This window comes from Candidatus Sodalis endolongispinus (assembly GCF_018777395.1).
Classification (GTDB): domain Bacteria; phylum Pseudomonadota; class Gammaproteobacteria; order Enterobacterales; family Enterobacteriaceae; genus Sodalis_B; species Sodalis_B endolongispinus.
This window is the reverse complement of record NZ_JAFJYC010000001.1, coordinates 1-57,671: the sequence shown is the minus strand read 5'-3', so window position 1 is coordinate 57,671 and position 57,671 is coordinate 1. Positions and strand designations below refer to the sequence as shown.

Sequence of the window (57,671 nt, the reverse complement as noted above, 5' to 3'; positions counted from 1 at the left end):
TTGCAAAACGCATTTATTTCCGGGGCGGCGAGGCGGGAGTATGACCCGGCGTCCTCCCGCCCCGTGCCGGGACTATTGCAGCCCTGCATCCCCCTGGCGCAGCATTTTCGGCGAATGGGAGAATTCACGTCGGAACTGCGTGGAAAAGTGATTACTGTCGCTAAACCCGCAGGCGTGCGCGATTTCCGTAATCGTTTTATCAGACTGTTTCAGCTGCTTACGCGCCTCCAACAGGCGTAGCCGGTTCAAATAGCGCTGGGGCGTCATTCCGGTTTGCTGTTTTAGCTGACTATGCAGGGTGCGCAGCGGTAACTGAAATTGATCGGCGAGCGTAAGCCAGTCGACATTGTCGCTGAAGTTGTGCTGTAGCCAGCGTAACAAGTCTTGCAGGCGCTGATCGCGGTTGCCGTCGCTGTGGGCCTGAAAACACCCCTGGCGCAGCACGATTAGCAACTGCAGAAATTGCCCTTCGCTGGCGGCGATATTCTCCGGCGACAGATCACCGCTCAGCGCGTCGAGACGGTGAATCAATTGCTTAGCCTGCTGGAGCGAGGCGTGATTGACCTGCCAGTGAACCTGTCGCTCCCCCGGCCCTTCGCCTGGCAGGAACGGCGCGATATCCTGCAAAAAACGAAACCCGTTGGGGGCGCGGTACAACACGTTAATCATGTTCAGTCGATCCACGCTTTCAAACAGGTGGTGGTCATCGGCGCGGACAAAACAGACGGTGCCGCTGCACAGCGTGTGGGGCTGATCGTTGAAGACATGAATGCCCGATCCGTTTTCCACCAGCACTATCTCCCAGAAATCGTGATAATGCTCGGGAAAATCCCATTGCGGCAGGCGGGGTTCGATGGCTACCGTAGCGTCTGGGGAAACAAAAAAATCATCACCATACAGTAACGTCATTTCAGGCACCTCAGCATGATACAGGGACCTTATCTTATGCCGCGATAACGCCGTCCGCCTTCAATTACTGACCGTCAAACGCTGCATTGCGGTTTTTTTTTCAAGGTTTTGCCACCTGTTACCAAATTTGCGGAGAAGATCACAAGGCGCAGCCCGGCGGCGGGTTGTTAAAGGTGAGCAATATTGCTTTTGTGATCGACTTCACATTCAACTTGACGATTTTGCCAGCCCGCGATAACCGGTGGCAGCCACCGGAAGGTGGCGCCTGCGGATCCTGCCTACACTGCCAGCCAGCGTAGTGACGAGGACAAGGACTATGGCGGTGCGAAATGTGATAGCGGTCGATCTGGGCGCCACCAGCGGCCGAGTCATGCAGGCGGTCTGGGATGACGTCGCGCAGCAAATAAGCCTGAAGGAAGTACACCGATTCGCTAACGGCTTTGTACAGCAGCAAGGGGCGGATTGTTGGGATCTGGATCGACTGGAGCAGTCGATCCTCGACGGTATCGGTCAGTTGGATCGCGCCGGCACGATCATCGACAGCATCGGCATCGATACCTGGGGAGTGGATTATGTCCTGCTCGACCAGGCGGGTGAGCGCGTGGAGCCGGCGGTCAGTTACCGCGATCATCGCACTGATGGCGTCATGGCGCAGGTAAGCGCCGATCTGGGCCGGGAAGAAATCTACCGACGCACCGGGATCCAATTTCTGCCGTTCAACACCCTCTATCAGTTGAAAGCCTGGCGGCAGCGGCAGCCGCAGGAGGCGGCGAAGGTCGCGCACCTGCTGCTGATCCCAGATTATTTTCATTACCTGCTAACCGGTGCGCTTAATTGGGAATATACCAACGCGAGCACCACGCAGTTGCTTAATGTGGCGACGGGCGACTGGGATCATACCTTGCTGGCGTATCTCGGGCTTCCCCGAAGCTGGTTCGGGACCCTACGCCAACCGGGTAATACGCCCGGTTATTGGTTCAGTCCCTCCGGGCAGCGAATACCGGTCATCGCCGTGGCGAACCACGATACTGCCAGCGCGGTGGTCGCCTCGCCGCTGCAAGACGAAAGCTGCGTCTACCTCAGTTCCGGCACCTGGTCGCTCATGGGCGTGGAGAGTCGCACCCCCATTAGCGATAGTCGCGCGCTGGCGTTGAATATCACTAATGAAGGCGGTGTGGACGGCCGCTACCGGGTGTTGAAAAACATTATGGTCCTGTGGCTGCTGAACCGCATTACGCAAGAGCTGGCGATAGCCGAACTGCCGGCGCTGCTGGAAGCGGCCGCCACCCCGCCGCCTTTTACCAGTCTGATAAATCCTAACGATGAACGCTTTATTAACCCTCCCTCAATGGTGGAGGCCATACGCCAGGCGTGCCGCGAGCGCCAGCAGCCGGTACCGCAAGAGGCCGCGGCGCTGGCGCGCTGCATTCTCGACAGCCTGGCGATGCTCTATCGCCAGGTGCTGCTCGAACTGGGCGCGCTGCGCGGCATTTCCCCGTCCCGGCTGCATATCGTCGGCGGCGGCAGCCAAAACCGCTGGCTCAACCAACTGACCGCCGATTGCTGCCAGTTGCCGGTGTCTGCTGGGCCAGTGGAGGCGTCGACGCTTGGCTATGTGGGATGTCAGCTCATGGCGCTAAACGAGGTGGCGGATGTCGCGGCCTGGCGCCGGATCTTAACGCGCAGTTTCCCGCTGGCGCACTACCAGCCCAGCCCGATACCTGATTTTGCCCATCATTGGCAGCGCTTCCAGGCGCTTTGCCATACGCAATAGGAAATCCTGTTATGAACTCATCCCTTGAACAAGCCTGGCAATTGGCCAGGCAGCGCTACGCCGACATCGATGTCAACGTGGAGCAGGCGCTGGCGCTGCTTGATACGCTGCCCGTTTCCATGCATTGCTGGCAGGGCGACGATGTCGCCGGCTTTGAGGATCCCTCCGTCGCCCTGACGGGGTGGATCCAGGCTACCGGCAATTATCCCGGCAAAGCGACCAACGCCCGGCAGTTGCGTGCCGATCTGGAGCAGGCGTTCAGCCTGATTCCGGGACCGAAGCGGCTCAATTTGCACGCAATCTACCTAGAGGCGGAGCAACCGGTGGCGCGTAACGCCATTGAGCCGGCGCATTTCGCCCGCTGGATCGCCTGGGCGCGGGAACACCAGTTGGGACTGGATTTTAATCCCACCTGCTTTTCCCATCCGTTAAGCGCCGATGGCTTTACCCTTTCCCATGCCGATGACAATATTCGCCAGTTTTAGATTGAGCATTGCCAGGCAAGTCGTCGCATTTCTGCCTATTTCGGCCGCGAACTGGGAACGGCATCGGTAATGAATATCTGGGTCCCGGACGGGATGAAAGATCTCACCGTCGATCGCCTGGGGCCGCGTGAACGGCTGATGGCGGCGCTTGATACGGTATTGGCGGGGAAATTGGACCCACGCCATCATATCGACGCGGTGTAAAGTAAATTATTTGGTATTGGCGCGGAAAGCTACACCGTCGGGTAGGCGGAATTTTATCTTGCCTACGCCACCAGCCGCGTGACCGCGCTGTGCATGGATGCCGGTCATTTCCATCCCACCGAAGTCATCTCCGACAAGATTTCAAGCGTGAGCCTGTTTGTGCCGCGTTTGCTACTGCACGTTAGCCGGCCGGTGCGCTGGGATAGCGATCACGTGGTGCTGCTGGATGATGAAACTCAGGCTATCGCCAATGAGATTGTGCGGCAGAAATTGTTTAGCCGGGTTCATATCGGCCTGGATTTCTTTGATGCCTCCATAAACCGCATCGCCGGTTAGAGCTGGAGGGGGATTATACGGCGCGTCTGGCGCTGCTGGAGGAGCAAAAATCGCTGCCGTGGCAGGCGGTATGGGATCGCTATTGCCAACAACATCACGTACCGGTGGGCAGATATTGGCTGTCGTCGGTGCGCGACTATGAACAATCCGTTTTACGTCAACGCTGAGGATATTTGATTATGAAATCATTACTTTCTTCCTGGTTCGTACAGGGCATGGTCAAAGCGACCAGCGATATGTGGCTCAAAGGCTGGGACGAGCGCAACGGCGGTAACGTAAGCCTGCGCCTGACGCCCGAGGATGTCGCGCCCTACCGGGCGGAATTTAATCCGCAGCCGCGCAGCGAAACGTTATCTGCGCCGGTGCCGGCGCTGGCCGGCAGTTATTTTCTGGTCACCGGCTCCGGCAAGTTTTTCCGCAACGTACAGCTCTCGCCCGCCGACAGTTTGACGCTGCTGCAACTTAATGAGGAGGGCACCGGTTACCGTATTCTGTGGGGGCTTATCGCGGGGGGATTGCCTACCTCCGAGCTGGCCACCCACCTTCAGTCCCACGCCGTGCGCAAGCAGGTCACGGACGGCGGCGATCGGGACATCATGCACTGCCATGCCACTAACCTTATCGCCTTGAGCTACGTGCTGGAGCTGGATACCGCCCGCTTTACCCGCGAGTTGTGGGAAGGCAGCGCCGAATGTCTGGTGGTGTTCCCCGACGGGGTAGGCATCATTCCCTGGATGGTCCCCGGCACCGACGGTATTGGCGCCGCTACCTCGGAAAAAATGCACGCGCATTCGCTGGTGCTCTGGCCTTTTCACGGTATTTTCTCCAGCGGTCCCTCGTTGGATGACGCTTTCGGCCTGATCGATACCGCGGAAAAATCCGCCGAGGTGATGGTGAAAGTCCGCGCGATGGTGGGCAAAAAGCAGACCATCATCCGCGCTGAACTCGTCGCGCTCGGCGAGCGTTTCGGCGTGACGCCGATGGCGGCGGCGCTGGACGTTGAGTCGCGTTGAACGGGGAAATGTAATGATAAGAAAAGCCTTTGTTATGCAGGTCAATCCCGAAGCGCATCAGGAGTATGAACGCCGGCACAATTCGATCTGGCCTGAGCTGGCGCAGACTCTAAAGCAGCACGGCGCCCATCACTACAGTATTTTTCTTGATGAACAGCGCCATCTGCTGTTCGCCTATGTAGAGATGGAATCCGAAGTGCGCTGGAACGCGGTGGCGGAGACGGAGGTTTGCCAGCGCTGGTGGCGCCATATGACCGACGTCATGCCCGCCAACGCCGATAACAGCCCCATCAGCGCGACGCTGCGGCCGGTGTTTTACCTGGAGTAAGCCGGTCCCACGGCAGCGGCGGGAGGGACGCGCCGTTGCCGCCAGTGATAACACCGCCACTGTTGCGGGCCGGGACACCCTGCTGCGAGCTGTGGCCGTGCCGCCTGTGCCGGCCATGACGCCGCAGGCGGAGCGGGGAGGGCGTTGCTGAAGACGCCACAGGTGGAGTGACGGGGGGCTGCCATTACGCCACAGGCGCAGTGCCGAGGGTGTCGGTGATGGCGCCACAGGTAGAGCGACGGGGGTGTCGGCCATGGCGCCACAGGCGGAGCGGCGAGGGTGCCGAAGCGTTACTCGGGAAACTGCTCGAGCCAGCTTTCCAGGATGATCACCGCCGACCCCGCGTCGACTTTGCCCTTCTCCAGCGCGCGAAAGCCGCCGCGCTCAAACAGACCCGCGCGGGCTTCGACGGTGCTGAGGCGCTCATCGTGCAACACCACCTGAACGCCGAAGCGGCCGTGCAGCCGGTTGGCAAATTTGCGTGCCCGGGCGGTCAGCGGCTGTTCGCTGCCGTCCATATTTAGCGGTAAACCCACCACCACCGTTTCCGGCCGCCATTCATTTAGTAATTTTTCGATCTGTTGCCAGTCAGGTACGCCCTCGCGGGCCTTAAACGCCGTCAGCGGCCGGGCGGTACAGGTTATACGCTGGCCAGTAGCCACGCCGATGCTACGCGTACCAAAATCGAACGCCATGATGCTGCTGGCGGCGTCCATCAGGCATGACCCGCCTGGTTGGCGATATTGTGAATATCGATGCCCAAGGTCTTGGCCGCTTCGCGCCAGCGGGCGGCGATGGGGGTATGGAACAGGATCTCGCTGTCGGCAGGGGTGGTAAGCCAGGCGTTTTCCATTAGCTCGCGCTCCAGCTGCCCCTGTTCCCAGCCGGAGTAGCCCAGCGCCACCAACACATCGTCGGGCTGATCGGCGGTGCCGAGCGTCTCCAGCACGTCCTTGGACGTGGTTATCATCGTTTGCGGCGAGATGCCGATACTGGAGCCGAACCCGTCGCGCGGCGTGTGCAGAATAAAGCCGCGGTCATCCGCCAGCTGGCCGCCGGCGAACACCGGTTTATCCAGCCGAATGGCCGGATCGCGGTCGGCAGGCATGATCTTGAGCTTGTGCAGCACGTTTTCCACGGTGAACTGCTCGACGGGCTTGTTGATGACGATACCCATGGCGCCGTCACTGTTGTGCTCGCAGATGTAGACTACCGAGCGTTTGAATAACGGATCCTGCAACGAGGGCATGGCGATAAGAAAATGGTGCTGTAAATTCATGCTTTAATTAGGCAACATCAGTAAGTTTAAAAAATAGACGGTGTTCAGTATGCGGCAAACTGGGGATAAGTCACTGGCCGCAAGCGAAATCGGATTGCGGCCACGTCACACACATCAGCGTTGTTGCGCCGCCAGACGTTTTTCAATGGCGTCCATTAGCATACAGGTGATGGAAACGGGGAAGGCAGCTTCGATTTCCCGCACGCAGGTGGGGCTGGTGACATTGATCTCGGTCAGGCAATCGCCGATGATATCCAGACCGACAAAAATCAGCCCTTTCTTTTTCAGCACCGGCGCCACGTCGCGGGCGATTTTCCAGTCGCTGTCGCTGAGCGGGCGTGCCTCGCCGCGCCCGCCGGCCGCCAGATTGCCGCGGGTTTCGCCGCTTTTGGGAATGCGCGCCAGGCAGTAGGGGACCGGTTCGCCGTCCACCACCAGCACCCGCTTATCACCGTCCTTAATGGCCGGCAGATAATTTTGCGCCATGCAAAAGTGACGGCCGTAACCGGTCAGGGTTTCAACAATGACCGTCAGGTTGGGATCGTCTTGCTTGACGCGAAAAATCGACGTACCGCCCATGCCGTCCAACGGTTTCAGGATGATATCGCCGTGCTCTCGCCAGAAAGCGCGGATGTGATCGTCCCGGCGGCTTACCAGCGTATCCGGCGTATGGCGCGCGAACCAGGCGGTAAACAGTTTCTCGTTACAGTCCCGCAGGCTCTGCGGTTTGTTGACGATGAGCGCCCCTTCATCTTCCGCACGTTCCAGGATATAGGTGGCATAAATAAATTCGGTATCGAAAGGCGGATCCTTGCGCATTAAGATGACATCCAGTTCGCCCAGATTGATGTCCTGTTCGCCGTTAAAACTGTACCAGGCATCATAATCCTGCTTTACCGACAGCAAACGGGTGGAGGCCCGCGCCTCGACGCCGCGCAGATACAGGGAGCTCATCTCCATGTAGTGAATTTCGTAGCCGCGGCTTTGTGCTTCCAGCAGCATGGCGAAGCTGCTGTCTTTTTTGATATTGATGGTGGAAATCGGGTCCATCACGATGCCAAGCTTAATCATTGTCTTCTCCTTTATCCCAAATCGCCGAAACGCACCTGCAGGGCGGTGATGGCGGTGGTCTCAGTGCGTAGCACCCGTGGCCCCAGCAGAATATCGGTAAACCCATCATTGGCGGTCAATGCAATCTCCTCCGCCGACAGGCCGCCCTCAGGCCCAATCAGCAGACGAATGCCGTGCGTCGGCAGAGTATTAATGCTCTGTTCGGCGCGGGGATGCAAATTAAGTTTCAACCCCGCTTCCTGCTCCGCACACCAAGCCTCGAGTGTCATCGCCGGGCGGATCTCTCCGCCAGGCGATTGCGGCCGCACTGCTCACAGGCCCCGATGGCGATTTTGCGCCACTGCTGCAGCTTTTTCTCCAGCCGCTCGCCCTCCAGCTTGACGCCACAGCGCGCCGAAAACAATGGGGTGATCACATTTACCCCCAATTCGATGGATTTTTGGATGGTGAATTCCATTTTCTCCCCGCGTGACATCACCTGTCCCAGATGCAGATGCAGCGGCGATTCGCGATCTTCCCTCTGTGCGGCCAGCACGGTGGCCTCGACGCCCTTTTTGTCTACCCGGGTCAACCGGGCCGCAAACACGTGATTGCTGCCGTCAAACAGCGCTATCGGCGCGTCGACGGTCATGCGCAGCACCCGGCTCACATGATGCGCAGCCTCCTCACCCAGCGCGAGGACGGTGCCGACGGCCAACGGTGCCGGATGATATATTCGAGGTATTCGCATAAGACGTGGTTTCAGTCCTGGTTGTCTTGCCGCTTGCGGCGGGCTTGCCCCCTGCCGGAACGGCCGGCGGAGCGATACTAGTGTAGAGCAGCGCTTTTAAAGGCTGCAAGCCCGCTGAACGTATAGATTGGGGTTGCCCTGAACCGCGGCGATCCGCTGGTTGCGCTTGCATTCCCATTCGGTCACCGGATAGGCACGATCCCATACCTCAAACAGCTGGGTCTGCGCCCGGGAAAGACGTAATTGATAACGATCGCGCATGTAGAAATAGGTGCGGGCGATAGCGCCGCGGGCACGGGCCGGCGGCTCAGCCTGCTTGTTTTTGAAATCGATTTTCATTTCACAGCGGCCGTATTGACCCCCTCCGCCGCGCCACTGGCTGTACTGGTAGTTGCCGCGATCGCCATTGACCTCGCCGATCGCGGGCTGCAAGTTATGCAGGTCAGTTTCAATTTGCCGATACACCGGGTCTTTGGCGCAGTTTTTACGCACGCCGTTTTGCCAGCATTGGCGCTGATGACCGAATTCCCAAGCCGCTACCACATGTTCCCATTCGATGCGGTTGGCGCGCAGCTCGCTTTTACGCACCTGATAGCCGCAGGACGCCAGATCCGGGATGCCCTTTTTGCCCTGCCAGTTGATGCGGCAACCACAATAAAAAGTACCGGGCGCGTCGCGATTGATTTTCACCGCTGCCGCTTTTGCCTGGTTAAAATTGGTGATCTCATGCACCTTGGCCGCGGCGGGAAAGGAAAAGGTAAGTAAGGCGACGGCCAGCAGGCCGAAAATTTTCTGCAGCATATCAGTGTGTTCAATTTGGAAAATCGCAGATTACCTAATTGCGTCGAGACAGGCAAATCGAACGCGCGCCGCGCCGTCAGGTGGAAATCAGGGGAAGCATTGGCGGACTATTACCGTTCCGTACCGGTCGCCTCGGGCTGCAAGATGTCGCCGCAGCGGCGGCAACGGTATTGGGTTTCGCCGCGTATAACGCGGTTATGGCGGCGTACGGTTAGGGCATGTTGCTGGCAGCCGCAGCGGTAGGGAAAGATAGATTTACGCACCGCCGCCGAATCGAATTCATGGGTGCGGCGGGCGGGCGTTTGCAACACGGTCATCATCATCCAGCGCCACTCCCGGCCGTGGGGCGCGACCCGGCCAAATTGGCGATACACCAGCAGATGCGCCAACTCGTGCGGCACCACTTCGTCGATAAAACGTTGCTGATTCTCCAGCAATAACTGCGGGTTCAGGCGGATTTCCCAGCGCTCCAGCCAGGCGTTACCGGCGGAGGTACCGCGCTGTTGAAAGCTTATCGCCGGTTCGGGAAAGGTACAGTCAAAATACTCCCCTGCCTGTGCGAGCTTGGCCCGCAGGCACTGCATGACGCCCTGCTGCAGGGCGATAGGGATGCGTAACGGTTTCATATTCGCCAGCCTAATCGTCGGCGCCAAAGGATGCAACCCTATGGCAACACCAGGCGACGACACGCGGCGAGACCTGGCTACATAAGGTCATAACCACGCCGCCGCGCGCCAAGGGTACAGGGTATATCCAGGGAAGGTTTTCGGGCAAAAAAACGCCGCCGTCCAGTCGGGGCGGCGGCGTTTTGGCCACAGACGTAAGCGGTCAGTCCCGCGCGCCGATTTCGCGCAGCGTTTTGCCGGTCATCAGGTTACGTTCGATATGCTCAAGGGAAACGTTTTTGGTTTCCGGAATCAGCATAATGGTCAATACGATAAACAGAACGTTAAGCGCGCCGTAGACCCAGAAGGTGTTGGCATTACCCAGCGTTTCCAGCATGGTCAGGAAGGTGGCCCCGACTATCATGTTGGCAATCCAGTTGGTGGCGGTGGAGACGGTGATACCGAAGTCGCGCCCTTTCAGCGGCTGGATTTCGGAACACAATACCCAAATCAGCGGGCCGGCGCTCATGGCGAAACCGACGATAAACAACATCAGCATGACAATCGCAAAGTATTTTTGGAAGTCGGTGTCGACGCCCAGATGCAGCAGCGTCCCTAGCACACCCATGCCGACCGACATAACCAGAAAACCGAGTTTCAGGGTCGGTTTACGACCCCAGCGATCCACCAGCCCGATGGCGATAAATGTCGCCAGTACGTTGACCAACCCGACAATCACCGTTCCCCACATTTGGTTGGCGGTACTGGTAAAACCGGCGATACCGAAGATTTTCGGCGCGTAATACATAATGACATTCATACCGGTGAACTGCTGCATCACCTGCAACAGGACGCCGAGAAATACCGCGCGGCGGAAATTGGCGTTGTCTTTAAACAGTGCCCAGCCGCTTTGTTTGATTTTCAAACTTTCGCGGATCTCCTCCAGCTCCTTGCGCACTTGTTCGCTGGAGCTACGCAGCATATCCAGCACTTTCTGCGCTTCATGGTAACGTCCACGGGCCGCAAGCCAGCGCGGGCTTCCCGGCAAAAACAAGACGCCGATAAACAGCAGCACCGCGGGGATGGTGATGATGCCCAGCATCCAGCGCCAGGATCCGCTATAGCTGAAAGCGGTATCAGACAGGTAGGCTGCTAAAATCCCGATGGTGATCATCAACTGATACATGGAAATCATCGAGCCGCGGATCTTTTCCGGCGCGATTTCCGACAAATAAAGCGGTGCGGTATAGGAGGCAATCCCGACCGCCAGACCCAGCAGAATACGGGCGATGATAAGGGATTCTACATTGGGCGATAGCGCCGACCACAGCGAACCGATAATGAACAAAACGGCGCCAGTAAGCAGACTGAATTTCCGCCCCAGCTTGGCCGACATCCAGCCCGCGGCGACTGCGCCTACCGCGGCGCCAAACATCATGGAACTGACGACCCATTCCTGTTGATGGTTATCGATGTGCAAATCTGCAGACAAAAAAGGCAGCGCGCCGGCGATGACACCAATATCCAGTCCAAATAGCAGGCCGGCCAAAGCCGCCATAAAACAAACAAAAAAAGTAAAACGAGCATGGGATCTGCCGGGTTTACGTGTGGCAGTACTCATAATGCCTCCGTGTACTACGTAAATTAATAATTATGAATGTTATGTAAATGTATGCTGACAAAGTGTGAAGTCAATCACAATTATGTGATCGGTTACATCCTCTCATCACTGTCCATCAGCATATTCATCCGTAGCGTAATGCGATGCCCCGCTAATATAGGGCATTAAGAGGCGTTGTCATCGGGAATAATCCGGATGTCATATTCATTTTGTAACGATTTTGAAATTTAAATTTATTTTGGCGACATGACTTTTTTAATATTCTGATTATAAATGATAATTGATTTGTAATCGGTTCCAAAAAAGAGCGTAATCTGTCTTAAACAGCCGCGTTTTTTAGTGTAGATGAAACAAAAATTTTCGCTCAATAAGTTTTAATGGACTTAAACGGAGCGACTGGAGTGTATTCACGGCGGCATAAGGCTATGGGTGCGTTCAAACGTAATCAGTGGCGACATAAGTACTATCAGGACAGTTTCGGTGCACTCACGATGGCATAACAGGCATCAAGACGACATTACCTGCGGACAAGACAACCCCTTACCTGTGGGCGTGACAAACCTTACCTGCGGACAAGACAACCCCTTACCTGTGGGCGTGACAACCCCTTACCTGCGGGCATGACAACCCCTTACCTGCGGACAAGACAGCACCTTACCTGCGGACAAGACAACCCCTTACCTGCGGGCATGACAACCCCTTACCTGTGGGCATAACAACCTCTTGCCTGAGGGCATAAAAAACGGCGATCGTTACGATCGCCGTTGCGGTGTAGCGGTGATTACGGCTGCTATGAGCGCGACAACGTGCGTTATTTCAGGCCGGCGGCGTCACGCAGCAGTTCAGCTTTATCGGTCTTCTCCCACGGGAAATGCTCGCGGCCGAAGTGGCCGTAGGCCGCAGTTTCACGATAGATGGGTTGCAGCAGATCCAGCATGGTGATAAGCCCGTAAGGACTCAGGTCGAAAAACTCGCGCACCAACGCCGTCAGATTATCCGCCGGGATCTTTTCAGTGCCGAAGGTTTCGATGGTGATGGAGGTCGGCTCCGCCACGCCGATGGCGTAGGACACCTGGATTTCACAGCGTTCGGCCAGACCGGCTGCAACGATGTTTTTTGCCACGTAGCGCGCGGCATAGGCGGCTGAGCGGTCCACCTTGGACGGATCCTTGCCGGAGAAGGCGCCACCGCCGTGACGGGCCATGCCGCCGTAAGTGTCGACAATGATCTTGCGGCCGGTCAGACCGCAATCGCCCATCGGGCCGCCGATGACAAAGCGGCCGGTCGGGTTGATAAAATACTTGGTCTGGGCGGAGAGCCATTCCGCGGGCAGAACCGGCTTGATGATCTCTTCCATCACCGCTTCTTTCAACTGCGGCAGGGCGATATCTTCGGCATGCTGGGTCGACAGCACCACGGCGTCGATACCCACCACCTTGCCGTTGTCGTAGGCGAAGGTGACCTGGCTTTTGGCGTCCGGACGCAGCCAGGGCAGGGTCCCGTTTTTCCGCACCTGTGACTGGCGCGCCACCAGACGGTGCGCGTAAGTGATCGGCGCCGGCATCAGCACATCGGTTTCATTGGTGGCGTAGCCGAACATCAGCCCCTGGTCGCCCGCGCCCTGTTCCAGCGGATCGGTGCGATCCACGCCCTGGTTAATATCCGGAGACTGTTTACCAATGGCGCTCAGCACGGCGAAAGAGTTAGCGTCAAACCCTATATCCGAATGGATGTAACCGATCTCGCGGATAGTGCTGCGCGTCAATTCTTCGATATCCACCCAGGCGCTGGTGGTGATTTCGCCGCCCACTAGGACCATGCCGGTCTTAACATAGGTTTCGCAGGCGACGCGCGCCTTGGGATCCTGCGCCAGAATGGCGTCCAGCACGGCGTCGGAAATCTGGTCAGCGATTTTATCAGAATGCCCTTCTGAAACAGATTCAGATGTAAATAGGTGTTTAGCCATTGGTCTTTTTACCTTTGGATGCGGGTTGGAAATGACTGCGTGGCGCTGGGGACTGGGCACCCGCACTGCACGATGCCCTGATGATGACGGTACGCGCCATGCTGCCTCCCCCTGAAACTGTCGTTCAGCAGTAAAACAGTTAATCAGTATAGATGGATTAACTTCTGGATGGCTATTTTAGGGTAGGGTCTTGGTTGAACGCCAGTAATTTTTTGGCTGAAATAAGTCAGCCTGATACTACAAAGGACAAAAAAACGTCAATAAAGTGACATAGGCCAATTTCATTTTGCTTTTTTCCCCCTGTGGCGGTATAAAATCGCGCGTGCTAACATCAGGTAACGTAAAAATTAACCGAAAAAGCGCGCAAACCTTTTACACTCAATTTCCGGCCCCGGTTGCGGACCGTGTTTGCTTAGGAGACAGGATTTATGACGCGTACGATGCCAGTCGTTTCTGCCCCCCGTCTCCCGTGTGCGGCGCGTCGGGCCGCATGCGCCACCGGCGCCGCGTGTATCCTTTCTTGTCGAAGACGCCGCCCGACCGGAGCGGCTCAGGATGACCGGGCCGGCTAAGTGCCGCGGGTTTCTGATCACGGGTCAGTCGGCCTTTCATGCGATCCTAATTGATGGCGTTCCGCCATCCTGTAGCACGGAGTTCACCAAGGTGTTTTACAATTACTGTCTGGATAGACCGGGCGCCGGCGGCGTTCGGCGACGTTTCTTGCCGCTTTCGTTGCGCGCGGGCGGGCAGGGTTCCGTTGCCGGCGCTTACCCGATGGGGGCCGGCAAGCGGGCTTCGCGTGCGGAAGGATGCCGTCATGACTGACTCGCGACCGAACCCGGAGCCGCGCCGCGCGGCTCGACAAGACACTTTGCGCTCAATGCAGGAGGTAGCCATGAACGACAGCGACGCCAGTAAAATGCTGCGAACCTATAACGTCACGCACTGGGGCAATAACTACTATGACGTCAATGAGTTAGGTCATATTAGCGTTTGCCCGGATCCGGACTTCCCCGAAGCGTGCGTCGATCTGGCCGAATTGGTGAAACAGCGTCACCTATGCCAACGGCAGCAAGTTCGATCATGGCACCATGTTTTATCATGCGCCAAACGAAGGGTTAATCAGCCCCGCGCATTCGGTGCAGATAGGCATCCGCACCGAGTTTGAACGCGATAACGGTTTCACCGTGCTGGACGCGGGACAGGTTAATGACCGCGGCGTTGATGATATTCTGGCGCAGGTGAAGCAGATTGTGGGTGACCTGCCGGTCTATTTGACCTTTGATATCGACTGTCTCGATCCTTCGGCGGCGCCCGGCACCGGCACGCCGGTTATCGGCGGCCTGACCAGCGATCGGGCGTTGAAGCTGGTGCGCGGGCTGCAACCGCTGAATATCGTCGGTATGGACATCGTCGAAGTCGCGTCGGCCTACGATCAGGCGCAGATCACCGCGCTGGCCGCCGCCACGCTGGCGCTGGAAATGCTTTGCATCCAGGGCGCCAAGCGGGGCGACGACTGACGGGAAAGGCGGTGCGTTGGAAAACCCCGGGATTTTGCCAGCAGGCGCCAAGTGTGCGCTAGACGCCGGACTTGGCGACGTCCGCTTCTGCGCCCACCGTGGCAAACGGCTTGACCTGTCCGCATTCGCCTATGCCGCAGGCGGCCGCGCCGTTTGCCCGCGGGTGAGTTCTAATTCAATAACAGCAGGAACGACAAGTCGTCGCCATAATTCAGTTTATCGATGAGCGCATCAAGCTGGGGCCGGAAATGGGCGGAGTGCATCGTCACGGTAGCGTAGTGACTAAAAATTAACTGAACCGCTTCTTCCGATACGGCGCGGCCACGAACCGACTGCACCGATAGCAGGGTTTTCAGGTAGAAAAAATCGATAAAATAGTAATATAAATTTCTTAAGCTATGGCTAAGATCCTTTAAGCCAAATGTCGTGTGATGGAACTGATACAAGAAGTAATTCTTTAAGACGTGCGGCGCGGCCAGGCAACTGTCATTAAGCAGTTTTCTCCATTCATCATCCAATATTTGCCAATTCTCGGGCATAGCCGCCTGCAACGTTTCGTCTTGCAGACCAAAAAATTGCATGGTATCGCCAACCGAGGAAAGTAAATGTTGTCGCGATCGTCCCGAGTTGGTGAAAAAACGCAGCATCACCAAAAGCAAGGAGAATTTGAAGTGGTGTCTGGCCGGTGTGGTGATAGCCTTTCTTTTTTGATTAATCTGGCCGTCGGTCAACTCCTTGACGAGCGAATTAAAGAGACTTTCCACCCGAGGGTAATTCTCCTCCACCCGATAATTTAGCGATTGTAAGAAGATCATAAACTGTACTAAGGCATACAGGTTGTCTTCGATAAAGGGGCTGTGCGCCATAATCAGATGGCGGCAGAATAATTGAATAATCTGCTGCTCCTGGGTAACGTCTGATCTTGCCCGCCATCTCCGTACAGCTTTTGTATCTTAAGTTAACGAAGCCCGCTGCCGCCGGTATTCTCTCGGAGAGTGATATCCCAGCGCGCTGTACGGATGGTTTTCATTGTAATGCGTGAAAGCTGCTGCAAGGTTTCGCAGGGCTGCTCACCGCTGTTGTGCAGGGCTCAAGATCCAGTTCTCTGGCGAACCTCTGCGTTTCATGCGCGGTATACGCTGAACCGTTGTCCGTCAACCACTGCACCGCTGTATCGGGTAACCTGTCGCCGAAGCGCTTTTCTACCGACATCAGCATCACATCCTGCACGGTCGAACTGTCGTAGCCTACAGTGCTCGCAGACCAGTCTATGGCCTCTCTGTCGCAGCAGTCCAGTGCGAAGGTGACCCGCAGTTTTTCACCGTTGTCGCAGCCGAACTCGAAGCCATCTGAACACCAGCGCATATCGCTTTCTGCCACCGCGATCCTGCCCTTATGCTCACGCCTCGGCCGCTCTGGTTTTCAATGTAATAACAGCAGGTTATGCTCACACATGATCCTGTAAAGTCGTTTCGCATTTACCGGCGGCAGTCCCTCTGCGCGACGTTGTTTACACAGGATGCCCCACACCCGCCGATAGCCGTAGCTGGGCATATCGCTGATGATGTCGAGGATGTCCGACAGTATTTCAGCGTCTGCTTCGTCATTACGCCGGTTACAGCGCCTGTCCTGCCAGTCGGCAGAACGCTTAATCCGCAGTGACAGCGGCGCACGCGACCCGCTCATGGCGCGGCTGACCTGTGCTATTCCCCGGCCTTTGGCAACAAGGGCGCGTGCGCTATCCATTTTCGTGACTGGCCGTACTCCACGGCTTCTTTTAGGATCTCAACCTCCATCGTCTTCTTACCCAGAAGGCGCTGGAGCTCCCGGACCTGCTTCAATGCAGCTGCAAGCTCAGAGGCAGGAACAACGTCCTCCCCGGCAGCCACGGCGGTGAGGCTGCCTTCCTGATATTGCTTTTTCCACTTAAACAGCAGGCTGGGCTGGATACCGTGCAGTCGTGCGAGATGGGAGACATTCATGCCGGGCTCCATCCTCTGCTGAATAATGGCCATTTTTTCCTGAGGAGTTTTACGTTTACGGACTTCTTGACCTAACGGGATCCCGGTCATATCAAAATTGGCGTTAGTGTTAGACATATATTCAAGCCTATCTCTTATCTGGAGATACAGCTACTGTCTGGTGTTTCAGGGGGATAAATCACAGGCGAATCTCGTCTTGCAAAGCTATAGGCTATCTGTGGGCGTCTTGGAGATCCTCTTGCTCATGAAATTGATAAAAATATGTTTGCCGTATACCGCGAGCGTCGACTCGCTGGAGAGTGGTTAGCAAAGGGGCGAAAAACAGTCAAGGAAGCTACCGTTAACCGTGAGCAGTCATATCTACATGCCGTTTTTTCAGAGATGAAGAGGCTTGGTGAGTGGGAAGGAAATAATCCGCTAGATGGAATTAGACAATTTAAAGAAGGGGAGCAGGAGTTATCATTTCTATATGCTGATGAGATAAAGCGCCTACTGGCTGCCTGTGATGAATCAGAAAATATAAGCTTAGGTATTATGGCTCGTCTTTGCCTAGCTACAGGTGCTCGCTGGGGAGAGGCAGAATCAATGCGTCAATCTCAGGTATTGCCTGGGAAGGTATCGTTTATCAACACTAAAAGTAAAAAAATCGGACAGTGCCTATTTCTGCGCGACTTCAATATTTATTGCCTAAAAATCGCGGACAATTATTTTCATCTGCTTATGATGCATTCAAGCATGCACTCAAGAGAGCTGGCATAAATTTGCCATCTGGACAAAGAACACATGTTCTACGTCACACTTTTAGTAGTCATTTTATGATGGGAGGAGGTAATATATTGGTATTACAACAAATTCTTGGTCATAGCACGATCATGATGACAATGCGGTATGATCATTTTGCACCTGATCACCTTGAGGCAGCATTATCACTTAACCCATTCGATAAATTTTCTTAAAAATCTTCCTAAAAAGTGGCAGCAAAAATTAACAGCGTGCCACAAAACGTAGTCATTATCACTTTGTAACACCATGATTTTAAATAACTTGTTGTTTTTAAAAAGAAGATGAAATTTTTTAAAATCCCTCGGCCTTTGTCTGTACGAGTTCAAGTCTCGTCCCGGGTACCAATTCAACAAGAAAAATAAAAACAAAAAGTTGTATTAAAATTTGATGCCGCCTTGTGCGGTTTTTTTTCGTCTTGACATCCCTTTTGTAATATCATTTCGTAGTATTTTTACTGTCTTGCTGACCACCTGCAACTGGCACTAGTCGGTTTTCTAGCATATCGAGCCGTTTGAATTACATTTTTATGCCCAGGCAGAGATTGTTTTTCGTACAGGCCACCGTCTAAATCGGAGACACCTTTGGCCTTAAAATCATGGAATGTAAAATCTAAATCAAGCTCGGCAAACTGTTTTCAGCTTCGTTTTCTGTTTTCAACCAACGTGTATTGAAACCATCGCGTGTATATCGTGCGCCTGATGATTGGTGTATGACATTAATGTTACTCATGCCATCATCTAATAACGATTCTTTACTCACGGATATGGCCTGTTCAAGTCTCTGGGACCATGTTTTTATTTGCGCTACGCCTGTTTTACTTTGCTGAACCAAAATTTCTTCGCGGGATATTGACTTTTCTATAATGAAAGATAACAGATTGACGCGCGCAACAAAGATATGCCAACTTCATGGTAACTTTCACTAAGGTAGTCGATATTTTGTAGACCGCTTAATATTCCGCGTGAGTTAAATATTATGCGCGCGCGGACTCTTTAAATTGACATACACCCTTGCACGGGTTTACTTTTACTAGGCCGCATTGATAAGAAAATCAAAAAACTCGTGATATGAAGGCTTTTTCTCGATTAGCTTGAGTCCGACTTTTTAGACCTCTTTTATCCAGGTATCGCCTAAGATGTTCAGGTTTGATGTGATCCAGATCTAATTTCCAGAACATAGCAACAACCTTTTCAGCGTATTTTCTATAATCATCCTATGTTTCAATTGCTAATTCAGAAAATTCATCAAATTAAACAACGTTCAACAAGCCCTTCAAACAGTGATGCGTCGCTACGAGTATTATTACATGCCTCATATGCGGACCGAACTTGAGCTGGCGTTGCATTGAAGCCGTATAGTCTAACAGTTCCCCCGGATCGAGGTATAAACTCAAATGCTGACTTACCTCTGCTGACGTGCGGTGGTAGCCAATTATCAGAACTATTCTTTCTTTTTCGCCATATAAGTTTAGCGCTCCGTAGTTCGGTGCAACATATTTCGATATTTCAGTCATATGTTTCTTGCTACAAGGTTCGTTAAAGTACGCCCACGTTGTTCTGGGGCGCCCATCACTGCGAGTTATGAAGAAAACCTCAGCGAATCGCAATATTTCGCATTGCTTTGATGGGATTTTTTACCCTGTTAGTGCTATTAGAACTGCATCGGTAAGAATGTCATTTTCACTTTTCATAGCGTTATTTCATCCCTCTCACCTTTTTACCGCTTAATCGCCTGTAATCAAATGTTCTGCACCCTGCACTTCGAGTCACGCTGCTTCATGACCCGTTCATCGATGGTTGACAAATTGTGAGACCAGATATGGCATTAACATCACGCACGCGACCAGAGCACAAAGATATATGGCGAATGCAGAGCAAAACTACTCCAGGCATTGGCTGCAGAGTTCGGATTCTGCGTTGACAGCGCCGCCGACCATGATAACACCCTTTGTCGTCACTACCTGACCGAAGCGGATGATGCCCTGAATGACGACTGGCACACCCACGGTGCCATTTTTTGCAACCCTCCTTACAGCAATATCATGCCGTGGGTAAAAAGGCCGCCGAGCAATGTGCAATTTCGCAGCAATCTATCATAGCATACTGATCAAAAGGTCAGTTAATTGCTTGGCTGGGGTCCCGGGACCCCACATAATCCCCTCATGCTGCGACAAAAGTGCGCAGGACATGAAGCCTCAACACCTTCTAGTGGATGGGGTTTTTTACGTATTGAATAATAGCTAATAAATTAATAATAAACAACTTAATAATTACCTAATTACTTGAGATCATTATTAATTTCAACTCAATACATTACTTTTCAGCAAATATAAAACCCTCCCCCGGTCACACTGCGCTAAATACGCTGGCAGGAAGTATCGCCAGTGTTCGTAACCGGTCGGTAGACTTTGACAGCAATCCCTCATGCTGGTCGTTAGCTAAGCGCACGCTGGCTCCGTTGCTTAGCAAAATTGTACGAGTCTGTCAGGCCATTCCTGAAGCGTTGGCTGAGCTGACGTCATGCAGGGGACGAGCTAAAAACTACCCATCCAAGCCTGACATTGGTAGCACAAGCCTGATGACAAAAAAGCCCCAAGGGGTAGGTATACTGCGCTATCTCGACCATCTGATTAAAGAGACAGATATCAGTTGGGCAGATATGAATCACGATAACCCTGAGCGCCTGTGTGACCAGGTGGCACGACGCAGCTTCAACCGGACTGTGCTGACGGCAGAGCTTGAAGGCCAGTCTTTTAACGCCTGTACCCAGATGCTAGAGCATCTGGAAGGGAAATACGGCCAGCACCTTCGCGGTGTACTGTATTTCGCTGCCGAGCGGGTAGGGCAGACAGTAGAGGACCCGGTCAAAGTCTCGACCGCCTACAAATACCCCACCTTTCTTGAGGACACCATCACCGCCTTGCACGAGCGTCTGGGGCACGACGATGTGATGGTTGATCCAGGTGCCTATATCCGGGGGTACGGTGAACTGACTTCAAAAAATATCGAGGCATTATCCTCTGTGGGCATTGGCGCCAAGTTGTTAACCTCGAATGCCTGAAAGTATGGCCACCTCGGAACAACCTTTTTCTGACCAGTAGCCGCCCCGGGCGAGGTGGCGCACTAACCTGACGCCCTATATCTGTGAGCCGATGAATTGTCTGACGAAACGAGAATTCGACGCTGTGGAGTTTGTGGGCCCAGCGCGAACGGGGAAAACGCTCGGTCTGATTGATGGCTGGATAATTCACAGCATTGAATGCGATCCGGCGGATATGCTTATGGTGCAGATGACACAAGAAACAGACCAGGGGCATGCTAAAAAGCGACGGGCGCGAACATTTCGTGCCCGTCGCGAAGCAGCACCCCGCTTGAGTACTCAAGGTAACGACAACAATATTCATGATAAGATTTTTCGTGATGGTTCATTAATCAAAATAAGCTGGCCGTCAATGAGTATTTTTCTTCGCCGATTACAAACGGGTCGCACTCACTAATTATGACCGCTTGCCAGCAGACATTGATGGTAGAGGGGTGGCGTTTGCCCTAGCGTCCAAGCGCACCAAGACCTTCATGCCGGCTGGCATGACACTGGTCGAGAGCAAGCTGGGACGTGAAATCACCGATGTCAAATGGCATCGGGAGTTTCCCCATCAGGCACCGTTAAGCTGATTGGTATTGACGTAAACTTGGCAGCAATCCTCGGCCAGCAGGGGATATGTCGGATTTCAATGTTGAGGGGAGGGTACACCGGTAGCGCGGCGCAGAGCGTGCCAGATAGCATTGCTCCATGCCCTGCTGAAATGAAACCCGTTAGCCATGCTCTAAACCAAATGCGTCAAACAGTTAATCTCGTGGTTGGATAATAGCTCGGCGGCTTCGAGTTTATATTGAGGTGGGCGATTACCTCTTTCAGTATTATCTCAGTATTAAAGTAGCAATTTTCCAGCTTAGCGAACACTGCCCATGCCTGATCGGTTTTAAGCTTCTTGGCGTAACGCGCTGCTCCACGTTCTGTCCAGAGTGAAGTAGCTGTATCTCCAGATAAGAGATAGGCTTAAATATATGTCTAACACTAACGCCAATTTTGATATGACCGGGATCCTGTTAGGTCAAGAAGTCCGTAAACGTAAAACTCCTCAGGAAAAAATGGCCATTATTCAGCAGAGGATGGAGCCCGGCATGAATGTCTCCCATCTCGCACGACTGCACGGTATCCAGCCCAGCCTGCTGTTTAAGTGGAAAAAGCAATATCAGGAAGGCAGCCTCACCGCCGTGGCTGCCGGGGAGGACGTTGTTCCTGCCTCTGAGCTTGCAGCTGCATTGAAGCAGGTCCGGGAGCTCCAGCGCCTTCTGGGTAAGAAGACGATGGAGGTTGAGATCCTAAAAGAAGCCGTGGAGTACGGCCAGTCACGAAAATGGATAGCGCACGCGCCCTTGTTGCCAAAGGCCGGGGAATAGCACAGGTCAGCCGCGCCATGAGCGGGTCGCGTGCGCCGCTGTCACTGCGGATTAAGCGTTCTGCCGACTGGCAGGACAGGCGCTGTAACCGGCGTAATGACGAAGCAGACGCTGAAATACTGTCGGACATCCTCGACATCATCAGCGATATGCCCAGCTACGGCTATCGGCGGGTGTGGGGAATCCTGCGTAAACAACGTCGCGCAGAGGGACTGCCGCCGGTAAATGCGAAACGACTTTACAGGATCATGTGTGAGCATAACCTGCTGTTATTACATTGAAAACCAGAGCGGCCGAGGCGTGAGCATAAGGGCAGGATCGCGGTGGCAGAAAGCGATATGCGCTGGTGTTCAGATGGCTTCGAGTTCGGCTGCGACAACGGTGAAAAACTGCGGGTCACGTTCGCACTGGACTGCTGCGACAGAGAGGCCATAGACTGGTCTGCGAGCACTGGAGGCTACGACAGTTCGACCGTGCAGGATGTGATGCTGAGGTCGGTAGAAAAGCGCTTCGGCGACAGGTTACCCGATACAGCGGTGCAGTGGTTGACGGACAACGGTTCAGCGTATACCGCGCATGAAACGCAGAGGTTCGCCAGAGAACTGGATCTGGAGCCCTGCACAACAGCGGTGAGCAGCCCGCAGAGAATGGCCGAACGGTTCGTGAAGACGATGAAGGAAGACTATATCGAGTTCATGCCAAAACCGGATGCGAGAACAGCCCTGCGAAACCTTGCAGCAGCTTTCACGCATTACAATGAAAACCATCCGCACAGCGCGCTGGGATATCACTCTCCGAGAGAATACCGGCGGCATCGGGCTTCGTTAACTTAAGATACAAAAGCTGTACGGAGATGGCGGGGCAAGATCAACGTTCTGTCCAGAGGATGAGACTATGTGTGTGTGTTACAACAGACAGACTTTCTGTCAGTTTGTTTTGTATTATAGAAGCTTATCACCTTCCAGCTTGAAAAAACGCTTACGTTCAATAAATCTTGTAGCATTGCGCTATAAATTTTGCTGGATGCTATCTATTTCCGCGTCCTATAAGATAGCCAATAGTTCGGTGGTAATAACCCGTATATTGCTATGTGTAATATTTGGGGGATGTCAAGAATTATCGAGTACATTTTTGTACCCCTTTCTAGAGGAAACCCGAAAGGCTCGGGGGACCAGGTGCTAGAAACGTGTATGAAGGTAAGCGGGCTTATTCCCATTGCTGGTGGTTTATTCACCCACATTCGGCCAAATCAAAATATGGACACAAAAATACCGCAGCACTAACGGGCGCAGTCTCCGCTTCCAGGGGGTGTTCAGCACCTGAAGGCGCCTATAGCCCCGAACTTCTTTTTTCCTCAAGTCACTTGCAAACCGCTTCATCAAACTGATGGAGGTAACACATGATATGGTACAAAACCGGCATGCTTTCGATAGCGGCCAACGGTAAAAAAGCCACGGGCCACGGCACCCGCTGAGCGGATAAAAAGCAGGGTTTTGGCCCTGGTCAGATGTTGTTGCTGCCCGGCACCGGCTCTGTGGCGCTGTATGAAGTTGCCAGCGTGGTGAGCGATAGAGAACTACCTCCTGGCGGCCGGGCCACCCACAGCACAGCAGTAAAGGTGGCGTCCTATGCTATCGTGTCCTTCAACGGTGGCTCATTCGTGGACTTCGGGCGTGAGCTGTGCCCAGCTTAGCTACTACCCGCGCCAGATGGACGGTGGTTGACAGCCATCTTGAACATCGTCTGCTTATCAATCGAGGTCCTGGTCATCATGGGTAGTTCATTTTCACGGATGACGGTAATACCTAGCCGCGCAGGGGCATTGGGTCAATAACGCCGATCGACGAATTAGAAGCGACATCAAGACATTATAACATGGTCTGGCAAAAGTCGAAACGCTGACGGGCTAAACGTATGTCCTCGCCGGTAAGCGTCAACAGGCGTGATGGCTGATGAACGGGTAGACGTGCTGCCGGAAACCGTGCTCAATTCGGGCGATTACCACCAGCGTGATGACTCGGTTATCAAGGGGGGGAAGCCGTCGTCTACGGCAGCATTTTCGCGTTACTGATCGAGGCGATTAAGGAACAGTCCGCTAAAGTGAAAAGGCAGCTGGCAGAGATAGATGCGCTTAAAGCATAGGTCAGCACGGTGTATGTGGCTCAGAATGTGGATAGCACGGAATAACCCGCCCGCTGGATAAAGTCTTACTCTGGCTGATGAGATGGGGGGTTAATAACTAAACATAAATAGACTATTAGGTAAGCTATGGAAAAATCAATAAACCACGAAGAGCTTGATATGACGTTTAGCACCAGATTAAGAAATAAAAATTTCAACTATAAACAAGATGAAATGCCGACCATGTGTGATTTATTGTCTGCGATAAAGCTAAGAGTTCCAGCGATTCCCATACAACCTGAATCGAAAAAATTGGAAGAAGGAGATGTTTTATATTTACACTATACGGGAAAAGATGAAGGCAATAGAAATTTTTTTAATATAATATACGCCGCAAACAGTGATGCGTTAGCGTTCAATATATTCATTGCAGAGGATGGTCTTGCATATTATAACAACGAAGTATTCGAGCTTAAATATATCAATGGAGATTTTATATTAAATTGTTGCGCCATTGCATTACGGTCACCGAAAAAAAACAAAACCACCTGTGATTCTTTTTCCTCTGTAGACAAAAAATTATTTCCAGTTACAATATATCCTGAAGCTAAGAGAGATGTGGATGACGGTGATATTTTTTCTTGCAATATTGTGGGAAAGAAAGTTCAGGTAGTCATGTTTTCAATATTGTAAAGAAATCATCAAATGAAAGGCTAGGCTACAATATATTTATCATCAAAAATGACAATACTTATAAAGAAAATGATATTGTTAAACTTGAGCGTATAAAGGATGAATTGTATCTAACGCCCTGTCCTTCAGATAAAAGAAGAATTCCCATAACAGGAGTGGCATTCGTAAATATCATTGTTGCTGTAATGGCACAATACGTGGGGATACAAACAGCTATGCTTTTAGGCTCAAATTTATCTCTGGGCCAACTGTATTGCTGTAAAAATATTTTGAAGCTAGTCACGATGAGGAATTCCAACGGAAATATCAATAAGGAAAAAACTTTAGCTTGCACGCTAAAATTAATGGGGATGAGTAATAGCGAGATTTCAGCGTTCGTTGAAGAAGAAATTGATTTTTGTGAAGAACCAGATAGTCTCTTCAATAAAAAAGAAGTTTCTGATGATGAAAGTAGTATTTCCTCTGATGACGTAGCGAGAATGACATTTTCACACTTAACACCTATTCATGAATCGCAAGAAGAATTAGTAAATGCAGTGTTCGGAGAAAATACGGAGTATGATTGTTTTTCTCTTCAGGAAATAAATAAGGCAAAAGATACTTCTGCAATACCACTATATATATTGGAAACAAGATAAATAGTCAACAATGCAATGCATCAAGTTAAAATAATCATTGATAATTTAAATGTTAAGTTGATGAATATGCAAGGCGGGTCAGCATTCAAAAAGTTTATTACAAGTTGTTTTTCACATTTCATTACTAGTGACTTATTACCTGATGTTATTAACTCAATAAAAGATACAGTATCAAAAATAGATATATTTACTAAGAAATCACTTAATGAAGACCATGCGAGTTTCTTTATTTTTTCAACAAAACAAATCAAGCCAGAAGGTTGTGATTATTTTATTTCTGCTAAGGCTGGAAATGAAGAGGGATTTTATAAAATACCAGTAGGGGCAAATTTCTATAATAGTAATAAAGAAGAGTGTATCGCTATATTTTCAGATACGACTTTCTACCGACAGGAAGATCATCCGGAGCCGTTAAAAAAATTCATTGCAGGTGACATAGTGGAAACAATCATTCATGAAATAACACATAGACATGATGTAGCAAACAGTGTAGATCTTATGTATCTCCTACCGGTTAATGGTAAGGGAAATCTACCATCATTATAGCTAGCGTTAAAACAGATAGAAATGTTTACTTCATTTGAAACGATGTACCCTAAATTATCCGATTACTTGAAGTATAATTGTATATTGCATAATATTCCATACAATGAACCCAATATAAGAAGGATATTTTCGAGTCCATCACTACATTGGAGAATTAAGTTATGTAATGCTGACTGTTTAACCATGTATATCAGAGATATTGGGCGATATGCGCTATCGCTGACCTAATTAATATTATTGATTATGATGCTTTAGTCCTCTGCAATATTTTTCTAGCATGCTCAGGTTGTTTAACAAACCAAGAAAAAATGCATAGCGTAAGAGTCGCTAATCATAATTCATAAGCATTGCTAGGCATCTCGACACTATATCTGGGTTAAAGATAATTATTCATTACAAATGTATTGAAAGCTGCGGCCCCATAAAAGTGTCGGGGCGTCGGTCTGTGCCGCGGCACAAACTCGTCGAGTTATGACCTATGTTCGCGGGTTAGAGTATTGATAAGCAGCAAGTGGTAATCTGGTCTGTTGTTAGTAATAAAGCCACCGATTTCAACCATCACGATATTGGCATTTTTGAAATCGACCAGCTGGCGCCTAAGACATGATAAGCGTCATATCCTTCCATTGAGTACCGCTCGCGGCAAGCGTGTTGGCACAGGCCACAGTGATGGTTGCCGGACTGTATGCAACTTCGAGTGACTATGCTGCTACTGACCGGGGTTGCGGCGAATTCATGTTATTGAAGCGTTAATATCGGCTTCATTAAACTTTCGAGAAGATCCATCAGCCCTAAAAATTACGCACCGTCGCGCATTCGCTTTGGTCAGTGTTTGTCGGTATCTGGCATGCTAACAGTTAAATAGCTTAGCAGAGCGACCCATTCCGTGGCACGTTGCATCGCCGACGAATTGGTCTTACATCGTCGGGTACGCTCGTCTGGCATTGCCTCCAGCACACATCCAAACTGGCTACACAAAGGCGTGAAGCCTTAATCAATGTTCAATCAAAAGCGGGCTAAGGTTATATTTTTTCTGTGCATATAAAGAAAGCTCAACGAGTCCCATATTGTTAAACGCTTTGATATTCTGAAAAAACCGGGCAGTTTGTTTAGGCGATTGACCTTTTTTGCCTCTAATGTTCGATTTTTGGCTTATATTACGGCTAGTGGCAGGACAAAGTCGGTGAATAGCACTTTCGCGATAGCCGTCACCGGGAAAAACAAGCAACCTAACACCATGCGATAAAATAATGTGTTCCATTATGCCTCCCTTTAATACTCTTAATAAAATGCACCGATGATGTTACACCGTCCTCATCGCTCGAACAATTGAATATTGCGTCGTGCGTGACTTAGGCACTTCGTTATTCATCCCACACTAATTATCATCATGTTAAAAGAAACAGTTATAAAATGCCTGAAATCAATAATATTCGCGCTAAATGAACCGGGAAGTCTCCTGCGTCAGAATGTTTTCGCGCCGAGGGCCAGATGAGAATGGCAATGTACTGGCGTGAAGACGGTCATCCTCTCAGTTTCCCGCCTGGGGTAATTCACACACGTGCGTGAGTAAAAATAATTGGTAGTATAAACGGCCGCTGGTTCATTTATTTTATGATAAAAAGATAGTTTTTCCTATTCCTGGATTTTTAACGCTGGGTTTAATGGGGCGATATTATACTCGTTTAGTCAACATCGATAATGATCCGAAAGTGATAGGAGGACGTTAATATGGGGTACTCACAGTCGGCGGTTAATGCTATTAAGCATAATCCTTTCACCAATTATAGTAAAAGCCCGCGCCCGACCGCACCGCCGCAGGCGGGGAATAAAAGCGTTGTCGGTACCTGTCGGGAAAACGCTATGTCGCTGGGCAGATAACTATCCGCTTAGTCTGTTATCTATCGCTATGGGGGTGACATGGGTGATAGCGGGTCCCTCTGTTTATGTTTTACCCCTCTGTGCTGCCGCATTAATGATAAGCGCAGGGCGCCTTATCAAACTGCGAGCGGTTCAGACTGGGGATGCCTTATATAGGCAAGAGGGCGTTGATGCCAGGCAAACTTCTGTGCCCTTTGCCGCTTGCTACCCAACGGTTGGTAGAGAGGTCTGTTCGCTGGTGAGTCCGTCAACGTCTGCACCGATGCCACTCAAAAATGCTGCACCCTATGTCCCTGGCTACGTTGGCGCAGGTACAAACGACAATAACAGGGCTTATACTAACGCCGTACCTCAGCACCCATTGCGACGTTAATGGCAGAATGCATGTCAGTGCCATCTCTAGCCCTCTCTCATAAGTTTTGGTCAAAGGATGGGGGAGAAATGGGTAAGCTGTGATTTACCTCTCAAGGCTGGTAGCACGCCGATTCCATCAGGATCCTAAATCGTGGCATGACGACGATAACGACACAGCACGGGAGGGGGGATGAGATTTCGGCGCGGCTGAGTTAACCTCGCCGCCCGGACCGACGTGCAGGCTAAATCAGCGATAAACCCATAAGGGCAATTGTTTATTCTGGCATAAGACGTAAGACCGCCAATGCTTCTAGACTCAAGAGCCTCTATGGCAACAAGTGTTATAGTATTGGCGCTGAAGGGCAACACCGGGTGACCAAAGGCGGGCTGGCCTGATACAAAGGATTGTTAAAGCAAAAGACACGCGAGGCGTAACCCCTAGCCCGATGCTCCATCCCGGGCTGGCACGGTAACTTTCTGATTACCAGAAAAATTCAACCCCTTCTTTGAAGATTTTCTTAGGCATATAATTTTTGAGCGCGGTGGCACGGCAGTATTCATTAAGTTGCGACAGCGAGTGGACGCTGATTTTACTGTAAATGCCGGCTAGCCTGGTTTCAGGCGCCTTCGATGACAAAAATAATCTTTCCGCGATTTCTTTTTTGCTTAAATCCTGTCTGGCATAGAAAATAATATCCAGTTCGCTCTCGGTAAAGGTGGCATCAGGCGGCGTCAGCGTAATGACCGAAGGTTTGATGTTATCAAAAAACTCTGATACGGATAATAGCTTAAATTTCTGGATATAATAGGCAGTGCCCAATATTTCACCATGTTTATTATTAATGAAAAATTTCGGGCAATAATATGGCTCCATCACGGCGTGGCGGCCATAATAAGATGTTGTGACGATGTCCGCCACGGTGCGGCTCTGTTCCGCCGCCCGGTCCTGTGTCTGGAAATCTGGCGCCAGCTCCGACCAGGCGCAGTGGGACTCCTCATCCCGTCGTCCCTCAAAATCAAAGCCGCTAGGGATATTCAAAAAATCGAGGCTGGCCTTATTCAAATAAACGAACTTGGACTCTTTGTTTTTTATTCCACAAGGGATCGATGCATGCTCCATTATGGCGATAAGGGGAATGTGGTTCAAGGTGTGTAGTGTTAAACTGCCGGAGACTGGATCATTGAGACTACCCATGATTGCTATTCCTATATAATGAAATGTCAGTTTAAGAAAACCTCTGGCCGGTGACTCAGAAAATTACATAATTTAGGTGGCGGGTAAAAAGTAATTCCTTCCCAATAAACGGTGGTTCGTCAACATACTTGCATTAATAAAAACGTGGCATACTAGTATCGGTGGCGAGTCAATTCATCTCTAGTGGGCAAGGGATCCAGCCTGCTGCCATCATCGTTAAGTCGGGTCGGTCGTTACCCGTTGTCTAAGTGCTGACAAAACGCCGCACCGGTCGGACTCTCATGCAGGCGCAAACGCCTGGAACATGCATTTTCTTCATTAATAGCGCAGATAAAATCTTTTGGACGGCATCCGCGGTGATACGTCTAGTCCTAAGGCCGTCTGCCTCATTAGCTTCAGTAGCTTTTCCGCGTTGCAAAGAGCGTGGTAGGCCGTGATTGGCCGTTTGCGGTTGTTTGAGCGATAAAACACCGTGGCAGGCTCCCCCTTTCTGGCCGGGGAAGCCGGAGGCTAAAGCCCTTCATTGAAAAAATCGTCTTGTTTACTGTTGGTTTATGTTCAACCTGATGTAAGGCTGTGAATAATTATTTTATTGATAATCCGTTTAATTATTCTGAGTACCACAATAGTTTTTCGTTTGGATACTCCATTATGTCCCATTCCGTTGTGCAGAAAATTGATGGTTATCCGCAAAGCGGATTGAGCCTATTTTGGGCGCTCTTCTCGGGTGTATGTAGACCAGGGGAAATCTGGGATAACACTAAATTTCGCCTGAAATTCTTATTGCGAACGCTGATTAATCCGGCGGTGACGCTGCGTTATTTGCAGTGCGTCGCGACCGACTCGCAATTGCGCCACGCGGCGCTGGCGCAAAATACGCTGCCCGCGAAAATCCATCGCCCCTATCTTTTTGCCGCCTTGCCGGTAGCGGCGCGCGCTCGGGCTATTCTTGAGCACTACACCTTTGTCAAAACGCTGTCATGTTTGCCGCTGCTGCAGGCGTTGACCGTGCCTGCGGCAACCCGGTTATGCGTCCTGGATGGCAAAAACGGCGAGCAACTCGAAATCAAATTAAGTATGAGCCGCTTCGAGCGTGAATGGGAGGCGACGTTGACCATTCACGGCGATAAAGGACGTTTGGCTTCGCTTACCTTCTCTATCGTAAGGTATCAGGAAAAACAAACGCTGTTTATAGGCGGCTTGCAGGGCGCCAGTCGCAACACTTCGCATAATGTCATCAAAGAAGCGACCAAAGCTTGCCATGGTTTATTCCCCAAACGACTCTTGGTAGAAATGATACAGCTCATCAATGGTGATATTAAGGCGCAGCAGATTATCGCAGTCGGTGATAAAAGCCATGTTTTCCAAAGCGCACGCTATCGCAGTAGTAAGCAAAACGTATTTTTTGCTCATTACGATGAATTTTGGGCGTCGGTGGAAGGGCTACCTATGGCAGGCGGGCTTTACGCGTTGCCGCAGAGGATAACCCGCAAGGCCATGGACGAGCTGCCCAGTAAAAAACGCGCCGAATATCGCAGGCGCTACGCTCTGCTGGAGGACATGCGGACGCAGTTCGATGCGTTTATTCATAGCCAGAGCGGCATGAAGGCGCCCGCCCGGACGCCGCAGATGTGCGATTGGCAAGTTGATTCAGAAAGCCTCTTTTGCCGCGCGCTGAAGGCGAAAGCCGCCAGCGCGCGGTGGCGGCGGCCTGCCGCGCCGGTACCGAGTTTATAGCGTTAGTAGCGCGCTGAGTCTGTCGTCGTTCAGGGTGGGTAAGAATTCGATTATGTCGTAGTCCGCGACAGCGCTGAACGGATCCTCTGCCAAAATCCGCTCCAACTCATCCCGTGCCACGCGGCTGGCGAAAATGACGCCACCCGTGCGGGGGATCTTACGGCCGGCGGCGACGAAAATACCTTCGGCAAAATACGTCTTTAGCCAATTCATATGGCCTTCCTGCAGGGCGGTAACCTGCGCCATGGGCTGGTTATAGCGCAACGTAATCAGAAACATGGGTCACTCCGGTTGAACACGATGCCACAAGCATACCTTGCCAGGCGGCCGTTACCGTCATCATTTTTTTCACCATAGTAGAGACTTGCGTAGCAAGGCGACGGCGCGGGGAAATCCACGACGGTGATAAAACGCCTCAGGGGTGGGATTACTGCAAGAGAGTGTTGTTGGGAGCCGGCGTTTCGCCCTCCCTGACGCGACGGATGCGCCAGGGAGGCGGGGGAGCCTGGTCGGGGCGGGCGGGCGACCTTTCGCGATTACTGCGCGCTTTGACCGTCGCCACCGGCAGCCGGTGTGGCCTGCTCGATGGGGGCGGCAACGGCATCAGTTTGCGCCGGCGCGGTGTTGCCTACCGGGACCGCGGCACCGCTTTGCTCGGGCACGCTGGTCCGCAGGGTGACCGGTGCGGCATTGCCCTGCTGCGCCTGCTCGGTGTCGGGACCTTCGGTAATGGTACGCTCATCAACCGGCTGAACCTGTACCGTAGCGGTTTGGCTACTGTCGACCTGCGCGATGATGTTCTCCGGCATGCCGGAGCGACGCTGCAAGGCCTGGTCGACGGTACCCTGGTTTACGCTGGGATCCACCAGCACATGGCTGACGTTGACGGGCAGATTAATCGGTACCGGCTCGTTGGAGTTGAATTGCTCTTCGGTGGCGGAGAGTGGGTTGTGCACTTCCAGATAACGCGAGCCGTCCGGTTCGATGGTGGCTTTTACCGGTTCATTGATGAACTGAACCCGCGTGCCGACCGGCACATGATCAAACAGATATTTGATGTCGTCGGCGCGCAAACGCACACAGCCGTGGCTCACGCGCAGGCCGATACCGAAGTTGGCGTTGGTGCTGTGGACCGCATACAGGCGGCCGACGTAGAGCGCATACAACCCCATCGGATTATCCGGGCCGGCGGGAAATACTTCCGGCAGCGTTTCACCGCGCTCGGCATATTCCGCATGCATGGCTTTGGTCGGCGTCCAGGTGGGGCCATCTTTTTTACGCTGCACCGAGGTCACCCAGTTGGAGGGGGTGTCTTTACCCAGCTCGCCAATACCAATGGGCAACACGATGACCGTATTGGTGCCTTTCGGGTAATAATACAACCGCATTTCGGCACTATTGATCACAATGCCCTCATGCGGGGTGTCCGGCAAAATCAGCTGCTGCGGAATGATCATCTCGGTGCCGGCGGCCGGTAGATAGGACATCCACGCCTGGATTGGCTTCAAGCATGTTGCTCAGTCCCATTTGGAACTGTGCGGCAAAATGTTCCAGTGGAAGCCTGTTCCCCTCGGGAACGATGATTTGCAGATTTTCCCCCACCAGGCGGCTTTTACCTTCCGGCAGCGGATAGACAACGGCGAAGGCGGACTGACTGTAAACAGCCATTGCCAATACCATGCTACAGAACGCGCGAATTTTCATTTTCATAAAGTGTCAGATGTTATCGCCTTGCAGGCTGTCAATGAGTGTTTACCCGGCAAAGAGTGCCGGAGGTGCATTATAGGTGCTCAATCCCCGGCGTGGAAAGAGTAAGTGTAACCGAAACGGTAACGGTCTGCTCTGCGTATACGCGAATCAACGCATGCTGTGATAATCTGTGAGGGTGACTGCGTCAAAAAAAGGAGCGCGAATGAAACGGCTCGATTGCGATCGCATGCTGGTGGCGGTACTGGAGATTGGGAGTTTTGCCGCCGCCGCCGTTCGTCTCGGCACCAGTAGTGGCCAGGCGTCGAAAATGATTTCGCGTCTGGAAGCCGATCTGGGCGTGCAGCTAATCAAGCGGACCACCCGCGCATTGTCGCCAACCGAAGTAGGCCAAGCTTATTATCAGCGGATCAAGATCTTGCTCGATGAGCTGGATGCGCTGGACGCTTCGGTGCGCAGCGCCGCCGACGCGCCGTCGGGGCGACTCAAACTGACCTCTTCTATTTCCTTCGGCGCCCGGCAATTGGCGCCGGTGCTAGTCGATTTCGCCCGCCAGTATCCGGCAATTATTCTCGATGTTGATTTCTCGGATATCAGATGGTCAATCTGGTCGATGAGGGCTATGACATCGCTCTGCGCATCGGCCGACTGGACGACAGCAGTTTGGTTGCCGCAAACTCTGTGATGTGCGTATCGTGCTGGCGGCCTCGCCGGACTACCTGTTACGCCGTGGCGAACCGATGCAGCCTTCCGATCTGCGTTTTCATGACTGTATCGTTGATACCAATTTTCGCGATCCTAACTGGCAATTTGGCGCTAACGGCGCCGATGGCGCGGTGTCGATAACCATCAATGGCCGGCTGCATTTCGCCAACGCCGACGCCTGCTTGTGCGCCGCGATGTCCGGCCTGGGCATTACCCGTATTCCTTCGTTTATTTGCGGTGAGCATTTTCGCAGCGGGAAATGACGCCGCTCGGTCTGTATGCCATCTATCCGCCGGCACGTCATCTGGCGACCAAGGTACGCGCGCTGGTGGATTATCTCGCGAACCGATTCCGCGGTCAGCCGGCCTGGGATCAAGGCTGGTAAGGAATTGCTTCCATAATGGAAATTAATAACCTCTGACAGGGAGGATTATCATCTTATCGGCATCACGGTATCTTGCGAAATATGAACGCTGCCATAGGCTTGCGCGCCTGATTGTCGCAGATAAAGGTGCCGGAGGTTCCTCTTCCGGCCAGCAAGGGCGGAAAAAACGAGCGGCATTGACCCGGTGGCTTCGGCGTTGGTGATACTGGATTTGTAATGGTAAGAAATACGTGATGAACAATAGCCTGATTATTCTTTTGCACGGCGTAGGCAGCAGCGGTGATGACTTACTCCCTCTGGCGTAAGCCTGGAAGCACCCGTTACCCGACAGTGAATTTGCTTCTCCCGATGCGCCGACGCATTCCGATTTTGGTCAAGACTATCAGTGGTTCAGCGTTGTAGGCGTCACGGAAGAAAATCGGCTGCGGCGCATTCAGGCGGCGCGTGCCGCGTTTGATGATACGTTGGCGCAGGTGATGGCGGCCCGCGGGATCGCCAGGCAACCGGAAAAGGTGGTGTTAGTAGGGTTTTCCCAAGGCGCGACCATGGCTTTGGATGCAATCGCTTCCGGCCGCTGGCCGGTGGCGGGAGTCGTGGCTTTCTAAGGTAGGCTGGCAACGCCGTTACCGCTCAGGCCTGCGGCACGGACGTCGGTGTTACTGCTGCACGGTGGGCAGGACGATGTCATTCCCGCGAGCGAAAGTCCGCTGGCCGCCCGACTGTTGACCGCCGTGGGCATGAGAGCGACGGCGAAAATATTTCCGGGCTTGGGCCATACTCTCTCACCTGAGGGTATTCTGCTCGCCGGGCGTTTTATTGCCCAGACGTTAATCAGAGAGCTGTAGAGCGCCCTGACGCGTTTCCCGCGGGCGAAAAGGGCGTCAGGGCGATAGGGGGGGGCCGCAGCGGTTACCCCTTGGATTTGCGCGGATCGCTGGTGCGTGGATAGGTGCGTTCTTCCTGAAGAGTGCCATCCTGTTTATGAATTTTCACCGAGGCCGTTTTGCCCGACATATAGCTATGGGTGAGGGTAATAATTTCGTCCTTGGTTGCCGCCGTTTTTGATGGGCGGCTATTCCCTTCCTTGGTTAAAACCCATTTATCTTCAGCTTTGGTGACGTGGTAATTATCCATCTTAACTCCTATTAAGTGATAGCGGTTCGGCGCGACAAGCCTCTCAACCACAGCAGAAAGAAAGGGGTATTGATTGTGCAATAGTAAGCGTAGCAGTTAAATAACCGTCTGCCGCGATCGCCAGCGGCATAATGAGAGAGACTGTTCAGTTTCCCTATTTCGCTCAAGGCATTCCACCCCTGCGGGAGGCCTGCATGACGGCGAGTTGCCAGAGGGACTTGTTATCCTTTCGCAAAAATGAGTTTGAGGAGAAGCAACTATAAGGGGAAGAAGGTGAGAAAGACATGAATAGGGAAAGACAGGAAGAGGGGAAAGCGCGCTGAGGCTGAGAGGTGACAAGGAGCAAGAGGAAGGACGGGCGCATCGCTTGTCAGAAGAGGCGCCAAGAGATGCCCTGGGCGAGGGGGATTGACAGGCTGTCATATTAATATGATGAAATAGCCTTCGGTGGGCCTGTTGATAAACGGGGGTGCAGCAAGGTGGTGAGGGGTGAAGGCGTTGAGCGACAAAGGGCAGGAATGACGAAGGAGACAAGACCGCGGCGTCGTCGCAGCGCTTAAGCGGGCGAGAAACCATGGCGCACGGTGACATCCTGGTCAAGATCGGCGTCAGCACGCCCGCACTCGCGTGGCAGGATGATGATGAATATGTCCATCGCGACGCCAGGCAGACGCATCGGTGGTCGATAGGCGCGATGCCGCATTTGCGCGGTGCGCCCGGCTAATTACCGATAATTGCGCCGAAATAAGACATAACCTGCAATATTGTTTGCGCCCCTTTTTAGCGCATGATTATGCTAAGCTGTCACATTGAAGGCTATTTCGGCGAGATAACGCAGTGAGCAATAGCTAAATAATACTATTGCAATTAATAGCAAGCAGGAGTGGGATATGACTTCAGAGGATTGGGAACGTCATTTTCATGAGTATCTGGAGCAACATTTTCCGCAGGATGACAAAGCGCATGATATTGCCCATTTTAGTAGGGTTTGGAAAACCGCCCGTAAAATAATGCAGTTTACCGATGCGGATGAAAGGATTGTATTAGCCGCCTGTTATTTCCACGACGTAGTCAATTTACCAAAAAACCATCCCGAACGACATTTGGCTTCGCGGCAAACACAAAAGATCCTCGCCGACTATTTCCCTGATTTTCCGGCGCGGCTGTATGGCGGTGTGGCGCACGCTATTGAGGCGCACAGCTTCAGCGCCGGCATTACGCCGGAAACGCTGGAGGCAAAAATCGTGCAAGACGCCGATCGGCTGGAATCTTTGGGGGCCATCGGGTTAGCGCGGGTGTTTCATGTGGCCGGGCAATTGGGCCGTGGGTTATTTCACGCCGAGGATCCGCTGGCGCTGCACCGGCCACTGGATGATGTCAATTATACTTTTGATCATTTCTAAACCAAATTATTAACCCTGGCTGACAGTATGCAAACGGAGCTGGGAATAGAAATGGCCCGCTATAATATTGAATATCTGGTGACGTTTATGAGTAAACTGTGTGCGGAATTAAAAGGCGAATATTACCAGCTGGATAAGGAAACACTGGACAGATTTGGTATGGGCTATAAAGCGGAGGGGCAACCTGCGGTGGAGTAAGATGTTTCGTGCCCTTGTTTGCTATCTATTACGTTTTTTATTATTGATTACTTATGATGTTAGCGGCCGGCGCCGGAAATACGCAGCATGCCCGCCTGTAGAAGGAAGAATGTGCCAGATATTACGCCGTAAAAAGGCGCGGGCGGCAACGCAAGGTGCAATAATGTGCAGGCGTCAGCGGCTGCAATGATCAAGGCGTCGCAGAGGCGATGTCTTTCAGGGGCTGCCGGCGGAAACGAAGATGCCGGCGCTGCAGCTTGGCCGCCTGCCACCAACACCCTGTGGCAAAAGGTCAAGGTAGGATTAACCGGGGGTTTCGGGGCCCGTGCTGCTATGACAGTGATGGTTGTCCGGCTGGACCCATTTCTGACCATCCCAGGTATCGTTCGGCGAGGTCGGTGCCAGCAGGGTTAACTCTGTCGGCAAAGCGCCCAGGAAGTCAACAATCAGCCGATGGCCGGTGTCCTTGCAATAGGCCGCTTTACCGCGCAGGTCCTCCACCGTTTGCCAAAAGCGTCCATCGCAGCTGCGCACCAATGCACGTGTTTGGCGTTGCGCCGGCAACGCCGGTTTATCGGCATAGCTATGGGGCGGCAGTAGGGCGTCCACGCATAAGTATTCCTGCGTTGCGCAGAGGTTCTCTCTGGTCACCGGGTGGGTACAGTAGACGACTATCCAACCCGAACGGCGGACAACGCCCTGGGCATCCAGGCTGGCAATGGCGAAATCGGTGGAATATTTTCTAAACATGGCGCCCTCCTGAGAAAATTCGCCACAGCTGGTCGATGATTTGCCTTAGGCCCGAACTTTCCCTACATCCATGAATGAACTTGAAGTATCACGTTAATTTTTCTTATTGTCATTATCTAATTATGAATAATATCTATTGTTTTGTTGCCGGCCGCACAGGGCGTCGTGGCGACCGGTAGCGGTAGGCTATGTTTATAGTTGCGAGTCATTCCTATTTACTCGCACATTAATCGCCTGGATCGGCTGCTTTTAACGGTTTTTCGTCATTTAGTTAACCAGTTGAACGGCGCGCAGGGGGAGGATGCCCCAGTGGCTACGCAAGGGGGACACAGAAGCACCGGCTGACCCGTCCTTTGCCCGAGGGTAAACCGAGCGGTGCGAGATAAGGTTCATTAATATGTCGCCGGGTTGACGCTCCTGATGGCAGCCACTAGGCTAATAATTAACCATCGGATAAAACAGCGGGATGAGGTAACGCGGCCATGAGCGATAAATATCCACAGCAGGCACCTCCGGCACAGCAGCAGCATACACAACCCGGCGCAGAAGGGGTGATGGTTCCGACGCCGGTTTATGATGACCCCGACTATTTGCTGGCCGGTGAGCCAGAATAAAACACCCAACTGGCCTGCGGGCGGGAGGATAGGATGACATTTGCCACAGGCGATATCGTGCAACCGACAAAAGGGGGGCCCGCGATGAGCGTAGTCAAAGTTGAAAACGACTTAGTGTACTGCGAGATGATGGATCCCGGCGAGGAGAAGAGTAAGGCATTCAAACCGCAAGAACTGACGCTCTATAAAGAAGAAGGGGATTTCGGCGTGTGCTAGAGTGAATCGCCGTCGGTGTTCACGCAGAGTTATGCCGCAGGCCGCACCGGCTCGCCAAACCCGTAGCAATAGGCTTTACATCACGCTCTCGCCGTTGTTTTACGTTTTTCTCCGTTGTTTTGGCGTAAGATCCGCCGGCCATTGCGCCGGCCGGCTGGACCGTTTCCTCTTGCATTCACTTCTCATTTCACCTACTTTATCTTCTGTTTCACCGGCCAGTCCGGTTGGGTTCCCGTCTCTCCATTAGAATAATCTGTTGTGAAAATACGCCGTCGAATCAGTCGCAAGAAATATCATCGCGAGACGTTGAGCGATGGGCAGTTTGCCATAGCGGTATTGGCGATCGCTTCAGGAACCCTTATCATCTTTGTCAGTTTGATGACACTCTGGATAATCTGATTATCGGCGAGGGAAAGGAGCAGATATGGAATCCAGCAAACTTGATGAGACAAAATTATTGCTGTTAATCGGTTTGTTAATATCCATTTTAATCGCCGTGACGGTTCTGTCTTGTATCGCCTGGTTTAACGATATCCGTCACTCCACGGACTCTATAGATGCACAGTCATGCTATAAAAAGATGCCCTGATGACGGGGCGGTAAGCCTGTGCCGACCTAGTGCCCCGCCAATGCCCTCCACCGCCGTTATCACCCGCCGTATCAGGCGGAAACCGCTTGATTGCCCGGCTCTGCGTCCTTGAGTATCCCTGCCAGGCGTATCTGTTGACCACGCAACTCCAGCGCTAAAGGCTCATAAAGTGAACGGCAGCCGTTGACGTCCTGCATACCCAGCAGGCCGAAAAGCCGATGCTTTTCTTCACTCCAACTGCGGTAATCGGCGATAGGATAATGACAAATACCTTCCACCGCCACGTGGGCCTGCACCGCCTGTTCAAAAATATAACGCGCCCAGGGGACGCGCATGTCCTCTTCCGCCCCGGTTTCGGCGATGAGCAGCGGGCGTTGATAGCGTTGCCACACCTCTTGCAAGATGGCCGCAAACGGCCGGTAATGACCGTCATCCAGCGCAATCGTCTCGCCCCGGTAAAACCATTGGTTGCCGGGTCGGTAACCGACGCCGATGATATCCAGCCACATCTCAGCGCCGCCCAGCTCTGGCGTATCGCGGCCGCAAAGCATGTCCCAGACCTCGAACTGCAGCAGGCGCAGTGCTTCCGCTTCCTCTATCAGCGCCGGTTTGTCCGCCGCCACATTAATATGTACCACCGGTTCAGGCTGCAAAAAACGCGCTGAGGGATCCACCGCGCGGATCGCCGCCATTGCGACCAGACTCGCACGGACCAACTGCTGTTTCAGCGCCTTGCCCTGGCGGGACGCCATCGGTGCGATGGAGGCCATATCGCCGCCCGCCCAGCTCCAGAAAGACATCGCGTTGATCGGGGTATATACGGGCTGCACCACGCCTTCACCGCGCACCAGCGCTGCGACCGCCCCGGCGAAGCGGGCAAAACTGTCGACAAATGCCGGTTGCCAGATGTCAAGGTGGGCCGGCCAGCCGAAGTGGCAGAGATCCCAAATGACCTGCAGCCCATTGGCCTGTGCGGCATGTAACATGGGCAGAAAGCTGGACCAGTCATACTGGCCTGGCGTGGCTTCGATGAGGTGCCAGCGCAAATCATCGCGCACGGTGGTGAGATGACAGGTGGCCATCTGGGCATAATCTTTCGCCGCCAGCATTTCATGGCCGCTGGAGTGAATGATATCCAGCCGGCGTCCGTCGCCGCGCCATTCGGTGGAGCAGTCGAAGCCGCCCTGGAAAAAGCTTTGGAATAAAGAAGGACTGTGGATCGCGGGCAGGTTATGGATAATTTGGTCTTGCATAATGCGTCTCCCTAACCGTAACGGTGTTACGCCGTGCAGGGCGAATGAAGCGTATCCTTTAAGCGTAGACTCAGCATCAGGGTACGCGAACGAAAAGCGCCTGAAATGCGATCGCCCCATGCGGGCGCTAAGTCGGCGCGTCAGGGTTTTTCGCGCCGTTCACTTTATGACCGGCAAAGGGGATAATGGTTCTCTCCGTGCAAAGATGAGAAGAGAAATAATGCGCAGACGAATTCATCTCATGACCGGCGATATCACCACCTTGTCGGTGGAGGGCATTGTCAATGCGGCCAATCAACAACTGATGGGCGGGGGGGGCGTGGATGGCGCCATTCATCGCGCGGCGGGGCCGGCACTGAGGGAGGCGTGTGCGGTGATTCGTCGCGCTCGCGGCGGGGGAGGCGGTGATAACCGGCGGCGGCAATCTGCCCGCGCGGTACATTATTCATACCGTCGGCCCCATCTGGCGCGGCGGCGATCAGCATGAGGCCGCGCTGCTGCGCCGCGCCTATGACAGCAGTCTGCAGCTCGGGGCGGCGCACCGCCTTGCCCGTTTGGCCTTTCCTAATATCAGCACCGGCGTTTACGGCTTCCCCAAGCCTGCCGCGGCCCGCATCGCCATTGATGCCGTGCGTGCGTTTCTGGCGCACAATGCCTGGCCGCAGCAGGTGATGTTTGTCTGTTTCGACGAAGAGAATGCACGTTTATATCAAACGGCGCTGGCTTAGAGTGGCCCTGGACTGTCAATGATGCCGGATTGGCTCGGCGGCAGCCGGCGGGTGAGCGTGGCGACAAAGGCATTGCCAGAGGGCGACGGCATGCCGAGGCGGCCTGTTTTGACCTGTCATCCCCGGCAAGGAAATGTAATAAGATCTTTCCGCGCGTCGACGGTCAAAGCGCGCCATCCGACCCGATTGGCAGGTTATTGTCAATGGTCAGGGCAATATGCTGATTTGTCGGGGTTAAAAATTCTGCTTTTTTGCCCATAATCCGCTGAGAGAGAAAAAAGCATTAACCCCCGCCCGATGGCTCAGGTAAAATCAAACCGGGCGCCAGCTGTTGGCTTACCCTTTTATAGACTATCTTTTATCACTCAAAGAGTCGGTTTTTCAGCCTATTTCTACACAGGATGCCGGGAAGGCGAATAAGAGGAACCATTACTGTATCATGCTGTCGGACAAGTGATTTCAGTAATAAAGATTGCTGTAAATGATTAAGAGCACACGCAGAGGGGGGGATGTGCCAAATAATAAATTCTTCGTCAAATCATCCAAAGCGAGTCTCCGTTGGCTGGGAGCCACGGTGCTGTTGACGCTATACGCTTTGCCCTCATGGGCATTTTCTATTGACGATGTGGCTAAGCAAGCCCAGGCGTTGGCGGCTAAAGGTTATGAAGCGCCAAAGAGCAATGTGCCTTCGCAATTTCGCGAAATGAAATTTGCTGACTATCAGCAAATTCAATTCAATCATGACAAAGCGCTGTGGCACGATTTACCGACCCCATTCAAAATCGAGTTTTACCATCAGGGGATGTATTTCGATCAGGCGGTGAAAATCAATGAAGTGACGGCAACCACCGTTAATGAGGTTAAATATTCATCGGATATTTTCAACTTCGGTTCGGTCAATCACGACCCCGATGCGGTAAAGGATCTCGGTTTTGCCGGGTTTAAAATCCTCTATCCGATTAATCAGCTCGATAAAAATGACGAAATCGTCAGCATGCTGGGCGCCAGCTATTTTCGCGTTATCGGCAAAGGGCAAGTATATGGCCTGTCCGCGCGCGGCCTGGCTATTGATACCGCGCTGGCGTCCGGCGAAGAGTTTCCACGTTTTCGTGAATTTTGGATTGAGCGTCCCAAGGCGAACGATAAACACTTGGTGCTGTATGCGCTGCTTGATTCTCCCCGCGCCACCGGCGCTTATCGTTTTGTCATCTATCCGGGGCGCGACACCAGCGTAGATGTACAATCGCGCGTTTATCTGCGCGACAAGGTTGGCAAATTGGGTCTGGCGCCTCTGACCAGTATGTTCCTGTTCGGGCCCAATCAGCCGGCCACGACCATGAATTTCCGCCCGGCTTTGCACGATTCTAACGGTTTGTCGATTCACGCCGGCAACGGCGAGTGGATCTGGCGCCCGCTGAATAATCCCCGTCATTTGTCGGTGAGCACTTTTCAAATTGAAAACCCGCGCGGTTTCGGTCTGCTGCAGCGCGGACGTGATTTCTTCCAGTACCAGGATCTCGACGATCGTTACGACCTGCGCCCGAGCGGCTGGGTGGAACCCCGCGGCGATTGGGGCAAAGGGCATGTAGAACTGGTGGAAATCCAGACCAACGATGAAACCAACGACAATATTGTCGCGTTCTGGACGCCGGAAAAACTGCCGGAGGTCGGTCAGCCGCTGGAACTGGCCTACCGGCTGCACTTCTCGCGTGATGAAGACAAAATTCATTCTGCGGACTTCGCCTATGTGAAGCAGACCTTGCGTTCCGCGGGCGATGTGAAACAGACTAATCTGACGCGTCAGCCGGACGGCAGCACCGCTTTTCAGGTGGATTTTGTCGGCCAGCCGCTGAAAGAGGTGGACCCGGCCGCGCCGGTCACGTCTCAGATTAGCGTGGGCGACAACGCCGAGGTAGTGGAAAACAGCGTCCGTTTTAACCCGGTCACCCACGGCTGGCGTTTGACCTTGCGTTTGAAGGTGAAAGACACCAAGCAACCTACCGAGATGCGTGCAGCACTGGTTAACGGCGATAAGACATTGACCGAAACCTGGAGCTATCTGCTGTCTGCCAATGAATAATTCTACCTCCACCAGCCTCGACTATGTCGAGGCGTTGCCGCTTGCCGCTGAGCAAAAGTCCGGCCTGCGCGACCAGCTGCGTGGGCAAGGCGAAGTCGCGCCCGATGCCGTGCACCACGCCCTTAGCGACGGATCCCGGCCCCAGGGCGAGACCATGGCCGCCGAGGATGCGGCGCTGGGATCGGTGACCCGCCGTTTATATATGGCCTGGCCGCAAACCGCGCGTCATCCTGATCTTCTGGTGCAAGACAGCCGAGGGCGCACGGCTATCAAGGCGATGCCGACCATCAAGCGTACCACCATGTTTTCCGAACCGTGGTTTACCAATCCGTTGGTCCGCTTTTGGGGTGTGCTGCGGGGCCAATCCCGCAAGCCGCGCCATAAGCAGGAAATGGCTGCCAGCGAAGACGGCAACTGGCGGACCGTCGGCACTATCCGTCGCTATATACTGCTGGCGCTGACGCTGTTCCAGACCGCCATCGCCACCTGGTACATGAAAACCATTCTGCCTTACCAGGGCTGGGCGCTCATCGATCCGATGGATATGATCCATCAGGACGTGCTGCAGTCGGTGCTGCAGTTGCTGCCTTATGTGTTGCAAAGCGGTATCCTTATTCCGTTCGCCATCCTGTTCTGCTGGGTGTCGGCCGGTTTTTGGACCGCGCTGATGGGCTTTTGGCAGTTGTTGATTGGCCATGATAAATACAGCATCTCCGCCAGTACCACCGGAGATGAACCGCTGAATCCGGCGCACCGCACCGCGTTGATTATGCCTATCTGTAACGAAGACGTAGAGCGGGTGTACGCCGGATTGCGCGCGACTTATGAATCCGTTGCCGCAACCGGCCAAATAGATCACTTCGACGTCTATATCTTAAGCGACAGTTATCATCCCGATATTTGCGTCGCTGAGCAGAAAGCCTGGATGGGGCTGTGCGAGGAAACCGGCGGCACCGGGCGCATTTTTTATCGTCGCCGCCGCCGTCGGGTGAAGCGCAAAAGCGTTAATATCGACGATTTCTGCCGGCGGTGGGGTAACCAGTACGCCTATATGGTGATCCTGGACGCCGACAGTGTTATTGAGCGGCCACTGCCTGACCAATCTGGTGCGGTTGATGGAAGCCAATCCGCGCGCGGGCATTATTCAGAGCGCGCCGAAGGCGTCCGGCATGGACACGCTGTATGCGCGCTGCCAACAGTTCGCGACCCGGGTTTATGGGCCGTTATTCACCGCCGGCCTGCATTTCTGGCAGTTGGGGGAATCCCATTATTGGGGGCATAACGCCATTATCCGCATTGAGCCGTTTATCAAGCACTGCGCGCTGGCGCCGCTGCCTGGGGAAGGGTCCTTCGCCGGGTCCATTTTGTCCCATGACTTTGTCGAGGCGGCATTAATGCGCCGGGCGGGCTGGGGGGTATGGATAGCGTACGATTTGCCCGGCAGCTATGAAGAACTGCCGCCCAACCTGCTGGATGAGCTCAAACGCGATCGCCGCTGGTGCCAGGGCAACCTGATGAACTTCCGCCTATTTTTGGTGAAGGGGATGCATCCCCTTCATCGCGCGGTGTTCCTGACCGGCGTCATGTCCTATCTATCGGCGCCGCTGTGGTTTATGTTTCTGGCGCTCTCCACCGCTCTGCAGGTGGTGCATACGCTCATGGAGCCGCAATATTTCCTGCAGCCGCGTCAGCTCTTCCCGGTGTGGCCCCAGTGGCGCCCGGAGCTGGCGATAGCGTTATTTTCCACCACGCTGGTGCTGCTGTTCCTGCCCAAACTGTTGAGCGTGATCCTCATTATCGCCAAAGGCGCGCGGGAGTTCGGCGGCGTGCTGAAGGTTACCGTTTCGATGCTGCTGGAAATGCTGTTTTCCGTGCTCTTAGCGCCGGTGAGGATGCTATTTCACACGCTGTTTGTGGTTAGCGCGTTCCTTGGCTGGTCGGTGCAGTGGAATTCACCCCAGCGCGATGACGACGCGACGCCCTGGAGTGAATCCTTTAAGCGTCACGGCTCGCAAATGTTGCTGGGTCTGGTCTGGGCTGGCGGCATGGCCTGGCTGGATCTGCGTTTTCTGTGGTGGCTGTCGCCGATTGTCGTGTCGCTTATCCTGTCGCCGTGGGTGTCGGTCTATTCCAGCCGGGCACGGCTGGGGCTGAAGTGCCAGCGCGCCGGACTGTTTCTGATTCCCGAGGAATATTCGCCGCCGAATGAACTCGTGGCTACCGAGAATTATCTGCAGCGTAACCGCGCCCGCATACTGTCCGACGGTTTCCGCCGTGCGGTGATTGATCCGGCCTATAATGCACTGGCCGTGGGCATGGCGACCGCCCGTCATGGCGTATCGGACCTTGTGGAGCGCAACCGTCAAGAGCATCTCGCCGCCGCTATGACATTGGGGCCGGCGAAGCTCAATACCGCCCAACGTCTGGCTATATTAAGCGATCCGGTCACGCTGTCCCGGTTGCACTTGCGCTTGTGGTCGCAGCCGGAGCAATTGACCGCCTGGCGCACCACCGCCGTCGTCAGACGGAGCTGAGCGCGCCCACGCCCTCACCACAGACCCATCCTCATCAAACCCGGCCTGGAATAGCGGCCGGGTTTTTTTGGGCGACAGGCTGCGGTGTCACTCCTGTCCAGACACCGGGTGACCGACGCTTAATACACCAGCGCTAATCAATTCTTGTCATGCTGCCAAAGCCGGGTAGGGCTGGACTCGCCGTATCTCGGCATGTCGCCTGCCCCGTTGCACCGGGCAGCAAAATATCTGGGCTATACTTAGAAGGCTAATTAACGTTCCCATCGTGGCCGACCGAGGGGATGGGCATTTGAAGCCGTTGCGGCCAGTGCGGCCATGTTGCCCTAGAAGCATAGGTAAGGGTGGAAAAAAGCCCTCTCGGGCCACAAAAACTCTCTTTGGTTCCACAAAAAGTGCCAGATCGTGCGACGGGAGCATTTATTGTAACTTGACGGTGGAGGTTGGCCGTTAAAATCCCCTCAAAATTCAGGGTATGAGGATACCATGCAGAGTGATTGGCTGTTTGTATTGAAAAAATTGGGCGTTTTTCTGCTGTGTGCCGTGGTGATCGCGCTGCTGACTTCCTTACTATTTATCGATATTAATGGATTTCATAACGGGGAGCATGAATCTTCACTGACCGAAATTGTGCAAGAGCTGATTTTAGTGATGATCCACGGCCTGTTACTGCGTAATGCCGCTTTGCGCCACAGCAGCGCGCTGATTGGCGGTTTTTTCTTGTGTATGCTGATACGCGAGATGGACTTCGCCTTTGATCTCATCCGCCACGGCAGTCGGCTGTGGTTCGCGCTGGCGGTGACGCTCGCGGCGCTGCTCTATGCCGGCCGCAGTCCGCAACGTACCTTGGCCGGCCTGGTTGTCTTTTTTAAACACCCCAGCTACGGTATGCTAAGCGCCGGTCTGCTGACTGTGCTGTTGTTCGCCCGTCTGATGGGGATGTGCACGCTATGGCATACGCTGCTGGCGGATGATTTCATCCGTACCGTCAAAAACGCCGTGGAAGAAGGTACCGAACTGTTCGGTTACGCGCTCTGCCTGCTGGCGACGCTGTCGTATTTCCGCTCCCAGCGCAGCGAAAGTGCGCCTGTGGTACAGCCTGCCGCGATAGACCGATAATGTGGGCGTGCCGGCCTCTGCTCCGGTACGGTGGTTGACATCAATAGGCGTGCGCGGGACGCTGCTTGATAATTAGGTAAACGAAGCCACTATGGGACGATTTTGTCTGGTTCTGGCCGCGCTACTGCTGTTTTCCGGCTGTGGCAGCATCATTAGCCGCACGATGCCCGGCCAGGGGCACGGCAATCAATTTTATCCGGGCGTGCAATGGGATCTGCGCGACTCGGCGTGGAAATACCTCACCATTATCGATTTGCCACTGTCTATGGTGGTAGATACGCTATTGCTACCGGTGGACTGGCGCCACGGCCCTTACGATTAGACTGCCGGCGTGGCCGTGGTTGTCGACGCCGGGCTGATGCGCCACATGCCGCGGTTGCGCGGCATGCAGGTCAAGGAGGGACAGCGCCTGCTCACATGGCGTCCCATTCATCCGAGGCGGTTTTTCCCTCTTCGGTGTCCAGCGGCGGTTCATATTAATATTCGCCCTCGTCCCACTCGTGCAGGGTATTTTCCTCCTGCCACTCCAGACGCAGTTCGGTTTCATCGTAATCACCGTCGAAAATCGCCTGGGCGGCTTCGACCAGGCGAAACGACATTGTCTCGCTGGCGTCATTTTCTTCCGCCTGAAATTCGGCTTCCCACATGATTTCGCCGTCCTGCAGGACATATTTCTGCAGGCTAAATTGCTGCACTGAAGGGGTTTCATCCTCCTTGCTGCTGTCGGCAGACGCTTCCAGAAACTCCTCGCGGGCGATGTCGATCGCTTCTTCCAGAGTTGCATACATGCTCATTAGTTCTCTCCTGTGCTGATGAGGGGGGCAGAGGCCGTCACGCCGAATACGGGCGTAAAAGTAATTGTTGTCGCTCTGGCCAAAGTTGCAAGTACCGCTCGCTAAACAGTATATAGCATAAGAAAAAACCGTGATTGGCGGCGTGACAGAGGGAGGGTAGCCCGATAACCGGCTGATTCCCCCAAGGATGTTTCCGGCGACGGGATTTTGCAAAGAAGGTTGCGGCAAGGGGTAAAGGTTTCGCAAAGGTCAGCACAGGGCAGCCAGGAGTCGCTACAGTGAAGGGATAAACCCGATGTAAAGGAGACAACATGATGATGCGCAAAACATTATTGGCTATGGCCATGATCACCACCGCCGGGGTAGCGAGCCTCGGCGTGCAGGCAGCCGCGCCGACCGGCGCTGGCAATCCGCCGATGCCGGTGCCACCGGGCGCGCAATACGGTCAGCCCACGCTGGCAATGCCGCTACCGCCATTTCCGGGACCACACGGCGGCCAGGACGGCCACGGCGACGGTTTTTGTCACGGCAATGCGCTTTTCTGCGCCTTAATGATAAGCGAAAATCCGGCGGACAGCCTGCAGAAACTGAACAGTATCCTGCCGCCGACCGCCAAGGAGGTGCATTATCAGGTACGGGTGGCCGTGGTGGCGATACCGGACCATGGGCCTGGCGCATCGGATGATCACGGCGGCAAACCGGCGCCAAAACCCGGGCAAAGCGTGCCGCAACCGTAAGAGGCCGCAGCTATTTCACTGCGCCCTGTGGCGCACGCGTCCCAACAGTAGCCCGCCGTCACCCCTGTGATGGCCAATTGGGCGGTTGCGTTTGCACGCGCTGCCCTTTCTAACGCTCAATCATTAGGCAACTGATACGTGCCGCGCTGCGCTGCAGACTCCACCAGGAATACACCACATTAAACATCACCACCAGCGCCGTGACAAAAAACACCGTCAGGAAACCGTAGCTGGCCGAGATAAAGGCGCCGAGCAGCGGCCCGCTGACGTTGCCCAGATCGCGAAACGACTGGTTGTAGCTGAAAATACGGCCTGCAATCTGACTGGATGAGTTATAAATCAATAGGGTTTGCACCGCCGGCAGCAGCGCGCCATCTGTGGCGCCCAACAAAAAACGCAATAAGCCCAGCTGCCATGGCGCCTGCACAAATGACATGAGAATCAGCAGCAATACCGACAATGCCATCATGCTAATTAATATGCTTTCTGGTCCGACGCGATCGCAGAGCTTACCCAGACGCGGGGCGCTCAGCAGCGCCGCCATGCCTGGAACGGCGGCAATCATGCCGCTGATGAAGGCCAGATTTTGCGAACTGCCAGCCAGCTCACGGACATACAGAGTGAGAATGTGCGCAATGGAGCCGGTCGCGACCTGGATGATAAGCGTGGTGACAAACAGGCTCAACACCAGACGCGGATTTTTCAGCGAAGCCAGTACCTGCCGGCCAGAGAGCATATCTTTTTTTGGCACCGGGGTGAAACGCTCCTGAACGAACAGCACGGTAGTGATAAAGCAGACCAGCAGCACCAGCGCGGTAATGAAGAAGACCAGCCGTAAACCATAGAGATCCGCCAGCAGGCCGCCAATCAGGGGGCCTATCAGCGCGCCGCTGACCGCGCCGGTGGACAGCGTGCCGAGGGCCCAGCCGCTCTTGTTGCGCGGCACTTGCGTGGCAATTAGCGCGTTGGCGTTGGGCACGAAGCCGCCAAGCAGCCCGAGTAGCGCGCGCAGCACTAAAAACTGCCAGACGTTCTGCGCCGGTCCCATCAGCATCATGACAATCGCCATGCCCAACGCCGAGCGCAGCAGCATCACTTTGCGGCCTTTCCGGTCGGCCAGGCCGCCCCAAATCGGTGATGCAATGGCGGAAAATAGAAAGATGATGCTGAACACTGCGCCGGACCATATATTCAGTTTTTCGGGAGAGGATACCCCAAGTAATTCAACGTAGAGTGGCAGGAATGGCATCACCAGACTGAATGCGGCGCCGGTGAGAAAACAGCCCAGCCAGGCCACGAAAAGATTGCGTTTCCAATTTATGAGTGTCGGTGCCGGCGTCATGACGTCCTGTTACAAATTTACGGCGGTCGACAACACAACAGGGCTGGGAACGCTCTCGCCGGGGGAGATTAATTCAGGGACACAGTATGCGCCCAATGGACAACAGGGGCAATTTCACCGGCCGTTTTTTGCGCGGCTTTTCGCAAATACCGCGCCGGCGCCGGCCGGTGCGACAGGCATCAGCGGTACAGCGAAGGCTCGCCGGGCGGGCGGGTTTTAAAGCGCCGATGCAGCCACATGTACTGATCCGGCGCTCGCAGTATCGCCTGTTCCACCACCTTGTTCATATAGCTGGCGGCGGCTATATCGCTATCCAGCGGCATGTTGCGCTCATCGGGCAGGATCAGCAGCTCATATCCGCGCCCCTGGGGTAACCGGCGCGGCGTGAACGGGATCACCGCCGGCCTGGCGGTTTTGGCCAGCAAATAGGTCCCGGCGGTCGTCGCGGCCTGAGGAACAGCGAACAGCGGCGCGAACACGCTGCTTTTCGGACCGTAATCGTGATCCGGGGCATACCAGATGATTTCGCCGCTTTTCAAGGCGCGAATCATGCCTTTGATATCCGCGCGGTCCAGCATGGATTTGTTGGAACGCATACGCCCCCAAGTCTGCAGCCAGTCCAGCAGCGGATTATCGTTGGGGCGATAGACGCCGATGCCGGGGTTATACATGCCAAAAATCCGCGCCCCCAGTTCAAGGGTGAGAAAATGCATGCCGATAAGCAACACTCCCTTATTTTCCGCGCGCGCGCCGGAGATATGCCCCAGGCCGCTGACGGAAACCCAGCGTTTGATGCGCCAGTCAGGCCAGAACCAGGCGATGCCGGTTTCGATAAGGCCCATGCCGACCGATTCAAAATTCTGCCGCAGCAGCGCTTCACGCTCCGCATCCGGCATGGCGGGAAAACATAATTGCAAGTTACGGCGCGCGATTGCCTCTCTGTGGCGCATAAAGCGCATTACCAGCCGCCCCAGACGAGTGCCCAGGGCATAGAGCAGCGGATAAGGCAGCAGCACCAGCAAATAAAGCGCCCCGATGCCCATCCAGGTTATCCAATAACGCGGATGCAGCAAAGAACGATTAAAAACAGGAAGTGTGGTCATAGCGTCCCAAGTGCGAATGTGACGGGTCAGTCCGTCCCTTCAATTCGTGCCGTTAATACCTTGCAATATTCTGGCATTTTTTTTGCTGCGGTGGAATAAAGCGTCGCGCGATCGGCATTATTGGCCTAAGCTCGCGCGCTTTCTATGCAATAAGCGGTGAATAACGCTACGGCCGACGAAATAACCCCTTTACCTCATGGGGTTCGCAGCGCCAATATTGCTTGGGCCCCTGCACCTGGGCGCCGAGTTTAGCGGCTGCATGCCAGGGCCAACGAGGATCGTATAACGCGCCGCGAGCCAGTGCGATATCGTCCGCGTCGCCGTTGGCGATGATAGCCTCCGCCTGCTCCGATTCGGTTATCATACCGACCGCGAAGGTCGTAAGCCCGGTCTCCTGTCGGATCCGTCTGGCGAAGGGCACCTGATAGCCGGGACCGACGCTGATACGCTGCTGCGGTGACAGGCCGCCGCTGGAGACGTGAATATAATCGCAACCCGCGGCTTTTAGCGCCTGAGCCAGCGCCACGGATTGCACCTCGTCCCAGCCGCCCTCAACCCAGTCGGTGGCGGAAATGCGCACCCCCACCGCCATGGTTAACCCCAGCGCCTGACGCAACGCCTGAAAGACTTCGAGCGTCAGACGCATCCGGTTTTCCAGGCTGCCGCCATAGCGATCGTCGCGCTGATTGGTGAGCGGCGACAAAAATTGGTGCAACAAATAGCCGTGGGCGGCGTGCAACTCGATGAGCTGAAAACCGATACGCTGTGCGCGTCGGGCTGCGGTGACGAACTCGTCTTTCAGCGCCGCAATCTCATCAAGACTCAATGCCTGCGGAGCGGGGGAGGCGTCATCGTAGGCCAGCGCCGACGGCGCGACCGTTTGCCAACCGCCATGCCCGGTAGCGATAGGCCCTCCGCCGGACCAGGGCGGCGCGGTAGACGCTTTCCGCCCGGCGTGCGCCAGCTGGATCCACAGCGCAATGGGGGAATGGGTTTTTAACGTCTCCACCACTGCGGCCAGGGAGCGCTCGGTGCGATCGTCCCACAAACCCAGATCCTGCGGGGAGATGCGCCCAACCGGATTGACCGCGGTGGCCTCGAGGATCAGCAGGGCTGCGCCCGACAGCGCCAGATGGCCGAGATGCACGGTGTGCCAGGAAGTCGCCTCTCCCTCGACGGCGGAGTATTGGCACATCGGGGCAATAACGATACGGTTTTCAAGCTGCAGTTTGCCCAAAGCGATAGGGCTGAACAGGTGACTCATTAGCCGGCCTCTCATCAATGAATGGCCGGGCGTGGAGAAACCCGGAAACGACACGTGTCAGCACTAATAGTGATCGCCCTGCGGGGGTATCGTCAAGTTGTTGCTCTGGCATGAGCACGTCCAGTCCGGTCGGGGAAGAGGAATTTCGCGCCGTGGCTGGCGCTTTGGCGTCAATGCGGTAAAATGCGGCCCGGCGGCCGGGGTAGCCGCCGCCGATAATTTGACTAGCGACAGGAACGTACACCATGCCAGTGTTACATAACCGGGTCTCCAACCAGGAATTACGGGCGCGCATGTTAGCCGAAAGCGAGCCGCGCACCACCGTCTCGTTTTACCGCTATTTTACCTTGAGCGACCCGCAGGGCTTCCGTGATGAGCTTTACCGTACGCTCACGGCGCTGCAGGTCTTCGGCCGCGTCTACATTGCCGCCGAGGGAATTAATGCGCAAATCAGTGTGCCGCAAAGCCGATTTAACGCCATGCGTGAGGCACTGTACCACGCACATCCGCAATTGGATGGGCTGCGGTTGAATGTCGCCTTGGACGACGACGGTAAATCTTTTTGGGTGCTGCGCATGAAAGTGCGGCCGCGCATTGTCGCCGACGGTATTGACGATCCCACGTTTAATCCGGCTAATGTGGGCCGTTATCTAACAGCGGAAGAGGTTAACGCCATGGCGGACGATCCCCAAGCGCTGTTTGTGGACATGCGCAACCACTATGAGTATGAAGTGGGGCATTTTGACCAGGCCATCGAGATCCACTCGGACACGTTCCGCGAGCAACTGCCGATGGCGGTGGAAATGTTGCAGCATGATAAAGATAAGAAAATCGTGATGTATTGTACCGGCGGGATCCGCTGCGAAAAAGCCAGCGCCTGGATGCGGCATAACGGATTTAACAATGTCTACCACGTGGAAGGCGGGATTATCGAATACGCTCGTCGCGCGCGGGCACAAGGCCTACCGCTGAAGTTTACCGGCAAGAATTTTGTCTTTGACGAACGTTTGGGCGAGCGGATCACGCCGGATATTATCGCCTGCTGCCACCAATGCGGCGCCCCCTGCGACAGCCATACCAACTGCCGTAATCAGGGTTGCCACCTGCTGTTCATCCAATGCCCCGCTTGCGCCAAACGCTATGAAGGTTGTTGCAGCGTGACCTGCCAGGATGAGCTGTCGCTGCCGTTGTCCGAGCAGCGCGCGCGCCGCGCCGGCCGGGATAACGGCATGAAAATTTTCAATAAATCCCGTGAACGCCTGCAGATGACGCTAACGGGGGACGATCCGGCACAGGAATAGCGTCGCGCCTGCCGTTGACGGGAAGTGACTAGCCAACGGCGCGTGCCTGCCGTTGACGGGGAGCGACTAGCCGATGGCGCGTGCCTGCCGTTGACGGGAAGCGATTAACCGACAGCAAAGCGGCGCAGTAAAAACGGCGTTAAGTCAAAACCGCTGTCGCGGCCTTCGGCGAAGGCCGCCGCGATCTCTCCCAGCACGCTGGCAAATTTGAAACCGTGGCCGCTCAGGCCGGATATTACCAGCACATTGTCGTGTCCCGGCAGCGTATCGATGATGAAATCCTCATCGGGGGATAAATCATAGCTGCAGGACTGGCCGCTGAGACACACACCGACGCCTGGCAAAAATGTGCGCAGAAAACCAAACACCTCCGTGCCGTCCTCGGCCAGTGCGCCAAACGGTTTACGCTGATCCGGCGCGGTGATGCGCTGACCGCCGTTGTGCTTACCCACTTTAAGCGCATTCTCCAGCGCCGGGAAACCGTAGTAATGGCTGCCATCGGGCGCTTCGACGGTGAAGGCGGGAAAACGATTATCTTCGCTGAACCGTCCATCTGCCTGATGCCAGGAAAACACCTTGCGGACCGGCGTTATCGGCAGCAATTGTTTAACCCAGGTGCCGGCGGCAACCAACAGCTTTCGCCCCTGATAACGGCTTCCTTCGCGCGTTTCCACCTGCGCGACCCCGTCGGCGAGGTTGATGCCGGTGACCCCGCAATTAAAGAGCTGCGCGCAGCCGGCCTTCTCCGCGAGTGAAATATAACGGGCAACCGTCAGCTCCGATTTTAAATAACCGGCCGGCGGCTCAAAGACGCCGATATAATCCTCCGGTACCCGCAGCACCGGCCAGCGGGCATTCACCGCGGCACCGGTCATCAACTCACAAGGTAGCTGGTAGCGTTTTACCCCGCTGGCGGCGTTTTGGATAAACAACGATTGGCGCGGCCCAAGATTTATCACGCCGCTGCGGTGGAAAACCGGGGTTTCGCCACCGTAGCTGAGCGCTTGCCAAAGCGTTTGAGCGCGCTGCACCAGCGGCACATATTTCTCGCCTTCACCGTAGGCATGGCGAATAAGACGCGTATCGCCATGATGACTGCCGCCCTGGTGCGGCGGAAATGCCGCGTCGATCATCAGCACATTCAGTCCGGCTTGCGTGGCGTAAAAACCCGCGGCCGTCCCCACGGAACCGCTGCCGATGACGATTAAATATTAAACCATACCCTCATGCTCCTGACTGAATTCCGCCGGCCGTCGCGCCTGGTCGGGTAAGTGTAGTAACAGTCTGGGAGTACGAATATTGTCATCTGTCCGAAATAGGGCTGACGCAAAATAAAAACACCCGCGGCAGGGCTGCCGGGTGCATAGGGGGGCAGAACTAATGCTTGCGGTAATCCAGATGTTCCGTTGATTCTATTTTGGCGATACCAGCTTCAAGTATGGAAATCAGCTGCTTGGCGACATCCGTCGTCAACCACAAGGTCCGATCAACTTCCGCATCGGCAGTGGCTTGGTCAGGGGAATTGACATAATGCAGGCGAATCATCATGGCATCGTAGGGATCTACCGTACTGATGTCCCAGCCGACGAGCGGGTGTGTATGAATTATTTCGTTTTTTCTGTCCATTATACCCCTTTTTTGACTCGTTATGATTTGAGTGACAATGAGGTTCTGGCATCTACTGGTTCGCAGGTAGCCTCATTATACCCGCCTTTTCAAATTTTTTACGCAATTAGAGACTTTTTTTGTAATAGGAAACGTCGCAAAGGGTTACTGAACGCACCGAACGCGGGTGATGGCCCCCCGCCCCGCGGCGAGATTATCTTACTGCGACGGTGCGGTACATCATCCCGCGCGTGGCGTAAGGGACGGCGCGCCTAACTTACTGCGACGGTGCGGCACATCATCCCGCGCGTGGCGTAGGGGCGGCGCGCCTTTCCTATCGCGACGGCGCGGCGCATTAATCCTGCCGTGGCGTGAGGGGCGGCGTCATCGGCGTGACGCGACGGTCCAGCTCTTCCGCTAATTGCGCGAAATATTTCTGCATCAGCGCATCGCGGTTTTGGTTCTGGGCTTCCACCATCAGGTTATGGATAAGCAACTGGTTCGCTTTTTCGTCCAGGATGAAAGAAAGATAGGAAAAAGCAATTTCCAGCACGCTCAGCCTGCGCTGCTGTTCGCTTATCAATTGCAGTAACTCACCGAAGGTCATCGCTTCTTCTGGCTTTTCCGACGTCATGGTGTTCTCCCGAAAGCGGTGGTGCCGTCTTGGACAGATACCGGCAATGGTTTCCCTATCATAAGCCATATTAGGAATTTTTACAGCGTCAGCCTGCGTTTTTGGGCGAAAGCTACAAGAAAAAAAGGCCGGGTAGCGAGCCCGGCAAGCGACAGTACTACAAAATGATGAGGGTTAGGAGGGCGGGTCGAACCAGTCATCGGCGCTTTCCCACGTCTCTTGCAGGATGTCGGTGATGAGCGCTTTGTCTTCCTTGTTGCCGCCCAGGACCGTAATGCCATTGGCGCTGGCATAACGTATCTGCAGCTTGGAGTCGGAAAACTGTTTATCAATACGGAGATGTAACTCTTTGCTCAACGCCTCCAGGGCACCGGCAGGGAGCGGTGTCGATTTGGCGATGGTGATTTCAATGCGCATGTGTCTGCTCTCACAGTAGCGGTGCCTGTTCATTTATACAGTACTTTAAGAAAGAGCGCAACCGATATAGCGTATTGTCTCCATGGCCGGCGTCAGACCGGCGTTTCAGGCCGAAGACGAACGCCATGTCGACACGCAGTGCCTGACACCGCTGACGAACGCCATCTCGCACCCCGGCGCCTGACGCCGATGACCGACTAAGAGGGCGGTGGCGGGCGCCGGATCCGTGCGATTAGCGATCGCTTTCGTCTACCACTGTCCAGTTGAGCGTTTGGTCGGCGAGGAAGGGCACCAGCGTTTCACCGTCACCGCCCGCCAGTGGGATGGCCGCCGGTTGTCGGTGAGTCTCACGGCGCAGCGTAATATGATCTTCGTTAAGCGGCAGACCGTAAAAGCGCGGACCGTTGAGCGAACAAAAGGCTTCAAAATGCGCCAGCGCGCCGATTTCCTCAAACACCGTGGCATACGCCGGCAAAGCGGCGGGGGCGTTAAATACGCCGGCACAGCCGCAATCCGACTCTTTACGCCCTCGCGCGTGAGGGGCGGTGTCGGTACCGAGGAACAGACGGTCGCAGCCGCGGGCCACCGCCGCGCGCAATGCTTGCTGATGTACATTGCGTTTCAGGATAGGCAGGCAGTAGAGATGCGGACGCACGCCACCCACCAGCATATGGTTGCGGTTGAACATGAGATGCTGCGGGGTAATGGTGGCGGCCAAATAATTGTCGCCGGCCAGCACATAGTCGGCGGCTTCTTTGGTAGTGATATGTTCAAACACGATTTTCAGCGCCGGAAATTGGCGGCGAATCGGCGTCATGACTTGTTCAATAAAGCGCGCCTCGCGATCAAAAATATCGATGTCAGCCGCCGTGACTTCCCCGTGAATAAGGAGCGGCATCCCGATTGTTTGCATGGCGTCAAACAGCGGATAAATGGCGGCAATATTGGTGACGCCGTGCTGCGAGTTGGTCGTGGCATTGGCCGGATAGAGCTTGGCGGCGGTAAACACCCCTTGGCGGTGGCCGTCAATCAGCGTTTGCTTGTCCAGCGAATCCGTCAAATAGCAGGTCATTAAGGGGGTAAACCGGTGACCCGCCGGCAGCGCAGCCAAAATGCGTTCACGATAGGCTATCGCCTGGGCGAGTGTCGTAATGGGCGGCGTCAGGTTGGGCATGATAATCGCCAGGTCAAAATGGCGGCTAGTGGTGTAGGGCAGCACCGTGCGCAACATAGCATCGTCGCGCAAATGAACGTGCCAGTCATCCGGCCGGCGAATTTTCAGTACTGCGGGCTGTGCGGTCATGGGGTCTAGCTCCGGTTAAACGGGGTGATGTCGTTGTGCGTTGTGGGTCATGGCGGGAGACAAGAATAAGCGTAAAGCGAAGTCATTGCATTACTTTCTTGGCAAATGGCCGGCCCAAAGCGAACAAAAAAGACCCGCCGTAGCGGGTCTGAGAGAGGGGCCTTACAGCGGATCCGGCGACTCTGGACGAGTTGCCGGCGCGGTCGCCTGATTGTCCGCAGCGTGACCGCCGGCGCTACCGCGACCGTCGAAGCGGTAATCCGGCCGTTGCCAATCGCTGACCGGCTGCGGCGAAGGCGTATAAGCCGGCGCCGGCGCTTTGGTCATCGGCGCGCTGGCATGATGCTTGACGTGCGTCGCCGGCAACGGCAGTCCGTCCTGCGCCCGTGGCGTGCTAACGGGCGGCATCTTGGTCAGAGGCGGAAGGCGCCGCCTGCGCCGTGCCACTATTCTCGCTGTCCGCCGCCGGCACATCCTGGGTCAGTGCGGTGTCAGAGGAAGGCTCGTCTGCCGCGGCAGCATTTGTCGCGACGATAGCGATGTCCGGCTCGTGAGGATGTTGCGCATCGCCCGTTGCGGCAGGCGGGGAGGCCGGTAACAGATCGGCGGGAGGTTCCTCGGCATGCGTCGCGGCAGGCAGGGAGGCCGGTAACAGAGCGGCGTGCGGTTCCTCGTCATGCGTTGCGGCAGGCGGGGAGGCCGGTAACAGAGCGGCGTGCGGTTCCTC

Annotated in this window: 46 protein-coding genes and 15 pseudogenes; 31 read left to right on the top strand and 30 right to left on the bottom strand. The window is 54.3% G+C overall.

The features are described from left to right. Positions 1–72: 72 nt before the first annotated feature. Positions 73–909, bottom strand: coding sequence for an HTH-type transcriptional activator RhaS (rhaS, locus tag JZM24_RS00285; RefSeq protein ID WP_215668185.1), 837 nt, complete (start codon positions 907–909; stop codon positions 73–75). Positions 910–1,225: 316 nt separating this feature from the next. Here rhaS and rhaB point away from each other — a divergent pair, with 316 nt between their 5' ends. From rhaB to rhaM, 4 genes and pseudogenes are all read left to right on the top strand, one after another. Then, entirely contained in the window at positions 1,226–2,683 is a 1,458-nt protein-coding gene (gene rhaB / locus JZM24_RS00280; protein WP_215668184.1) for a rhamnulokinase, read from the top strand. Between the two features lie 11 nt (positions 2,684–2,694). Beyond that, positions 2,695–3,875: pseudogene (locus JZM24_RS00275) on the top strand (L-rhamnose isomerase). A 12-nt stretch (positions 3,876–3,887) separates the two neighbouring features. After that, complete coding sequence (gene rhaD / locus JZM24_RS00270) at positions 3,888–4,721, top strand: rhamnulose-1-phosphate aldolase (protein ID WP_215668183.1); 834 nt, start codon at positions 3,888–3,890, stop codon at positions 4,719–4,721. A 13-nt stretch (positions 4,722–4,734) separates the two neighbouring features. After that, positions 4,735–5,049 carry an L-rhamnose mutarotase gene (rhaM, locus tag JZM24_RS00265; protein ID WP_215668182.1) on the top strand — a complete coding sequence of 105 codons (315 nt, stop codon included), beginning with the start codon at positions 4,735–4,737 and terminating at the stop codon, positions 5,047–5,049. A 290-nt stretch (positions 5,050–5,339) separates the two neighbouring features. Here rhaM and ruvX read toward each other — a convergent pair whose 3' ends face one another. From ruvX to metK, 8 genes and pseudogenes are all read right to left on the bottom strand, one after another. Next, positions 5,340–5,765 carry a Holliday junction resolvase RuvX gene (gene ruvX / locus JZM24_RS00260; RefSeq protein ID WP_215668181.1) on the bottom strand — a complete coding sequence of 142 codons (426 nt, stop codon included), beginning with the start codon at positions 5,763–5,765 and terminating at the stop codon, positions 5,340–5,342. Further along, a complete protein-coding gene (locus tag JZM24_RS00255) occupies positions 5,765–6,328 on the bottom strand; it encodes a YqgE/AlgH family protein (RefSeq protein WP_215668180.1) in 564 nt (187 codons plus the stop codon). The genes ruvX and JZM24_RS00255 overlap by 1 nt, the downstream gene beginning before the upstream one ends. 114 nt (positions 6,329–6,442) lie before the next feature. Next, positions 6,443–7,399 (bottom strand): glutathione synthase, encoded by a 957-nt coding sequence (gshB, locus tag JZM24_RS00250; protein WP_215668179.1) that lies wholly within the window; start codon positions 7,397–7,399, stop codon positions 6,443–6,445. Between the two features lie 11 nt (positions 7,400–7,410). Further along, a pseudogene (gene rsmE, locus JZM24_RS00245) lies at positions 7,411–8,129 on the bottom strand (16S rRNA (uracil(1498)-N(3))-methyltransferase). A 96-nt stretch (positions 8,130–8,225) separates the two neighbouring features. Then, the gene (endA, locus tag JZM24_RS00240; protein ID WP_215668178.1) at positions 8,226–8,930 is read right to left on the bottom strand and encodes a deoxyribonuclease I; all 705 of its coding nucleotides are present in this window, start codon (positions 8,928–8,930) and stop codon (positions 8,226–8,228) included. 110 nt (positions 8,931–9,040) lie between these two features. Next, positions 9,041–9,556 carry a SprT family zinc-dependent metalloprotease gene (locus JZM24_RS00235; protein ID WP_215668177.1) on the bottom strand — a complete coding sequence of 172 codons (516 nt, stop codon included), beginning with the start codon at positions 9,554–9,556 and terminating at the stop codon, positions 9,041–9,043. Between the two features lie 202 nt (positions 9,557–9,758). Beyond that, positions 9,759–11,156 (bottom strand): sugar porter family MFS transporter, encoded by a 1,398-nt coding sequence (locus tag JZM24_RS00230; protein WP_215668176.1) that lies wholly within the window; start codon positions 11,154–11,156, stop codon positions 9,759–9,761. An 811-nt stretch (positions 11,157–11,967) separates the two neighbouring features. Further along, positions 11,968–13,122, bottom strand: coding sequence for a methionine adenosyltransferase (metK, locus tag JZM24_RS00225; protein ID WP_215668175.1), 1,155 nt, complete (start codon positions 13,120–13,122; stop codon positions 11,968–11,970). Between the two features lie 817 nt (positions 13,123–13,939). Between metK and JZM24_RS00220 the strand changes: the two are divergent. Next, positions 13,940–14,176: pseudogene (locus tag JZM24_RS00220) on the top strand (arginine decarboxylase); the annotation flags it as partial. A 1-nt stretch (position 14,177) separates the two neighbouring features. Further along, positions 14,178–14,642: pseudogene (locus tag JZM24_RS00215) on the top strand (arginase family protein); the annotation flags it as partial. 170 nt (positions 14,643–14,812) lie between these two features. On the opposite strand, the gene JZM24_RS00210 reads toward JZM24_RS00215, so the two are convergent. Both JZM24_RS00210 and JZM24_RS00205 read right to left on the bottom strand, forming a co-directional pair. Further along, a complete protein-coding gene (locus JZM24_RS00210; RefSeq protein WP_512699066.1) occupies positions 14,813–15,535 on the bottom strand; it encodes a hypothetical protein in 723 nt (240 codons plus the stop codon). 60 nt (positions 15,536–15,595) lie between these two features. After that, positions 15,596–16,714 (bottom strand): annotated as a pseudogene (locus JZM24_RS00205) (IS3 family transposase). Positions 16,715–16,834: 120 nt separating this feature from the next. On the opposite strand from JZM24_RS00205, the pseudogene JZM24_RS00200 reads away from it, so the two are divergent. The 4 genes and pseudogenes from JZM24_RS00200 to JZM24_RS00180 all read left to right on the top strand — a co-directional run. Continuing rightward, a pseudogene (locus JZM24_RS00200) lies at positions 16,835–17,580 on the top strand (phage integrase); the annotation flags it as partial. Between the two features lie 1,718 nt (positions 17,581–19,298). Beyond that, positions 19,299–19,505: a DNA N-6-adenine-methyltransferase gene (locus tag JZM24_RS00190; protein WP_376775498.1), complete on the top strand. Its 207-nt coding sequence runs from the start codon at positions 19,299–19,301 to the stop codon at positions 19,503–19,505. 479 nt (positions 19,506–19,984) lie between these two features. Next, positions 19,985–20,467 carry a hypothetical protein gene (locus tag JZM24_RS00185; protein ID WP_215668173.1) on the top strand — a complete coding sequence of 161 codons (483 nt, stop codon included), beginning with the start codon at positions 19,985–19,987 and terminating at the stop codon, positions 20,465–20,467. 55 nt (positions 20,468–20,522) lie between these two features. After that, a pseudogene (locus JZM24_RS00180) lies at positions 20,523–21,069 on the top strand (phage terminase large subunit family protein); the annotation flags it as partial. A gap of 265 nt (positions 21,070–21,334) precedes the next feature. Here JZM24_RS00180 and JZM24_RS19045 read toward each other — a convergent pair. Next, positions 21,335–21,433: pseudogene (locus JZM24_RS19045) on the bottom strand (hypothetical protein); the annotation flags it as partial. 65 nt (positions 21,434–21,498) lie between these two features. Between JZM24_RS19045 and JZM24_RS00175 the strand changes: the two are divergent. The 5 genes and pseudogenes from JZM24_RS00175 to JZM24_RS00160 all read left to right on the top strand — a co-directional run bounded on the left by JZM24_RS00175 (position 21,499) and on the right by JZM24_RS00160 (position 25,865). Further along, positions 21,499–22,700, top strand: a pseudogene (locus tag JZM24_RS00175) (IS3 family transposase). A gap of 1,109 nt (positions 22,701–23,809) precedes the next feature. Further along, complete coding sequence (locus tag JZM24_RS19040; RefSeq protein WP_281418172.1) at positions 23,810–23,938, top strand: hypothetical protein; 129 nt, start codon at positions 23,810–23,812, stop codon at positions 23,936–23,938. A gap of 197 nt (positions 23,939–24,135) precedes the next feature. Continuing rightward, complete coding sequence (locus JZM24_RS00170) at positions 24,136–24,681, top strand: hypothetical protein (RefSeq protein ID WP_215668172.1); 546 nt, start codon at positions 24,136–24,138, stop codon at positions 24,679–24,681. Continuing rightward, positions 24,630–25,319, top strand: a complete 690-nt coding sequence (locus JZM24_RS00165; protein ID WP_215668171.1) for a hypothetical protein — start codon at positions 24,630–24,632, stop codon at positions 25,317–25,319. The genes JZM24_RS00170 and JZM24_RS00165 overlap by 52 nt, the downstream gene beginning before the upstream one ends. Before the next feature lie 15 nt (positions 25,320–25,334). After that, on the top strand, positions 25,335–25,865 hold the full coding sequence (locus tag JZM24_RS00160; RefSeq protein WP_215668170.1) for a hypothetical protein: 531 nt from the start codon (positions 25,335–25,337) through the stop codon (positions 25,863–25,865). Positions 25,866–26,859: 994 nt separating this feature from the next. On the opposite strand, the gene JZM24_RS00155 is transcribed toward JZM24_RS00160, so the two are convergent. After that, positions 26,860–27,126 (bottom strand): hypothetical protein, encoded by a 267-nt coding sequence (locus JZM24_RS00155; RefSeq protein WP_215668169.1) that lies wholly within the window; start codon positions 27,124–27,126, stop codon positions 26,860–26,862. 1,455 nt (positions 27,127–28,581) lie between these two features. Next, a complete protein-coding gene (locus JZM24_RS00150; RefSeq protein WP_215668168.1) occupies positions 28,582–29,295 on the bottom strand; it encodes a helix-turn-helix transcriptional regulator in 714 nt (237 codons plus the stop codon). Between the two features lie 651 nt (positions 29,296–29,946). Here JZM24_RS00150 and JZM24_RS00145 point away from each other — a divergent pair. Continuing rightward, positions 29,947–31,032 (top strand): VirK/YbjX family protein, encoded by a 1,086-nt coding sequence (locus tag JZM24_RS00145; protein ID WP_281418171.1) that lies wholly within the window; start codon positions 29,947–29,949, stop codon positions 31,030–31,032. Here the strand turns inward: JZM24_RS00145 and JZM24_RS00140 are convergent. After that, on the bottom strand, positions 31,027–31,311 hold the full coding sequence (locus JZM24_RS00140) for a YciI family protein (protein ID WP_215668166.1): 285 nt from the start codon (positions 31,309–31,311) through the stop codon (positions 31,027–31,029). The genes JZM24_RS00145 and JZM24_RS00140 overlap by 6 nt on opposite strands. A 257-nt stretch (positions 31,312–31,568) precedes the next feature. Continuing rightward, positions 31,569–32,742 (bottom strand): annotated as a pseudogene (locus tag JZM24_RS00135) (L,D-transpeptidase family protein). A 202-nt stretch (positions 32,743–32,944) separates the two neighbouring features. Between JZM24_RS00135 and JZM24_RS19325 the strand changes: the two are divergent. The 4 genes and pseudogenes from JZM24_RS19325 to JZM24_RS00125 all read left to right on the top strand — a co-directional run. Then, entirely contained in the window at positions 32,945–33,424 is a 480-nt protein-coding gene (locus tag JZM24_RS19325; protein WP_312884843.1) for a LysR family transcriptional regulator, read from the top strand. A gap of 1 nt (position 33,425) precedes the next feature. After that, entirely contained in the window at positions 33,426–33,707 is a 282-nt protein-coding gene (locus tag JZM24_RS19320) for a LysR substrate-binding domain-containing protein (RefSeq protein WP_312884842.1), read from the top strand. Further along, a complete protein-coding gene (locus tag JZM24_RS19315) occupies positions 33,704–33,829 on the top strand; it encodes a hypothetical protein (protein WP_312884841.1) in 126 nt (41 codons plus the stop codon). Before JZM24_RS19320 ends, JZM24_RS19315 begins: the two co-directional genes overlap by 4 nt. Positions 33,830–34,152: 323 nt before the next feature. Beyond that, positions 34,153–34,674, top strand: a pseudogene (locus JZM24_RS00125) (alpha/beta hydrolase); the annotation flags it as partial. A gap of 64 nt (positions 34,675–34,738) precedes the next feature. Here the strand turns inward: JZM24_RS00125 and JZM24_RS00120 are convergent. Continuing rightward, positions 34,739–34,963, bottom strand: coding sequence for a DUF2188 domain-containing protein (locus JZM24_RS00120; RefSeq protein ID WP_215668165.1), 225 nt, complete (start codon positions 34,961–34,963; stop codon positions 34,739–34,741). A gap of 574 nt (positions 34,964–35,537) precedes the next feature. On the opposite strand from JZM24_RS00120, the gene JZM24_RS00115 reads away from it, so the two are divergent. Together JZM24_RS00115 and JZM24_RS00110 are read left to right on the top strand one after the other, a co-directional pair. Continuing rightward, on the top strand, positions 35,538–35,687 hold the full coding sequence (locus tag JZM24_RS00115; protein WP_215668164.1) for a hypothetical protein: 150 nt from the start codon (positions 35,538–35,540) through the stop codon (positions 35,685–35,687). Positions 35,688–35,853: 166 nt separating this feature from the next. Further along, positions 35,854–36,564 (top strand): annotated as a pseudogene (locus JZM24_RS00110) (phosphohydrolase). 303 nt (positions 36,565–36,867) lie between these two features. Here JZM24_RS00110 and JZM24_RS00105 read toward each other — a convergent pair. Next, the gene (locus JZM24_RS00105) at positions 36,868–37,314 is read right to left on the bottom strand and encodes a hypothetical protein (protein WP_215668163.1); all 447 of its coding nucleotides are present in this window, start codon (positions 37,312–37,314) and stop codon (positions 36,868–36,870) included. 482 nt (positions 37,315–37,796) lie between these two features. Here JZM24_RS00105 and JZM24_RS19035 point away from each other — a divergent pair, with 482 nt between their 5' ends. Together JZM24_RS19035 and JZM24_RS00100 are read left to right on the top strand one after the other, a co-directional pair. Further along, a complete protein-coding gene (locus tag JZM24_RS19035) occupies positions 37,797–37,928 on the top strand; it encodes a hypothetical protein (protein ID WP_281418170.1) in 132 nt (43 codons plus the stop codon). A gap of 33 nt (positions 37,929–37,961) precedes the next feature. Further along, positions 37,962–38,144, top strand: coding sequence for a GDFGVC terminal motif YodC-like protein (locus JZM24_RS00100; protein ID WP_215668162.1), 183 nt, complete (start codon positions 37,962–37,964; stop codon positions 38,142–38,144). A gap of 660 nt (positions 38,145–38,804) precedes the next feature. On the opposite strand, the gene JZM24_RS00095 is transcribed toward JZM24_RS00100, so the two are convergent. Continuing rightward, positions 38,805–39,986, bottom strand: coding sequence for a beta-glucosidase (locus JZM24_RS00095; protein WP_215668161.1), 1,182 nt, complete (start codon positions 39,984–39,986; stop codon positions 38,805–38,807). A gap of 220 nt (positions 39,987–40,206) precedes the next feature. Here JZM24_RS00095 and JZM24_RS00090 point away from each other — a divergent pair. From JZM24_RS00090 to JZM24_RS00070, 5 genes and pseudogenes are all read left to right on the top strand, one after another. Beyond that, positions 40,207–40,714, top strand: a pseudogene (locus JZM24_RS00090) (O-acetyl-ADP-ribose deacetylase). Between the two features lie 481 nt (positions 40,715–41,195). Then, positions 41,196–42,794 carry a glucan biosynthesis protein G gene (locus JZM24_RS00085; protein ID WP_376775497.1) on the top strand — a complete coding sequence of 533 codons (1,599 nt, stop codon included), beginning with the start codon at positions 41,196–41,198 and terminating at the stop codon, positions 42,792–42,794. Next, a pseudogene (mdoH, locus tag JZM24_RS00080) lies at positions 42,787–45,328 on the top strand (glucans biosynthesis glucosyltransferase MdoH). Before JZM24_RS00085 ends, mdoH begins: the two are co-directional and overlap by 8 nt. Positions 45,329–45,811: 483 nt before the next feature. After that, a complete protein-coding gene (locus tag JZM24_RS00075; RefSeq protein ID WP_215668159.1) occupies positions 45,812–46,444 on the top strand; it encodes a hypothetical protein in 633 nt (210 codons plus the stop codon). A gap of 91 nt (positions 46,445–46,535) precedes the next feature. Further along, positions 46,536–46,766: a YceK/YidQ family lipoprotein gene (locus JZM24_RS00070; RefSeq protein WP_215668158.1), complete on the top strand. Its 231-nt coding sequence runs from the start codon at positions 46,536–46,538 to the stop codon at positions 46,764–46,766. 157 nt (positions 46,767–46,923) lie between these two features. On the opposite strand, the pseudogene JZM24_RS00065 reads toward JZM24_RS00070, so the two are convergent. After that, positions 46,924–47,238, bottom strand: a pseudogene (locus JZM24_RS00065) (MysB family protein); the annotation flags it as partial. A 311-nt stretch (positions 47,239–47,549) separates the two neighbouring features. Between JZM24_RS00065 and JZM24_RS00060 the strand changes: the two are divergent. Next, a complete protein-coding gene (locus tag JZM24_RS00060; protein WP_215668156.1) occupies positions 47,550–47,975 on the top strand; it encodes a hypothetical protein in 426 nt (141 codons plus the stop codon). 109 nt (positions 47,976–48,084) lie between these two features. On the opposite strand, the gene mdtG is transcribed toward JZM24_RS00060, so the two are convergent. The 3 genes from mdtG to JZM24_RS00045 all read right to left on the bottom strand — a co-directional run bounded on the left by mdtG (position 48,085) and on the right by JZM24_RS00045 (position 51,684). Next, positions 48,085–49,317 carry a multidrug efflux MFS transporter MdtG gene (gene mdtG / locus JZM24_RS00055; RefSeq protein ID WP_215668155.1) on the bottom strand — a complete coding sequence of 411 codons (1,233 nt, stop codon included), beginning with the start codon at positions 49,315–49,317 and terminating at the stop codon, positions 48,085–48,087. 179 nt (positions 49,318–49,496) lie between these two features. Further along, positions 49,497–50,420 carry a Kdo(2)-lipid IV(A) acyltransferase gene (locus JZM24_RS00050; protein ID WP_215668154.1) on the bottom strand — a complete coding sequence of 308 codons (924 nt, stop codon included), beginning with the start codon at positions 50,418–50,420 and terminating at the stop codon, positions 49,497–49,499. Between the two features lie 166 nt (positions 50,421–50,586). Further along, positions 50,587–51,684 carry an NADH:flavin oxidoreductase/NADH oxidase gene (locus JZM24_RS00045; protein ID WP_215668153.1) on the bottom strand — a complete coding sequence of 366 codons (1,098 nt, stop codon included), beginning with the start codon at positions 51,682–51,684 and terminating at the stop codon, positions 50,587–50,589. 245 nt (positions 51,685–51,929) lie between these two features. Here JZM24_RS00045 and trhO point away from each other — a divergent pair, with 245 nt between their 5' ends. Further along, entirely contained in the window at positions 51,930–52,985 is a 1,056-nt protein-coding gene (gene trhO, locus JZM24_RS00040) for an oxygen-dependent tRNA uridine(34) hydroxylase TrhO (protein WP_215668152.1), read from the top strand. Positions 52,986–53,089: 104 nt separating this feature from the next. Here trhO and solA read toward each other — a convergent pair whose 3' ends face one another. The 7 genes from solA to JZM24_RS00005 all read right to left on the bottom strand — a co-directional run. Beyond that, complete coding sequence (gene solA, locus JZM24_RS00035) at positions 53,090–54,190, bottom strand: N-methyl-L-tryptophan oxidase (RefSeq protein ID WP_312884986.1); 1,101 nt, start codon at positions 54,188–54,190, stop codon at positions 53,090–53,092. A gap of 172 nt (positions 54,191–54,362) precedes the next feature. Beyond that, positions 54,363–54,611: a biofilm formation regulator BssS gene (gene bssS / locus JZM24_RS00030; protein WP_074012153.1), complete on the bottom strand. Its 249-nt coding sequence runs from the start codon at positions 54,609–54,611 to the stop codon at positions 54,363–54,365. A 334-nt stretch (positions 54,612–54,945) separates the two neighbouring features. Next, complete coding sequence (locus JZM24_RS00025) at positions 54,946–55,224, bottom strand: hypothetical protein (protein WP_215668151.1); 279 nt, start codon at positions 55,222–55,224, stop codon at positions 54,946–54,948. Between the two features lie 174 nt (positions 55,225–55,398). Next, the gene (dinI, locus tag JZM24_RS00020) at positions 55,399–55,641 is read right to left on the bottom strand and encodes a DNA damage-inducible protein I (protein ID WP_215668150.1); all 243 of its coding nucleotides are present in this window, start codon (positions 55,639–55,641) and stop codon (positions 55,399–55,401) included. A gap of 232 nt (positions 55,642–55,873) precedes the next feature. After that, positions 55,874–56,944 carry a dihydroorotase gene (gene pyrC, locus JZM24_RS00015; RefSeq protein WP_215668149.1) on the bottom strand — a complete coding sequence of 357 codons (1,071 nt, stop codon included), beginning with the start codon at positions 56,942–56,944 and terminating at the stop codon, positions 55,874–55,876. Between the two features lie 162 nt (positions 56,945–57,106). Beyond that, positions 57,107–57,352, bottom strand: coding sequence for a hypothetical protein (locus JZM24_RS18125; RefSeq protein WP_376775496.1), 246 nt, complete (start codon positions 57,350–57,352; stop codon positions 57,107–57,109). Then, positions 57,339–57,671 (bottom strand): hypothetical protein (locus JZM24_RS00005; protein ID WP_215670172.1); only part of this gene is annotated, 333 nt, incomplete at its 5' end. The genes JZM24_RS18125 and JZM24_RS00005, both read right to left, overlap by 14 nt.

Coding starts and splice junctions, on each gene's coding strand:
- JZM24_RS00050 (WP_215668154.1), bottom strand. CDS start 50,420: ATGACCACACTTCCTGTTTTTAATCGTTCTTTGCTGCATCCGCGTTAT.
- JZM24_RS00025 (WP_215668151.1), bottom strand. CDS start 55,224: ATGACGTCGGAAAAGCCAGAAGAAGCGATGACCTTCGGTGAGTTACTG.
- endA (WP_215668178.1), bottom strand. CDS start 8,930: ATGCTGCAGAAAATTTTCGGCCTGCTGGCCGTCGCCTTACTTACCTTT.
- ruvX (WP_215668181.1), bottom strand. CDS start 5,765: ATGGACGCCGCCAGCAGCATCATGGCGTTCGATTTTGGTACGCGTAGC.
- trhO (WP_215668152.1), top strand. CDS start 51,930: ATGCCAGTGTTACATAACCGGGTCTCCAACCAGGAATTACGGGCGCGC.
- JZM24_RS00185 (WP_215668173.1), top strand. CDS start 19,985: ATGACAAAAAAGCCCCAAGGGGTAGGTATACTGCGCTATCTCGACCAT.
- JZM24_RS00170 (WP_215668172.1), top strand. CDS start 24,136: ATGGAAAAATCAATAAACCACGAAGAGCTTGATATGACGTTTAGCACC.
- pyrC (WP_215668149.1), bottom strand. CDS start 56,944: ATGACCGCACAGCCCGCAGTACTGAAAATTCGCCGGCCGGATGACTGG.
- JZM24_RS00160 (WP_215668170.1), top strand. CDS start 25,335: ATGCATCAAGTTAAAATAATCATTGATAATTTAAATGTTAAGTTGATG.
- gshB (WP_215668179.1), bottom strand. CDS start 7,399: ATGATTAAGCTTGGCATCGTGATGGACCCGATTTCCACCATCAATATC.
- JZM24_RS00060 (WP_215668156.1), top strand. CDS start 47,550: ATGATGATGCGCAAAACATTATTGGCTATGGCCATGATCACCACCGCC.
- JZM24_RS00255 (WP_215668180.1), bottom strand. CDS start 6,328: ATGAATTTACAGCACCATTTTCTTATCGCCATGCCCTCGTTGCAGGAT.
- JZM24_RS00095 (WP_215668161.1), bottom strand. CDS start 39,986: ATGCAAGACCAAATTATCCATAACCTGCCCGCGATCCACAGTCCTTCT.
- bssS (WP_074012153.1), bottom strand. CDS start 54,611: ATGGACAGAAAAAACGAAATAATTCATACACACCCGCTCGTCGGCTGG.
- JZM24_RS19315 (WP_312884841.1), top strand. CDS start 33,704: ATGACGCCGCTCGGTCTGTATGCCATCTATCCGCCGGCACGTCATCTG.
- JZM24_RS00075 (WP_215668159.1), top strand. CDS start 45,812: ATGCAGAGTGATTGGCTGTTTGTATTGAAAAAATTGGGCGTTTTTCTG.
- rhaB (WP_215668184.1), top strand. CDS start 1,226: ATGGCGGTGCGAAATGTGATAGCGGTCGATCTGGGCGCCACCAGCGGC.
- JZM24_RS00045 (WP_215668153.1), bottom strand. CDS start 51,684: ATGAGTCACCTGTTCAGCCCTATCGCTTTGGGCAAACTGCAGCTTGAA.
- JZM24_RS00235 (WP_215668177.1), bottom strand. CDS start 9,556: ATGAAACCGTTACGCATCCCTATCGCCCTGCAGCAGGGCGTCATGCAG.
- JZM24_RS00070 (WP_215668158.1), top strand. CDS start 46,536: ATGGGACGATTTTGTCTGGTTCTGGCCGCGCTACTGCTGTTTTCCGGC.
- JZM24_RS00105 (WP_215668163.1), bottom strand. CDS start 37,314: ATGTTTAGAAAATATTCCACCGATTTCGCCATTGCCAGCCTGGATGCC.
- mdtG (WP_215668155.1), bottom strand. CDS start 49,317: ATGACGCCGGCACCGACACTCATAAATTGGAAACGCAATCTTTTCGTG.
- metK (WP_215668175.1), bottom strand. CDS start 13,122: ATGGCTAAACACCTATTTACATCTGAATCTGTTTCAGAAGGGCATTCT.
- JZM24_RS00145 (WP_281418171.1), top strand. CDS start 29,947: ATGTCCCATTCCGTTGTGCAGAAAATTGATGGTTATCCGCAAAGCGGA.
- rhaS (WP_215668185.1), bottom strand. CDS start 909: ATGACGTTACTGTATGGTGATGATTTTTTTGTTTCCCCAGACGCTACG.
- JZM24_RS00120 (WP_215668165.1), bottom strand. CDS start 34,963: ATGGATAATTACCACGTCACCAAAGCTGAAGATAAATGGGTTTTAACC.
- JZM24_RS00140 (WP_215668166.1), bottom strand. CDS start 31,311: ATGTTTCTGATTACGTTGCGCTATAACCAGCCCATGGCGCAGGTTACC.
- JZM24_RS00230 (WP_215668176.1), bottom strand. CDS start 11,156: ATGAGTACTGCCACACGTAAACCCGGCAGATCCCATGCTCGTTTTACT.
- JZM24_RS00085 (WP_376775497.1), top strand. CDS start 41,196: ATGATTAAGAGCACACGCAGAGGGGGGGATGTGCCAAATAATAAATTC.
- JZM24_RS19035 (WP_281418170.1), top strand. CDS start 37,797: ATGAGCGATAAATATCCACAGCAGGCACCTCCGGCACAGCAGCAGCAT.
- JZM24_RS00150 (WP_215668168.1), bottom strand. CDS start 29,295: ATGGGTAGTCTCAATGATCCAGTCTCCGGCAGTTTAACACTACACACC.
- JZM24_RS18125 (WP_376775496.1), bottom strand. CDS start 57,352: ATGCCGCCCGTTAGCACGCCACGGGCGCAGGACGGACTGCCGTTGCCG.
- JZM24_RS00115 (WP_215668164.1), top strand. CDS start 35,538: ATGGCGCACGGTGACATCCTGGTCAAGATCGGCGTCAGCACGCCCGCA.
- rhaM (WP_215668182.1), top strand. CDS start 4,735: ATGATAAGAAAAGCCTTTGTTATGCAGGTCAATCCCGAAGCGCATCAG.
- JZM24_RS19325 (WP_312884843.1), top strand. CDS start 32,945: ATGAAACGGCTCGATTGCGATCGCATGCTGGTGGCGGTACTGGAGATT.
- JZM24_RS00155 (WP_215668169.1), bottom strand. CDS start 27,126: ATGGAACACATTATTTTATCGCATGGTGTTAGGTTGCTTGTTTTTCCC.
- dinI (WP_215668150.1), bottom strand. CDS start 55,641: ATGCGCATTGAAATCACCATCGCCAAATCGACACCGCTCCCTGCCGGT.
- rhaD (WP_215668183.1), top strand. CDS start 3,888: ATGAAATCATTACTTTCTTCCTGGTTCGTACAGGGCATGGTCAAAGCG.
- JZM24_RS00100 (WP_215668162.1), top strand. CDS start 37,962: ATGACATTTGCCACAGGCGATATCGTGCAACCGACAAAAGGGGGGCCC.